General features: G+C 62.8%; 48 protein-coding genes (2 of these 48 cut by a window edge). 18 read left to right on the forward strand and 30 right to left on the reverse strand.

Annotated features, from left to right (window positions below; genetic code table 11):
* A protein-coding gene (locus FV139_RS15185; protein WP_148069308.1) for a cation:dicarboxylate symporter family transporter crosses the window boundary here: on the forward strand, positions 1–2,071 show its 3' portion. Its footprint begins 110 nt before the window's first position; 2,071 of the gene's 2,181 nt are visible here — the last part of the coding sequence; the start codon falls outside the window, past its left edge; it ends in the stop codon at positions 2,069–2,071.
* A 15-nt stretch (positions 2,072–2,086) separates the two neighbouring features.
* Here the strand turns inward: FV139_RS15185 and FV139_RS15190 are convergent, their stop codons facing one another.
* Positions 2,087–3,379 carry a nucleotide sugar dehydrogenase gene (locus FV139_RS15190; protein ID WP_148069309.1) on the reverse strand — a complete coding sequence of 431 codons (1,293 nt, stop codon included), beginning with the start codon at positions 3,377–3,379 and terminating at the stop codon, positions 2,087–2,089.
* Between the two features lie 214 nt (positions 3,380–3,593).
* Between FV139_RS15190 and FV139_RS15195 the strand changes: the two genes are divergently transcribed.
* Positions 3,594–4,862, forward strand: coding sequence for an MFS transporter (locus FV139_RS15195; RefSeq protein ID WP_148069310.1), 1,269 nt, complete (start codon positions 3,594–3,596; stop codon positions 4,860–4,862).
* Here FV139_RS15195 and FV139_RS15200 read toward each other — a convergent pair.
* Positions 4,854–7,256, reverse strand: a complete 2,403-nt coding sequence (locus FV139_RS15200) for an acyl-CoA dehydrogenase (protein WP_187276573.1) — start codon at positions 7,254–7,256, stop codon at positions 4,854–4,856. The genes FV139_RS15195 and FV139_RS15200 overlap by 9 nt on opposite strands.
* A 198-nt stretch (positions 7,257–7,454) precedes the next feature.
* On the opposite strand from FV139_RS15200, the gene FV139_RS15205 reads away from it, so the two are divergent.
* From FV139_RS15205 to FV139_RS15215, 3 genes are all read left to right on the forward strand, one after another.
* Entirely contained in the window at positions 7,455–7,916 is a 462-nt protein-coding gene (locus FV139_RS15205; protein WP_148069312.1) for an Hsp20 family protein, read from the forward strand.
* Between the two features lie 271 nt (positions 7,917–8,187).
* A complete protein-coding gene (locus FV139_RS15210) occupies positions 8,188–9,363 on the forward strand; it encodes an HD-GYP domain-containing protein (RefSeq protein ID WP_148069313.1) in 1,176 nt (391 codons plus the stop codon).
* Positions 9,360–10,595 (forward strand): putative bifunctional diguanylate cyclase/phosphodiesterase, encoded by a 1,236-nt coding sequence (locus FV139_RS15215; RefSeq protein ID WP_148069314.1) that lies wholly within the window; start codon positions 9,360–9,362, stop codon positions 10,593–10,595. Before FV139_RS15210 ends, FV139_RS15215 begins: the two co-directional genes overlap by 4 nt.
* A 16-nt stretch (positions 10,596–10,611) precedes the next feature.
* On the opposite strand, the gene FV139_RS15220 is transcribed toward FV139_RS15215, so the two are convergent.
* Positions 10,612–12,318, reverse strand: coding sequence for an amidohydrolase (locus FV139_RS15220; RefSeq protein WP_235898664.1), 1,707 nt, complete (start codon positions 12,316–12,318; stop codon positions 10,612–10,614).
* A 296-nt stretch (positions 12,319–12,614) separates the two neighbouring features.
* On the opposite strand from FV139_RS15220, the gene FV139_RS15225 reads away from it, so the two are divergent.
* Together FV139_RS15225 and FV139_RS15230 are read left to right on the forward strand one after the other, a co-directional pair.
* Positions 12,615–13,796, forward strand: a complete 1,182-nt coding sequence (locus FV139_RS15225; protein WP_148069316.1) for an efflux RND transporter periplasmic adaptor subunit — start codon at positions 12,615–12,617, stop codon at positions 13,794–13,796.
* Between the two features lie 25 nt (positions 13,797–13,821).
* Positions 13,822–16,935 (forward strand): efflux RND transporter permease subunit, encoded by a 3,114-nt coding sequence (locus FV139_RS15230; RefSeq protein WP_148069317.1) that lies wholly within the window; start codon positions 13,822–13,824, stop codon positions 16,933–16,935.
* Between the two features lie 39 nt (positions 16,936–16,974).
* Here the strand turns inward: FV139_RS15230 and FV139_RS15235 are convergent, their stop codons facing one another.
* The 20 genes from FV139_RS15235 to rpsB form a co-directional block, all read right to left on the reverse strand.
* Positions 16,975–17,214: a DUF1244 domain-containing protein gene (locus tag FV139_RS15235; protein WP_148069318.1), complete on the reverse strand. Its 240-nt coding sequence runs from the start codon at positions 17,212–17,214 to the stop codon at positions 16,975–16,977.
* A 23-nt stretch (positions 17,215–17,237) separates the two neighbouring features.
* Positions 17,238–18,398 carry a helix-turn-helix transcriptional regulator gene (locus FV139_RS15240; RefSeq protein ID WP_148069319.1) on the reverse strand — a complete coding sequence of 387 codons (1,161 nt, stop codon included), beginning with the start codon at positions 18,396–18,398 and terminating at the stop codon, positions 17,238–17,240.
* A 44-nt stretch (positions 18,399–18,442) separates the two neighbouring features.
* A complete protein-coding gene (locus FV139_RS15245; RefSeq protein WP_148069320.1) occupies positions 18,443–19,234 on the reverse strand; it encodes an SDR family oxidoreductase in 792 nt (263 codons plus the stop codon).
* An 88-nt stretch (positions 19,235–19,322) separates the two neighbouring features.
* On the reverse strand, positions 19,323–19,814 hold the full coding sequence (locus FV139_RS15250) for an NUDIX hydrolase (protein ID WP_148069321.1): 492 nt from the start codon (positions 19,812–19,814) through the stop codon (positions 19,323–19,325).
* Between the two features lie 18 nt (positions 19,815–19,832).
* Positions 19,833–23,321: a DNA polymerase III subunit alpha gene (gene dnaE / locus FV139_RS15255; protein WP_148069322.1), complete on the reverse strand. Its 3,489-nt coding sequence runs from the start codon at positions 23,319–23,321 to the stop codon at positions 19,833–19,835.
* A gap of 491 nt (positions 23,322–23,812) precedes the next feature.
* Positions 23,813–24,403 carry a ribonuclease HII gene (rnhB, locus tag FV139_RS15260; protein ID WP_148069323.1) on the reverse strand — a complete coding sequence of 197 codons (591 nt, stop codon included), beginning with the start codon at positions 24,401–24,403 and terminating at the stop codon, positions 23,813–23,815.
* Between the two features lie 5 nt (positions 24,404–24,408).
* Positions 24,409–25,545, reverse strand: a complete 1,137-nt coding sequence (lpxB, locus tag FV139_RS15265; RefSeq protein WP_148069324.1) for a lipid-A-disaccharide synthase — start codon at positions 25,543–25,545, stop codon at positions 24,409–24,411.
* Positions 25,546–26,316 carry an acyl-ACP--UDP-N-acetylglucosamine O-acyltransferase gene (lpxA, locus tag FV139_RS15270; protein ID WP_148069325.1) on the reverse strand — a complete coding sequence of 257 codons (771 nt, stop codon included), beginning with the start codon at positions 26,314–26,316 and terminating at the stop codon, positions 25,546–25,548. It lies immediately after the preceding gene.
* 8 nt (positions 26,317–26,324) lie between these two features.
* Positions 26,325–26,762, reverse strand: a complete 438-nt coding sequence (fabZ, locus tag FV139_RS15275) for a 3-hydroxyacyl-ACP dehydratase FabZ (RefSeq protein ID WP_148069326.1) — start codon at positions 26,760–26,762, stop codon at positions 26,325–26,327.
* A 19-nt stretch (positions 26,763–26,781) separates the two neighbouring features.
* The gene (lpxD, locus tag FV139_RS15280) at positions 26,782–27,819 is read right to left on the reverse strand and encodes a UDP-3-O-(3-hydroxymyristoyl)glucosamine N-acyltransferase (RefSeq protein WP_235898665.1); all 1,038 of its coding nucleotides are present in this window, start codon (positions 27,817–27,819) and stop codon (positions 26,782–26,784) included.
* A gap of 14 nt (positions 27,820–27,833) precedes the next feature.
* Entirely contained in the window at positions 27,834–28,352 is a 519-nt protein-coding gene (locus FV139_RS15285) for an OmpH family outer membrane protein (protein ID WP_235898666.1), read from the reverse strand.
* A 29-nt stretch (positions 28,353–28,381) separates the two neighbouring features.
* On the reverse strand, positions 28,382–30,961 hold the full coding sequence (gene bamA, locus FV139_RS15290) for an outer membrane protein assembly factor BamA (RefSeq protein WP_407946825.1): 2,580 nt from the start codon (positions 30,959–30,961) through the stop codon (positions 28,382–28,384).
* Positions 30,962–31,076: 115 nt separating this feature from the next.
* The gene (gene rseP, locus FV139_RS15295; RefSeq protein ID WP_148069328.1) at positions 31,077–32,432 is read right to left on the reverse strand and encodes an RIP metalloprotease RseP; all 1,356 of its coding nucleotides are present in this window, start codon (positions 32,430–32,432) and stop codon (positions 31,077–31,079) included.
* Positions 32,432–33,625 (reverse strand): 1-deoxy-D-xylulose-5-phosphate reductoisomerase, encoded by a 1,194-nt coding sequence (gene ispC, locus FV139_RS15300; protein WP_148069329.1) that lies wholly within the window; start codon positions 33,623–33,625, stop codon positions 32,432–32,434. The genes rseP and ispC overlap by 1 nt, the downstream gene beginning before the upstream one ends.
* Positions 33,626–33,632: 7 nt before the next feature.
* Positions 33,633–34,469, reverse strand: coding sequence for a phosphatidate cytidylyltransferase (locus FV139_RS15305; protein ID WP_148069330.1), 837 nt, complete (start codon positions 34,467–34,469; stop codon positions 33,633–33,635).
* Positions 34,462–35,241 (reverse strand): polyprenyl diphosphate synthase, encoded by a 780-nt coding sequence (gene uppS, locus FV139_RS15310; RefSeq protein ID WP_148069331.1) that lies wholly within the window; start codon positions 35,239–35,241, stop codon positions 34,462–34,464. The genes FV139_RS15305 and uppS overlap by 8 nt, the downstream gene beginning before the upstream one ends.
* Positions 35,242–35,253: 12 nt before the next feature.
* The gene (gene frr / locus FV139_RS15315) at positions 35,254–35,811 is read right to left on the reverse strand and encodes a ribosome recycling factor (RefSeq protein ID WP_148069332.1); all 558 of its coding nucleotides are present in this window, start codon (positions 35,809–35,811) and stop codon (positions 35,254–35,256) included.
* A 21-nt stretch (positions 35,812–35,832) separates the two neighbouring features.
* Positions 35,833–36,558: a UMP kinase gene (gene pyrH / locus FV139_RS15320; protein ID WP_148069333.1), complete on the reverse strand. Its 726-nt coding sequence runs from the start codon at positions 36,556–36,558 to the stop codon at positions 35,833–35,835.
* 582 nt (positions 36,559–37,140) lie between these two features.
* Positions 37,141–37,998 (reverse strand): translation elongation factor Ts, encoded by an 858-nt coding sequence (gene tsf / locus FV139_RS15325; RefSeq protein ID WP_148069334.1) that lies wholly within the window; start codon positions 37,996–37,998, stop codon positions 37,141–37,143.
* A gap of 120 nt (positions 37,999–38,118) precedes the next feature.
* A complete protein-coding gene (gene rpsB / locus FV139_RS15330) occupies positions 38,119–38,865 on the reverse strand; it encodes a 30S ribosomal protein S2 (RefSeq protein ID WP_148069335.1) in 747 nt (248 codons plus the stop codon).
* Between the two features lie 334 nt (positions 38,866–39,199).
* Here rpsB and map point away from each other — a divergent pair, with 334 nt between their 5' ends.
* From map to FV139_RS15365, 7 genes are all read left to right on the forward strand, one after another.
* Positions 39,200–39,973, forward strand: coding sequence for a type I methionyl aminopeptidase (map, locus tag FV139_RS15335; RefSeq protein WP_148069336.1), 774 nt, complete (start codon positions 39,200–39,202; stop codon positions 39,971–39,973).
* 7 nt (positions 39,974–39,980) lie between these two features.
* Positions 39,981–42,647: a [protein-PII] uridylyltransferase gene (gene glnD / locus FV139_RS15340; protein ID WP_235898667.1), complete on the forward strand. Its 2,667-nt coding sequence runs from the start codon at positions 39,981–39,983 to the stop codon at positions 42,645–42,647.
* Between the two features lie 18 nt (positions 42,648–42,665).
* Positions 42,666–43,856, forward strand: coding sequence for a succinyldiaminopimelate transaminase (dapC, locus tag FV139_RS15345; RefSeq protein ID WP_148069337.1), 1,191 nt, complete (start codon positions 42,666–42,668; stop codon positions 43,854–43,856).
* Positions 43,857–43,864: 8 nt separating this feature from the next.
* Complete coding sequence (nth, locus tag FV139_RS15350; protein WP_148069338.1) at positions 43,865–44,521, forward strand: endonuclease III; 657 nt, start codon at positions 43,865–43,867, stop codon at positions 44,519–44,521.
* Between the two features lie 75 nt (positions 44,522–44,596).
* The gene (locus tag FV139_RS15355; RefSeq protein ID WP_148069339.1) at positions 44,597–46,585 is read left to right on the forward strand and encodes a sodium-translocating pyrophosphatase; all 1,989 of its coding nucleotides are present in this window, start codon (positions 44,597–44,599) and stop codon (positions 46,583–46,585) included.
* Between the two features lie 124 nt (positions 46,586–46,709).
* Complete coding sequence (locus FV139_RS15360) at positions 46,710–47,360, forward strand: adenylate/guanylate cyclase domain-containing protein (RefSeq protein WP_148069340.1); 651 nt, start codon at positions 46,710–46,712, stop codon at positions 47,358–47,360.
* Positions 47,361–47,470: 110 nt separating this feature from the next.
* Positions 47,471–48,226 carry an esterase/lipase family protein gene (locus FV139_RS15365; protein WP_148069341.1) on the forward strand — a complete coding sequence of 252 codons (756 nt, stop codon included), beginning with the start codon at positions 47,471–47,473 and terminating at the stop codon, positions 48,224–48,226.
* A gap of 363 nt (positions 48,227–48,589) precedes the next feature.
* On the opposite strand, the gene FV139_RS15370 is transcribed toward FV139_RS15365, so the two are convergent.
* The 3 genes from FV139_RS15370 to FV139_RS15380 form a co-directional block, all read right to left on the reverse strand.
* Entirely contained in the window at positions 48,590–49,084 is a 495-nt protein-coding gene (locus FV139_RS15370) for a hypothetical protein (RefSeq protein WP_148069342.1), read from the reverse strand.
* 171 nt (positions 49,085–49,255) lie between these two features.
* Positions 49,256–50,026 carry a CPBP family intramembrane glutamic endopeptidase gene (locus tag FV139_RS15375; protein WP_148069343.1) on the reverse strand — a complete coding sequence of 257 codons (771 nt, stop codon included), beginning with the start codon at positions 50,024–50,026 and terminating at the stop codon, positions 49,256–49,258.
* Between the two features lie 56 nt (positions 50,027–50,082).
* Positions 50,083–50,514, reverse strand: a complete 432-nt coding sequence (locus tag FV139_RS15380; protein ID WP_148069344.1) for an MAPEG family protein — start codon at positions 50,512–50,514, stop codon at positions 50,083–50,085.
* A gap of 155 nt (positions 50,515–50,669) precedes the next feature.
* On the opposite strand from FV139_RS15380, the gene FV139_RS15385 reads away from it, so the two are divergent.
* From FV139_RS15385 to dapE, 3 genes are read left to right on the forward strand one after another with little or no spacing between them, the layout of a single operon-like run.
* On the forward strand, positions 50,670–51,026 hold the full coding sequence (locus FV139_RS15385) for an ArsC family reductase (protein WP_148069345.1): 357 nt from the start codon (positions 50,670–50,672) through the stop codon (positions 51,024–51,026).
* Between the two features lie 22 nt (positions 51,027–51,048).
* Entirely contained in the window at positions 51,049–52,068 is a 1,020-nt protein-coding gene (gene dapD / locus FV139_RS15390; protein WP_148069346.1) for a 2,3,4,5-tetrahydropyridine-2,6-dicarboxylate N-succinyltransferase, read from the forward strand.
* Between the two features lie 10 nt (positions 52,069–52,078).
* Positions 52,079–53,251 (forward strand): succinyl-diaminopimelate desuccinylase, encoded by a 1,173-nt coding sequence (dapE, locus tag FV139_RS15395; protein WP_148069347.1) that lies wholly within the window; start codon positions 52,079–52,081, stop codon positions 53,249–53,251.
* On the opposite strand, the gene FV139_RS15400 is transcribed toward dapE, so the two are convergent.
* From FV139_RS15400 to FV139_RS15415, 4 genes are read right to left on the reverse strand one after another with little or no spacing between them, the layout of a single operon-like run.
* Positions 53,240–54,007 carry an SDR family NAD(P)-dependent oxidoreductase gene (locus FV139_RS15400; protein ID WP_148069348.1) on the reverse strand — a complete coding sequence of 256 codons (768 nt, stop codon included), beginning with the start codon at positions 54,005–54,007 and terminating at the stop codon, positions 53,240–53,242. The genes dapE and FV139_RS15400 overlap by 12 nt on opposite strands.
* A gap of 36 nt (positions 54,008–54,043) precedes the next feature.
* The gene (locus FV139_RS15405; protein ID WP_148069349.1) at positions 54,044–54,880 is read right to left on the reverse strand and encodes a class I SAM-dependent methyltransferase; all 837 of its coding nucleotides are present in this window, start codon (positions 54,878–54,880) and stop codon (positions 54,044–54,046) included.
* Between the two features lie 3 nt (positions 54,881–54,883).
* Entirely contained in the window at positions 54,884–55,780 is an 897-nt protein-coding gene (locus FV139_RS15410; protein WP_148069350.1) for a hypothetical protein, read from the reverse strand.
* 3 nt (positions 55,781–55,783) lie between these two features.
* Positions 55,784–57,130, reverse strand: a complete 1,347-nt coding sequence (locus FV139_RS15415) for a hypothetical protein (protein WP_187276574.1) — start codon at positions 57,128–57,130, stop codon at positions 55,784–55,786.
* Positions 57,131–57,255: 125 nt separating this feature from the next.
* Between FV139_RS15415 and FV139_RS15420 the strand changes: the two genes are divergently transcribed.
* Positions 57,256–57,671 carry the 5' portion of a leucine-rich repeat domain-containing protein gene (locus FV139_RS15420; protein ID WP_148069351.1) on the forward strand. Its footprint extends 88 nt past the window's final position, so 416 of the gene's 504 nt are visible here — the first part of the coding sequence; the start codon lies at positions 57,256–57,258; the stop codon falls past the right edge of the window.

Below are 57,671 nucleotides of genomic sequence, written 5' to 3' on the forward strand. Positions count from 1 at the left end.
CCTGCAGCCCGTGGGGGATATCTACATCCGCCTGATGCAGATGACGGTGCTCCCCTACCTGATCACCTCGCTGGTGATCGCCTTTGGCCAGCTGGAGGTGTCCCAGGCTCGCCGGCTGGCCCTGCGCGGCGGCGGCATCCTGCTGGTGATCTGGCTGCTCACGGCAGTGGTGCTGATGCTGTTTCCCCTGGCCTTCCCCGAGTTCACCACTGCGTCTTTCTACAGCGAGGCGCTGGTCGAACAGCGGGAGCCCTTCTCCTTCACCGATATCTATTTCACCAACAACCCCTTCGCCTCCCTGTCGGGCAATGTGGTGCCGGCGATCGTGCTGTTCAGCTGCCTGATCGGCATCGGCCTGATGACCCTGCCGGACAAGGAGAAGCTGCTGGACCCGATGCGGATCTGGAATGCCGCCATCGTTCGGGTCACCCATTTCGTTATCGACCTCACCCCCGTCGGTGTCATGGCACTCGCGGCGGTCCTTGCCGGCACCATCACCATGGAGGCCTGGCTGCGGCTGGAAGTGTATTTCGTGGTGTTCGGCGTCGCCGCCCTGGTACTGGCCTTCCTGATCCTGCCGCTGCTGGTCACTGCGGTAACCCCCTTCAGCTACCGGGAGGTGGTCGGCGTGGCCAAGGAAGCCCTGCTGACGGCCTTTATCGCCAACAGCGCCTTTATCGTGCTGCCGATTCTTATCGACCGCTGCAAGCACCTGCTGGAGCGCCACGGCCTGCTGGATGAGACCTCCGATTCGGCGGCGGAAGTGATGATTCCGGTCATGTTCAACTTTCCCAACGCGGGCAAGCTGCTCACCCTGCTGTTCATTCCCTTCGCCGCCTGGCTCAGCGGCGCACCGCTGCCCTTCAGCGATTACCCGACCCTGCTGGCCGCGGGCATTCCCAGTTATTTTGCCAAGGCCCAGATGGCCCTGCCCTTCCTGATCGACCTGTTCGGCCTGCCCCAGGACCTGTTCCAGCTCTACATCCCCACCACCATCCTCACCGGCAAATTCGATTCGCTGGTCACCGCCGTCAACCTGATCGTCTTCGCCCTGCTCGCCGCCGCGGGGATGAGCGGATTCCTGGTGTTCGAAACCGGGCGCATACTGCGCGCCGGTCTCGCCATGCTCGCCGGCCTGTTTGTCGCGGTCATCGGCACCGGGCTATTGCTGGGGGCGGTAGTGGATACCAGCTACAACATGGACAAGGTGCTGACGTCCATGCACAAGTCCACCCTGCACGCCGACACCATCGTCCATACCGGGCTGCCGGAGGCCGACCCGCCGCCACCGGACACCTCCCGTTTGGCCTGGATGCAGGAACGCGGGTCCCTGCGTATTGGCTTTGCCCCCGACAACCTGCCCATGAGCTTCTTCAACCGCCACGGTGAACTGGTGGGCTTCGATATTGAGTTAAGCGAGGACTTTGCCGAATCCCTGGGGCTGCGCGCGGAATTCGTCCCGGTGGAATGGCCGGCCATTCCCGAGCTGCTGAAATCCGGCGTCATCGATATCATGCCGGGTATCTGGTACCGGCCCTTCTGGTTCAGCAAGCTACAACTCAGCGACCCCTATTTTACCGGCACCGTCGGCCTGGCCACCCTGGACCACCGCCGCCACGACTTCCGCAACGTCGCGTCCCTGCGCCAGAGCCGCGGTCTCGTCATCGGGGTGCCGCTGGACTCCACCCAGATCCGCAGCAGCATGGAGTATTATTTCGACGGCGCCGACGTGGAATTCAGGGTCATGGAATTCTGGGGGGCATTTTTTGAAGGCGCGGATCCGGAAATCGACGCCTTCCTGATGCCGGTGGAAAACGCTTCGGCCTGGAGCCTGCTCTACCCGGATTACACGGTGATCGCCCCCCAGCCCAACCCGGTGCGTCTGCCTTCTGCCTTCGGCCTGGCCATTGGCGATGCCGCCCTGCGCCACGTCATCAATGAGTGGATCATCTTCGCCGACAATTCCGGCCTGGTGCAACGCCACTACGATTACTGGATTCTGGGGGAAGGCGCGGAAGACAAACCTCCGCGCTGGTCGATCATGGAGAACTGGCTGGGCTGGCGACCCTAGGAGCCTGTCGGACTCCTAAAGCCGCCAGATCCGCAACCCGGCGGCGTCCTCTCGCGGCAACACCGACTTCACGTCCACCACCAGGCCGTCGCCAACCAGCAGGCTGCGCACGCCCTCGAGCCCGCGGGCCATGATCTCGCGGTGGGGCACGGCGAGAATGACCGCGCTGGACTCACCCAGTTCTTCCCAACTCGACAGTGTCAGGCCGTATTCGCGCCGGGCCTCCTCCGGGCTGACCAGCGGATCGTGCACCCGCACCTCACAGCCAAATTCCTGTAACTCGCCGACAATATCCGCCACCCGGGTATTGCGCAGGTCGGAGCAGTTCTCCTTGAACGCCAGTCCGAGGATATCCACTCGCGCACCGCTGACCGGGTGGCCGGCGCGAGCCAGTTGTTTCACGGTCTGCTGGGCGATGTAGCGGCCCATGCCGTCGTTTGTGCGCCGCCCGCCAAGCACCACCTGGGGATGGAATCCCGCGGCCTGGGCCTTGTAGGTCAGGTAATAGGGGTCTACCCCGATACAGTGTCCCCCTACCAGGCCTGGGCGGAACGGCAGGAAGTTCCACTTGGTGCCCGCCGCCTCCAGTACTTCGAGAGTGTCGATATCGAGCCGGTGGAAGATCATCGCCAGTTCATTCATGAGGGCAATGTTGAGGTCCCGCTGGGTGTTTTCGATCACCTTCGCCGCCTCGGCCACCTTGATGCTGCTGGCCCGGTGCAAACCGGCCTCGACCACAGCGCCGTAGAGAGACTCCATCCGCCCCAGTGTGTCAGGACAGTCCCCCGCCACCACCTTGATCACATTGTGCAGGCTGTGCTCGCCATCACCGGGATTGATGCGCTCAGGAGAGTAACCCACGTGGAAGCCGCCGGGCTCGTTCCAGGACAAGCCGGAGAGTGCTGCCAGCAGGGGCACACACACCTCCTCCGTACACCCCGGGTACACCGTCGACTCGAAGATAACCAGGTCCCCCGCAGCCAGCCCGGGACCCACCGCCTCGCAGGCGGCGCGCAGGGCGGACAGGTCGGGCTGGTGGGCGTCGTCGATCGGGGTGGGCACGGCAACGATATAGACACTGGCTGGGGCGAGGTCCTCTGCCCGGTCGCTGAAAGAGAGTTGGCCGGCCGCGGCCAGGGAGTCGGCGGCGACTTCACCACTGGGGTCGCGCCCCGCCTGCAGGCTGGCCACCCGGCCGGGTCCGGTGTCATAGCCGATGGTGGGCCCCATTCGCCCCAGTGCGACCGCCAGTGGCAGCCCGACATAGCCCAGGCCGATCACGGCCACGGTTCCCCTGTTTACTGACATTGCGTGGTTCCTGTCCCCGATTGCTGGCGCGAAGTGAGAGGCGCCTTTTTGCTGGGCAGTATAGGGCGATGGGTAGGGCAGACTCCACTTTCAACCGGGATTTCCACACAATTTGAATTTCTGAACCACGGTTAATTTTCAGCCAGCACTGTACCGGTGTCACCGCGCCCCTGGGCTATAGTGCGCCCTCACACAAGAATAATTGGAGTTACCCATGTTCTACGGCTGGCGCATTGTCGGCGGCGTATTTCTCGCCCAGTTGTTTGTCACCGGGTTTATGACCTACTCCTTCGGCTCCTTCATGGTGCCCCTGCAGGAGACCTTCGGCGCCACCCGGGCCCAGGTCAACCTGGCGATGACCGTCACCACCCTGGCCGGGCTGGTCATTTCACCCATCCTGGGCGCCATGGCTGACCGTTTTTCCGTGCGGGCGCTGATGACAGCAGGCACACTGATTTTTACCGGCGGACTCTACGGGATGTCACTCAGCCAAAGTATCTGGCAGTTCGTCATCCTGTTCGGGGTATCCATCAGCTTCTCCAGCCTGCTGCTGGGCCCGTTGGTGGGCTCGACAACCATCTCGCGCTGGTTCACTCGTGCCCGGGGCAAAGCGCTGGGGATCGCCGCTGTAGGCACCTCCGTGGGCGGCGTGGTGCTGCCGGTGGTGCTGGGCAACTGGATTGCGGATTACGGTTGGCGAGCGGCGCTGGAAAACCTCGCCCTGGTCGCCCTGGTCATGTTGCTGCCAGTCATGCTGCTGGTCATGCGCAGCTATCCCGGCGACCTGGGCCTGCACCCGGACGGCACCGAACAGGACCTCGCGGCAGGCAGCGCGCCCCCGGCCATCGGCCTCAAGGACATCATCCGCCACCCGGCCTACTGGAGTATCGGCCTGGCCGTAGGGCTGATGTTTAGCGTGTATTCCGCCCTGATGGCCAACCTGGTGCCCTACGCACAGGGTACCGGCATCAGCCTGGATGCGGCGGGGGCCCTGATGACGGTCACTGCCGGATCGGGGCTGGTGGGTAAAATCCTGTTCGGAATGGCGGCAGATCGCATCAGCCTGCGGCTGGGCCTGTGGCTTGCCATCGGCCTGGTACTGGCGGGCCTGCTGCTACTGCAGACCGAACCGAACTACCCACTCTCGGTGCTGGCCTGTATCAGTATCGGCCTCGCCGCCGGCGGCATGCTGCCGGTCTGGGGTGCCCTGCTGGCAGTGATATTCGGGGTTGCCAGCTACGGCCGGGTAATGGGCCTGATGAACCCATTGATCACCCTGCTGGTCATGCCGGGATTTGTGGTCACCGGCTGGCTGTTTGACCGGGCGGGCCACTACCACGGCGCGTTCTGGCTTTACTGCGGCGTGCTGGTGGTGGCCGCGCTGATCCTGACACGGCTGAAGATGCACCCGCAGCCTCCTGCTGGTAGTGCTAATAGTGCTGAAGGCATCTCGCCTGCCGGGGGAGTCGCCGCCTCAGAGTGAATCGAAATCATCCGTGAGCAGGCAATCGAAGCGCATGGCATCGTACTGCCGGATACCCGCCGCTGCCTCCTCACTGATAACTTCCCGGGAGACGGCATCTGCCAGCGCGGAGTCCATGTCTTCCCCGTTGACTTCCCCCCTGCCCCAGGCCTTGAGAAAACGCTGCCAGGTGTCGTCCACCTGGAGCAAGGTCTGGTAGGTTCGCTCCACCCGCCCGACCGCGTCTTCGGCATCCTGAGGCAGGTAGATCCGGCTCGCCAGCAGCTCACGCACCGGGTTGGGTTCCATGATCAGGTTGCCGAGACGCCGCAATTGCTCGTCACTGGGCCCCTTGTGAATCCGCCCCAGCGGGAAACAGGCCAGGCGGAACGTAGCGCCCAGGAAGCGCACAGGGAAATTCTCCAGATAGGCGAGCAGGGCCGTCTGTGCCCGGAACAGCGCGAGTGCCATGGCGACGTCGATATGCAAGTCCAGCGCTTCGCTGCGTTTCTCGTGCTCACGGAACTTGAGGAGGCTGCAGGCGATGAACAGCTGGCTGTGGACGTCGCCGAGGCGGGCCGAGAGCATCTCGCGACGCTTAAGCTCGCCACCCAGTACCCCCAGGGCAATGTCCGCGCATACCGCCAGGGCGGCACTCATGTGATTCAGGTGTTGGTACCAGCGGCGGCTGAAATCGTCTGCTGACGCCGGCACCGGGCTGAAGCGGGAGGCGGTGAAGCCGAACAGCTTGAGCCGGGTGATATTACTGAAGATATGCCCGAGGTGGCGCAGCAGCAACCCGTCAAAGGCTCTCAGGCCCGCCTCGCTGCCGGCCTCCTGCAGGGTCTGCATCTCATCGAACAGATAGGGGTGACAGCGCATCGCGCCCTGGCCAAAAATCATCAGCGAGCGGGTCAGGATATTGGCTCCCTCGACGGTAATGGCCACTGGAACCCCTCGATAGGCGAAGGCCATGAAATTGCGCGGCCCCATCTGGATCGCCCGCCCGGATACCACGTCCATGCCGTGGTTGACGCTGGTCCGCATCAGCTCTGTTGCATGGTACTTGGCCATGGCCGTAACCACCGAAGGTGCGCCATCCTGGAGGCCGCGGGTGACCAGCTCGCGCATCGCCTCGAGCGTCACCGCGGAAGCGGCGATGTCGGCGGTTGCCTCCTGTACCCCTTCGAACTTGCCGACCTCCATGTTGAACTGGCGCCGAATACGGGAATAGGCGCCCACCATCAGGTAGTTCATCTCGCCACTCGCGGTGGCCAGGGACGGCAGGGAAATACCGCGCCCCACCCCCAGGCACTCGATCAACATGCGCCAGCCGCGGCCCGCCATCTCCGGGCCGCCAATGATCCAGTCCAGGGGGATAAAGACATCGCGACCGATAATCGGCCCGTTCATGAACGGTGTGCCCGGATTGTGCCGGGTGCCGATCTGCACGCCATCGGTATCCGCCGGCAGCAGGGCACAGGTGATGCCGTAGTCGGTTTTGTCCGGGTCGCCCAACAGGCCGTCGGGGTCGCGCAGCTTGAAGGCGAGACCGACCACGGTGGCAATGGGTGCCAGGGTAATCCAGCGCTTGCGGAAGTTGAGCCGCAGCCCGACCACCTCCTCGCCCTCGAACTGCCCCCTGCACACCACACCGGTATCGGGAATCGCGCCGGCGTCGGAGCCCACTTCGGGTCCGGTCAGGCCGAAGCAGGGAATTTCCTCGCCCTTTGCCAGGCCCGGCAGCCAGCGCTGCTTCTGCTCCTCGGTGCCGTACTTCATCAGCAGTTCACCGGGCCCGAGGGAATTGGGCACCATGGCGGTGACCGCACCGGTGATCGAGCGGCTGGCAATCTTGCTCATGATCCGGCTCTGGGCGTAAGGGCTGAAATCGCGCCCACCGAATTCCTCCGGGATAATGAGTCCAAAAAAGCCCTGCTCTTTCAGGTAGGCCCAGGTGGCTTCGTTGAGATCGTGCTGCTGGTACACCTCCCATTCGTCGATCATTGCACAGAGGGTTTCCACCTCGTTATCGAGGAAGGACTGCTCGGCTTCGCTGAGAGTGGGCGGTTGAATCGCCTGGAATCTTGCCCAGTCCGGATGGCCTGAGAACAGATCCTTCTCCCACCAGGTCGTGCCAGCCTCGAGCGCCTCGCGTTCGGTATCGCTCATGGGCGGCATGGCCTTTTGCAACATGCCGTAGACGGGCCGTGTCAACAACGTTAACCGCAGGGGCCCGTAATTGAGTACCGCCACCCCAGCGAGCACCAGCCAGAACAGCCACCACATGCTCCCGGCAAACAGGCTGAGCACAAACGTGGCGGCCAGCAGCGCCACCGAACCCGCAAACAGGGACACGCGGTAGTACAGCAGTGCCGTCACCACGGCAATGAACAGGATCAGGGCCACAAACATCAAAACCTCCAGTACAGCTTCCGGGTCAGCACGTTAACTGTCACTTTGGCACATTTTTTCCGCCTTTGCCGAGATTCACCTGGCCCCCTTGAAAACAACGGCGCAAGCCCCAGATCTGGTAGTGCACCGGGCGTGTCTTACACAGAGCGCCATAGGGCAAACATCAACGAACGTGTTGCTTCTTCAGGAGAATATGTGATGAACACTATCGACTTTACCCCCCTGTACCGTAATAGCGTGGGCTTCGACCGTATGGCCAACCTGCTGGACGCCGCATTCCGCAGCGATGCCGCAGGCAGCGGTTACCCTCCTTACAACATCGAGTCACTGGATGACGCGCGCTACGCCATTACCCTGGCCGTGGCCGGCTTCAGCGAAGGTGACCTGGATATCCACGTCGAAGGCGGTGTACTCACCGTGAGCGGCCGCAAGCAGGACGAAGGCGAGCGCCGCTACCTGCACCGCGGTATTGCCAACCGCGCCTTCGAACGCAAGTTCAACCTGGCGGAGCACGTCGAGGTCACTGGCGCGAAGCTGGAGAACGGACTGCTGACGATTGCCCTGGTGAAGGAAATCCCCGAGGCCATGAAGCCCCGCAAGATCAGCATCGGCAACGGTGCGCTGGAACACGACGCGGGCAGCGCCGACCAGGCTGCCTGAGCAGCCACTTCATCCAAGGTCCGCTCATGAGCGGACCGCATCAGGAAGGGTCCGGGACATTGCCGGGCCCTTCTTCTCTATGACCTGCGGTTAGGGCCGCCGCGGCAGCCTGAAACAGATATGCACCTCGACGCCCTGACCGGGTAGGCGCTCGTCGTTTATTCTGCCCCCCAGAAACGGAACCTTGTCACAGTTCCGACACATTTCCATCGACCTTGCCCGGCGTTTCTGGGTAGCGTGCTATAAGTTGCGCCATTTTTCGGAGTTCGGGATGCGCCTGGTAAAGCTTCCCGCCATGAATCTGCAACCGGGGATGTTTATTGCGGAGCTCGACCGCCCCTGGCTGGACACCCCTTTCGCGTTACAGGGATTCGTGGTGAGGGATAATGAAGAAATCCTCTACGTATCTCAATACGTGGAGCACGTCTACGTGGACGCTGAGCACAAAGGCGCCCGGGAATTCCTCTCCCTGAAACTCGAACCTACCCACCAGCCTGCGCGTGAACGCCTGGAACTCAAGGCCGATATGCAGGCAGCGAGAGCCTGCTTCGACAACGCAGCCACCACCCTCGACAGCGTGTTCGACTCCCTGCGAGCCGGCCGGGAATCCGATATTCAGTCGGTGCAGGACTCCATCAATCCCCTGATCGAAACCCTCTTCCGCAACCAGGAGGCAACCGCCGCCCTGCTCCGCCTGAAAGCCAGCGGCGACTATCGCTTTGAACACGGTGTGTCGATGGCAGTCTGGGCGGCAATCCTCGGTCGCCAGATCGGCCTGCTGAGGGACGACCTGGAGACCCTCGCCCTCGGCTGTGCCCTGTGCGATGTCGGCATGACCCAGCTACCCTCCAATTTGCTGCAACAGCAGACACCCCTGGACGAATCCCAGCGCCGCATTGTTCGCGCCCACCCTGCGATGGGCAGTGACCTGTTGTCGGAAACCAAAAAGATCGGCTTTGAAGCGCTGGCCATCGTGGAAAACCACCACGAACGCATGGACGGCTCGGGTTATCCGCGGGGTGTCGACGGAGCGGCCATTCCCCTGCTGGCCCGGATTGCCGGGTTGGTGGACACCTATGACGCCATGATCAAGCCCCGCCCCTGGGCGCCCGCTCGCACTTCCCATGCCGCGGTACAGGAACTGATCGAGGCCAAGGGGGTAACGTTCCAGGAAGCCCTGGTCGAGCAGTTTATCCAGGCCATCGGCCTGTTTCCCACTGGCACGCTGGTGGAATTGAGCAGCGGTGAAGTGGGCATCGTCACCCGGCAGAACGAATCCCGCCGGCTCAAACCGGAAGTAGTGGCGGTACTGGACACCAACCACCAGCGCCTCGACAGAATAGAGATCATCGACCTCGCGGATCAGCCTCGCGACACCGAGCGCTGGATTGTTCGCGAACTGCCGCCCGGCAGCTACGGCGTGGACAGCGAGGAGTACTTCATATGATTTCCGCAGATCACTCCATGGTGGGTGTGATCGAACTGGCCGACGGTGACATGCTCCTCGACCGCCACGGCCGCCTGGCCCGGGAAGACTTCCAGCGCATTTTCTGCCAGCGCCTGCAACAGTGGTTGCGGTCCCGTGACGAGTCCCGTGAACTGGGTGATAACCGGGTCATGGTGGTGCTGCACGGCATCCGCTCCAGAGGTGAGCTGGACCTGGCCACCATCAAACTTGAGCGCCTGTTCAAGGAGCCCTACGTGCATTTCGGCCGGCCGATACAACTGGGGTTTCGCGCCGGTTTCACCAGCACCGAAGATTCCCGCAGCGAATCCGAGGAAGCCCTGCGCCAGGCCAACCTCGCATTGCGCGAGGCTCGCGCCAACAGCACGAACGTCCGCCTGTATACGCCGGTGGCCGAGAGCCTAGCCGACAATCAACGCACCCTGCTGGAAACCCTGGAGATTGCGCTGCAACGCGGTGAGTTACAGCTTTTCTACCAACCAAAACTGAACACCGTCTACCGCTCCCTGGCGGGCGCCGAGGCCTTGATGCGCTGGCAGACGGCTGATGGCGCCTTCATTTCACCGGCTGAATTCATACCCGTCGCAGAGGCAAACGAGATTATTCGTCCGCTGACCTGGTGGGCCATCAAGTCGGCGATCGCCCGCCTGGCTCGCTGGCCGGAAGATCTCAGTATCGCGGTCAATATTGCCCCCACACTGCTGCTGGATGACCAGATTGTCGCCGTGGTGGGCGATGCGCTCGATATTTACGGGGTGACGCCGAAGCGCCTCATGCTGGAGGTCACCGAGCGCATCATGGTGGGGGACACGGAGACCATGCTGGGGCAATTGGGACGCCTGCGGCTGATTGGCGTTCAGGTTTCGCTGGATGACTTTGGCACCGGCTATTCATCCCTGTCGTACTTTCGCGACCTGCCCGTGGATGAAATCAAGATCGACGGCAGCTTTGTCCACAACATGCTCGAGTGCGGCAAGGACCACGCCATCGTCAAGGCCATCATCGATCTCGCCCACAACTTCTCCCTCAAAGTGGTCGCCGAAGGTGTGGAAACCGAGCCCGTGTTCGAGCGCCTCAAGGAACTGGGGTGCGATGTGGTCCAGGGCTACTTTCTCGACCGGCCGCTGAGCGCAAAAGATTTCGAAGCCAGCTACGGCATTCATCGCGCAGGCGTCGGTGAAAAGCAACCGCTAAAGGACCACCCCCTGATGTAATCAAGACGGTGCTACATCAGTCCACCGCAGCTCCCACCTGCAGCTGTCCCTGCGAGGCATAGACCACTCTTCCATCCACCACCGTCATCACCACCTTCGCATCGTGGATGGCGTAGGTGTCTATCTCGAACAGGTTGTCGCTCAGTACCACCAGGTCCGCCTGTTTGCCCACCTCCAGTGAACCCACCTGGTCTTCCAGTCGCAACTGATAGGCGGCGTCCAGCGTATAGCCGCGTATGGCCTGCTCCAGGCTGATGCGCTCCGCCAGCGGCGGCTGCACCTTGAAGTCGGGATCACCCGCCGGCTGTCGCGTCATCGCCATTTCGATATTGAACAGGGGGTTGAGTCCATCGAGGCCGATCCAGCTCGCCGGATAATCAGTGCCCAGGGTAATCCGGGCGCCTGCGGCAGCCATCGAATTCAGCGGATAGAATTCTTCCAGCCGTTTCGCCCCCAGAAACTCCTCGGCCACATCGTCGTACACATACCAGCTGGGCGTGGACTGGGCAATAACGTCCAGCTCACCGAAGCGGGGCACATCGGCGGGATCGACAATCTGCAGGTGACACAGGGTAATGCGAACGCCGGAGTCGGGCAGCTCGGTGCGCACCTGTTCGGCGATATCCAGCCCCATACGCACCGCGGCATCGCCCAGCGTATGCAGGTGCAGGTCGATACCCTTGCGCGCCGCGGCCAGGATGACCGATTCGGCCTTGTCCAGCGATACCAGCGAATCACCGCGGTGGCCGGCCGGCTCGAGGTAAGGCTCCAGCAGGTAGGCCGTCTTCGCCTCCACCGTGCCATCCAGGGAGACTTTCAGCATGCGCAGGTCAAAAAATTCCGAGTGAAAACGCTCGTTGAGCTCCGTCAGTGTGGGCAGGGCGCTGTCGAGCTTGGCATCGGTGTTGGTATACAGCGAACCCACCACCCGCACCGGCAGCCGGTCTTCTTCCACCAGGCTCTCCATCAGGGCAAAGGTGGCTTCGCCTCCATCCACCATACCGGCATCAAACGCGGCAGTAATCCCCATGGAAGACATGGTCTTGAGGAAGGCATCGGCTCCCCTGGCAAGACTGGCGGCATTCACCACCCCGAGCTTTTCGCTGATCCAGTTGAAGCTGCCGCCTTCGATCAGCCAGCCGGTGGGGCTGCCATCCGGGTAGCGCTTGTAGTAGTGCCGTCCGGGGACCGGGTCGGGAGTGTCTGCGTCCAGCCCCACTGCCCTCATGGCCGCGCTGTTGATCCAGGCAGTGTGAAAGCCCTCGTCGAACAGCATCACCGGCCGATCCGGCACCACCTCATCCAACATGGCCGCGGTGGGCCCCTGGTCGCCAAAGGCAGCGCCGAGGAAACCATAGCCGATCAGCGGATTCTGGTCGGGGTGCTCGCGGGCGTAATCTGCCACCGCCGCCAGCACTTCGTCCGGCGCCATTTCCGGCCCCAGTGAGACGGAGAACACCCAGGGGAAGGTATCGCCCACGTGAATATGGGTGTCGATAAAGCCCGGCAGCACCAGCTTGCCCTGCAGGTCCACGCGCTCGGTCCCGGCATCCACCAGCGCCAGGGCGCCCTCGGTGTCCCCCACATAGCTCAGGGTGTCGCCGTCTATCACCAGCGCTTGGGCCCAGGGCTGGTCGGCATCCTGGGTATAGATGCGGCCGTTGTAGAGCAGTTGGTCGGCTGACTGTGCCCCCAGCGGCAGCGCCAGGGCGAAACCCGCCACGAGCGTGGGCCAGGATACGGTTTTTCGGAATTTTGCTGTGAACTGCCTGCAATGCGCCATAGTTCCCCCTGATCTGGCGTGAAGTAAATGTTTCCGCTTTCCCGACTATTGCCAATGGATCCAGGTTCGGCAATACCCCGTAAGAGTAGCTTTGGGGGCGAGGCAAACCGGTTACAGCCAGGCTGAGGGAAAACTGGCACAATTCGTCTCATACAGAGAATAAACAGGCATCACGCCAGGGCCGGGAATATCCCGTGCAGTTCACCAGGGCGTGAAGCCAGCAAACGGAACAGGTGATGGCAAAAAAACTCGTGCGCTTCTTTGCACCGCTGCTGGTCGTCGGTGGTGGTATCGGAATTTTCATGGTGCTCCACGCCACCAAACCGGAACCGGAAAAGTCCTCGGAAAAGGCGCGCCCCGTGAGCGTGTACACCGCCACCGCGGAGCGGCGACCGCTGACCCTGGAGGTCAGCACCCAGGGCGAAGTGCGTCCACGCACCGAGCTGGACATCGTCAGCCAGGTCAGTGGCCGCATCATCGAGGTCTCTCCCGAGTTCACCGAGGGCGGGCTTATCTCCGCCGGTGAGACCCTTCTGCGCATCGAGGACGTCGACTACCGCCTGGCCACACATGAGGCGGAGGCCGGCGTCGCCGAAGCCCAGGTAGGCCTGGAACAGGCCCTGGCCGACGCCGACGTGGCGCGCAAGCAGTTGCGCAATGAACCCGATGCTTCGGCCCTGGCCCTGAAAAAGCCCCAGGTGGCCCAGGCCCGGGCGCGCCTCGCGGCGGCCGAGGCCAGCCTCGAGCAGGCCCGGCTCAACCTGGAGCGGACCCGCATCAGCCTCCCCTTCAACGGTCGTTTCACCAGCACCCGGGCGGACCGGGGGCAATTCGTGAGCGCTGGCACCGTCATCGGCCACGCCTTTGCCACCGATGTGGTTGAAATACGCCTACCCCTGGCAGACGCCCAACTGGCATCCCTCGACCTGCCGATCGGCTACTCCGCGCCGGCGGGCTCTGGCCTGCCGGTCACCTTCAGCGCCCGGGTAGCCGGTGAGCCACAGCAGTGGCGGGGCCGGCTCACCCGACTCGATGCCGCCATCGATCCGGGCAGCCGGACCCTGTACGGTCTCGCAGAGGTTCACTCCCCCTACGACGAAAATGTGTCCGACAAGGGCATGCCGTTGGCAGTGGGCCTGTTCGTCGAGGCGACCATCACCGGCCGCCGGCTCAGCGACGCCACCGTCATTCCCGCCGCCGGCCTGCGGGCCGGCGATACGGTCTACCTGATCGCCAGCGACGGCACCCTGGATATCCGCCAGGTCAATGTACTGCAGCGCAATGCCGAACAGGCAGTGATTCGCGAAGGCCTGGAGGGTGGCGAGAAGATCGTGATCTCTGCCATTCGCAATCCGATCCAGGGCATGGCGATCGTCGGCATCGACGACGACGCAACCGCACTCGCAACCAACCACTGAGCGCTCGGGATCGCTGGGGGTAACCATGGAACGCCTTATTCGTTGGTGGATCTACAATCCGGTGGCGGCCAACCTGCTGATGGTGGGCATCCTGCTGTCGGGCTATCTGGGATTCCTGGCCATGGAGCGGGAAGCCTTTCCCCAGTTCGTGATCAACCAGGTACAGGTGGAAGTGACCTGGCCCGGCGCGGCGCCCCAGGAAGTGGAAGAGCAGGTCATCCAGCGAATAGAGGAGTCGCTCAAGGACCTCGATAACGTCAAGCGGGTCAATGCCACTGCGACCGAGGGCTACGGCCGGCTCGACGTTGCCACCTACACCTATGTCGACATCAACGATTTTCTCAATGACGTGAAGAACCGGGTGGACGCCGTGATCGGCCTGCCCCGGGACATCGAACCGCCGAGGATCAAGCGCACTGAGATGCGCCAGGAGATGATCCGGGTCGCAGTACACGGGGATGTGGGCGAACGCCAGCTCACCCGCCTCGCTGAGGACCTGCGCGACGAAATGGCCCAGTTGCCCTACGTGTCACTGGTGGAGCTGTTTGGCGCGCGTCAGGAAGAAGTGACGGTAGAGCTTTCGGAAAGCTCCATGCGGCGTTACGGACTCAGCTTCGACGAGGTAGCAAACGCTATCCGCGGCAGCTCGGTCAACCTGTCTTCCGGCCAGGTGCGCACCGCCACCGGGGACATCCGTTTAAGGGCCCGTAACCTGGCGGACAACCAGGAAGATTTCGAACGGATCGTGATCCGCCAGACGGAAGCCGGGGCAACCGTGACCCTGGGTGATGTCGCCCGGGTCATCGATGGCTTCGAGGAAAACGAGATACTGGCCACCATGGACGGCGAGCCTGCGATTCTTCTGCAGGCCATGTCGACCGACAACATGCAGATCGTCAAGGCTTCGGAAGCCGTCAGGGGCTGGATGGAATCGGTCCGCCCAAGCCTGCCGAGGGGGGTTCAACTGTCTCTGTGGTTTGATTCCGCGGATATCTACAATAGCCGCATGGGCACCATCGGTAAGTCGGCCTACATGGGGTTGGCACTGGTATTCGCTGTACTCATCCTGTCGCTGCGCCCGAAAGTTGCTCTGTGGGTCACGGTAGGCATCGCCATCGCCTTCCTGGGCACCTTCGCCCTGCTGCCCGGCAACGATGTATCGCTCAACGTTATGTCCACCTTTGCCTTCCTGCTGGTACTGGGCATTGTGGTGGATGACGCGATCGTGGTTGGCGAGAGTATCCACCAGCAGGCCCACCTCAGTGGGGGCGGACCGGAGTCCGCGGTGGCCGGCGCCAGTGCGGTCTCCAAGCCAGTCATTTTCGCAGTGCTGACCACCATGATTGCCTTCGCCCCCTGGTTCTTCCTGGATGTCGAAGGCGGTCATATGACCAAGCAGTTTTCCATCGTGATTACTGCCGCCCTTTCCATCTCCCTGATCGAAGCCTTCCTGATTCTCCCCGCCCACCTGCGGCACCTGGAACACCGCGAGCACCTCACCGGCTGGCGCGCGCGCCAGAAAGCACTGGAAGAAGGTATCGTGCGGTTTGCCGATACCCGCTACCGGGCCCTGGTGGGCTGGGCCACCCGGCGACGCTACCTGACCACTGCCGGCTTTATCGCCCTGTTCACTATCAGCATGGGGCTGTTTACTGCCGGATGGGTGAAATTCACCTTTTTCCCGGAAGTTGAGGGTGACCAGATCTACATCAACGTCGAGATGCCCTCCGGCTCGCCCTTTTCCCGCTCGCTGGAAGTGCTGCGGCACTTGCAGAATGCAGAGCGCAAGCTGGTCGAGGAAGTTGATGCCGGCGCCACTGGCGGTGACTCAGTGGTGCGGGGCTGGTACACGCGTTCCCGCCGCGACAGTGTCATTGCGCTGGTCCGGCTGGCGCCACCGACCGAGCGCGACCAGTCCGCCAGAGAAATAGCCGAGCGCCTGCAAGAACTGGTGGGCGATGTCGCCGATGCCGATGCCATCTCCGTCAGCTATACCCTGAACGACCAGGGGCCTGCGCTAACCTACCTGCTGCAACACCGCGATATGGCAATCCTGCGTGCGGCCAGCAGCGAACTGCAGGCCCAGTTGCACAGTTACGATGGCGCCTACTACATTCGCGACAGCCTGCGGGGTGAGTCGGACGAACTGCACCTGCAACTGCGCCCAGGGGCGGAGAAACTCGGGATCAACCTGGCCCAGGTGTCGCAACAGGTTCGCCAGGCCTACTACGGTGAAGAGGTCCAGCGCCTGCCCCGGGAGAATGGCGATGTTCGCGTCATGCTGAAGTATCCCCGGGCCTTGCGCGACAGCCTTGCCTCGCTGGACCACTTTCGCGTACGCACCGGAGACGGACGCGAGCTGCCGCTGTTGTCAGTCGTCGATGTGGAAATTGCCAGTGGCGTCCAGCGCATCGAGCGACGCGACGGCAAGCGCACCCTGCAGGTATCCGCTGATGCGGTGCCAGAACTGGTCAGCGATATTAACAGCGATGTACAGGACAGCTTCCTGCCCGACCTGCAGGAACGCTATCCCGGCCTGACCATTCTCAAGGGTGGCCAGCAGGAAACCGAGCAGGATTTCTTCAATCAGATTGTCGCTCTCTACCTGGTGGCCGCCTTCGCCATGTACACCCTGATTGCCGTGGCGTTCCGCTCCTATGCCCTGCCGCTACTGATCATGACCGCCATTCCCTTTGGCTTTATGGGCGCCATTTTCGGCCACCTGCTGTTCAACATGCCGCTGGCACTTTTTTCCTACTTTGGCATCGGCGCTGCGGCGGGCGTGGTGGTCAACGACAACCTGGTGCTGGTGGACTACATCGGCTGCCTGCGCAAACAGGGCCGGGATGCCGTGACAGCCGTGATCGAGGCGGGCGTGCAACGCTTCCGCCCCATTCTGCTCACCACCCTGACCACCTTTATCGGCCTGATCCCGATCATGGCGGAGCGCTCGACCGACGCCCAGTTTCTCAAGCCGGCCGTACTGTCACTGGCCTTTGGCGTGTTATTCGCGCTGTTTGTTACCCTGATGATGGTGCCGGCCCTCTACCTGATCGGCGAGGACTGCTCGCACGCGTTTGCCCGCCTGCGGGCACGCTGGTCCGGCAAGGGCAGCAAAGCAGCCAGGGGCGTTCAGTAAAGGGATTTTACGGGGCCACCGGGGCCCCGTAGCAGGCGATTACTTCTGGTACTTCGCCTTCCACTCCTCATAGGGCATACCGTAGACCCGTTCGCGTGCGGCGTCGTAGTCCACTTCCATGCCTTCGTCCTCTGCCGCGGCCATATACCACTTGGCCAGGCAATTGCGGCAGAAGCCTGCGAGTTCCATCAGGTCGATATTCTGGACATCCTTGCGGCTGTCGAGATGTTCCAGCAAACGGCGAAAAACGGCTGCCTCGATATTATTGATATTAGACACGGCATTGCTCCTTGTGGGTCCTGCTATTCGCCCATGTGGGCGACACTTCGCAGGATCAACTGTACCAGACGGGTCTGCCGTGTCACCCCGGTTTTCGAGAATACCGCGCTGAGGTGTGACTTGCCGGTATTGCGGGATATGCCCAACTGCTCGCAGGCCTCGTCCAGGGTTGCCCCGTTGGCCAGTAACAGGGCGAGGTTGGCCTCGGCGCGGGTGAAACCGAACAGGGTCATGAGCACCTCGTGGGGCGCCTCACGGGGCTGGGAGGGATCGGAGATGAACAGCGCCACCGAGGGATTGCGACTGCCATCCGGTGCCGCCACCAGTGGCAGCGGGCGCATCAGCACTCCGGCCCCAGGCGACTCTGGACCCGACAGGCGCAGGGCGCGGATAAACGCGGGTTCACCGCGCAGGTGTGCTTCCATCACCTCCTCCAGACAGGTGCGAAAAGCCTGGTTGTCGGCACGGTTGGCCAGGCGCAGCTTGCCCTGTTCGGATTGCATCCAGTGCCCCTCTCCCAGCAGGCGCTCGGCGGCCCGGTTGCTGTGGCGAATACGGGCGCTCTGGTCGAGGATGATCGCCGCCACCGCCATCCGGTCCACCGCGTTGGCAAACAGGGAGCGCTCGCTCTCCACCCTGGCGATACGGGCCTGCAGGCGGATGGTCTGCTGGATGTGGGGCAACAGGCAGCGACACAGGCTGCGCTCCCCGGCGCCAAAGTTGGGCTTGCCCTCGACCCGGGCAAAGCGCAGGCGCGCACTGTTGCCCAAATCGTCACCGAGATCAGCCCCCATCAGGTGGCGCACCCCGGTGCCCTTGACGTACTGCCGGTAGTACTCGGAGGCGTAATACTCCTGGGGCGCCATGAACTCGTCGATGGTGTACACCTCCCCCGCGGGCAGGTTAACGAAGGGATCGATGGCGAAATAACTCTCGTTGTAGGACTCGAAAACTTCCGAAGACAGGACCACCGAGTTGATCACCACGCCGGCGTCCCCCTCCCGCGGCGCACGCAGGATCAGGGTGACAAAATCTGCCCCCAGGGCCCGGCCCAGCAGACGCAGGAATTCCTCCCACGGCGGGTCAGCCACCGGCCCCCGGGAGAGGGCCAGCAGCAGTTCGTTCATGGCATCGGATATCTGGTAGTCGGAGGCCACCGGCACTGCTCGCGCAAATAGGCCCATTGTCCGGTGCCCCGGTTACAGGGTCAACGCAACCGGTCGCTGATTCAGACCGGCATGTACTCGCCGCCGTTCACGTCCAGGGCGGCGCCTGTCACCGCGGCGGCGTAGTCCGAAGCGAGGAAAATCGCAGCCTTGGCGCAGTCGGCATCATCCGGAATACTGCCGAGGGGGATGTTGCGACACACCTCGGCGATCATCTCGTCGCGATCGCGCCCGGTCTCGGCTACCTGCCAGTCAAAATACCCTTCCACCGACGGCCCCCACATCCAGCCCATGTGGGCGCTGTTGACGCGAATATTGTCTTTGCCCAGTTCCAGCGCAAGGTGCTTGGTGGCGCTGCGCAGGGCGGACTTGGTGCTGCCGTAGCCACCCTGGGTGGCCAGCGGTTTATGCTCCACCATGGTGGCGATCATGACGACGCTGCCGCCACCGGCCTTGCGCATGGCGGGTATGCAGGCCTGGGTGAGTTGCATGGTACCGAAGAAATTCACCTCCATGCTGCGGCGCCAGCCGTCGAGATCAGCCTCGGCAATCGGCTCAAAACTGCCGGGGTCGTAGGCGCTGTTGAACAGTACATCGATGCGACCGAAGGCCTCCTCCGTCTGCGCTGCCAGGTGGCGGCACTGCTCGGGGTCGGCGATGTCCGTCGGCACTTTCAGGACTTTGGTGTCGAGGCCCAGGTCCCGGATTTCCTGCTCGGCCACATTGAGCTTGGCTTCAGTACGCGCTGCCAGCACCACTGCGGCAGCTCCCTCCTTCGCCGCAAGCGTAGAGAGTTCCTGACCCAGCCCCGGACCAATTCCCGAAACGATAACGACCTTGTCTTGCAACAGCATTGGCGTGCTCCTTGTCTCTTATGTTGTTGATACCGACACAGAGACTGCCAGCGCCGGTGCCGGACGACACCACCCAAAGGGGGGAGAGTCAGCGAGAAACCTGCGCTGGTTCAGAGGATTGAATCAGCGCCTGTAATTGCTCACCCTGGCCCTCGTAGCGCCAGCGTGCCGCGCCAAAGTCCGACAGTGGCAGCCAGTAGGCGCGCCGCACTTCGGTCATGGCGTGGGGCGCCAGTTCTCCGGCGCCGGGCGCCATGGCGCAGCGGTAGAGATTGAAGCCGGTGTCGAAGGTCGCGAGCAGTTCTCCCGGGATAACATCGAGCCCGCTCTCCTCCCAGGTTTCCCGGTGGGCGGCACACTGGGCTGACTCGCCCTGGTTGGTCAGCCCACCGGGCGGACTCAGCTTGCCCTTCCAGTTTTCGACCACCAGCATGCCGTCTGCCGACAGCAGCAGGCAGCCTGCACTGGGCGCGAGATCGCCCGGACCGGGCACGGGACAGGGAGGCGGTCGACCGTACTGACAGGAGGCGAGCAGGCTGCAACACAGGGCCGCGGCCAACGGCCGCAACCATTGGCTCATCCGCCAACTCGGAGGCGATCAGGCATATTCCAGCGCCACCTTCTCGTTACCCACACGTTCGCGCAGGGTTTGTAACAGGTCATCCGAGGGCACCACCTGCCAGCGCTCTCCAAAGCGTACCCGGGCGCGATTGCGCGGTTGGCAGTACAGCAGGGAAACCGGACAACTGCCACCACCGGCCTGGCTCAGGGTGCGCTCCAGCCACTCGGTGAGGCCCTCGTCGACCATCTCCTGGCTGAGCTCGATGGTGAGCGAAGACGCGTAGTTCTCGCGGGCCTGCTCGAGGCTGCGGACCGCCTTGGCGCGCATGGCCAGGCCACCGGAATAATCGTCGTGGGCCACACTGCCCTCGGCAATCACGATATTGTCTTTCACCAGCAGGTCGCGGTACTCGTTATAGGTGTCGGCGTACACCGTCACCTCGATCCGCGCAGAGCGATCGTCCAGTTGCAACACCGCCATGGTGTCGCCGCGCCGGGTCTTCATGGTGCGGATAGCGACGATCAGGCCCGCCAGTACCTGGCTGCCCTGCTTGTCGCCGCGGACATCGGCAATCCGGGTCGGGGCAAATTTGCGCACCTCGGATTCGTAGTCGTCGATCGGGTGGCCACTGAAGAACAGGCCGAGGGCTTCCTTCTCGCGTCCCAGCCGCTCCTTGCCGGACCAGGGCCGTGCTGCGCGGAACTTGGCGTAGACGTCTTCCCCCGCCTCACCCGGCGCCGGCACGACCTCGCCAAACAGGTCGGTCATGCCGCTGTCGCGGTTGCTGGCGCTCTGTTCCGCCGCTTTCAGGGCGTCGTCCACGCTGTCGATCAGTACCCAGCGCTCCACGCCGAGGGAGTCGAAGGCGCCGGCATTGATCAGCGCCTCGATTGCCTTGCGGTTGGCCTTGCGAGGGTCGGTACGGGCGCAGAAATCGAACAGGTCGACAAAGGGACCACCCTCTTCCCGGGCCGCCAGAATATTGCGGATGGGGCCCTCGCCCAGGCCCTTGATGGCACCGAGCCCGTAAATCACTTCCTGTTCCGGGTTCACGGTGAACATGTACTGGCCGACGTTGACGTCGGGCAGCTTCACCGTGAGGCCCATGCGGTTGCACTCTTCGTAGAACAGGACGATTTTGTCAGTGTTATCCAGTTCCGAGCTCATCACCGCGGCCATGAAGGGAGCCGGATAGTGGGCCTTGAGCCAGGCCGTCTGGTAGGACACCAGCGCATAGGCCGCCGAGTGCGACTTGTTGAAACCGTAACCGGCGAACTTCTCCACCAGGTCGAAGATCTTCATCGCCAGCTCGCCATCGACGCCCTTGGACTTGGCGCCGTCCTCGAAGATGCTGCGCTGCTTGGCCATCTCCTCGGGCTTCTTCTTGCCCATGGCCCGGCGCAGCATGTCGGCGCCGCCGAGGGTGTAGCCGGCCAGCTCCTGGGCAATCTGCATCACCTGTTCCTGGTACAGGATGATGCCGTAGGTGGGCTGCAGTATGGGCTGCAGCCACTCGTGCTGGTACTGGGAATCCGGGTAGGAAATGGCCTCGCGGCCATGCTTGCGGTTGATGAAGTTGTCCACCATGCCCGACTGCAGAGGGCCAGGGCGGAACAGGGCCACCAGGGCCACGATGTCCTCGAAGCAGTCCGGCTGCAGGCGCTTGATCAGGTCCTTCATACCGCGGGATTCGAGCTGGAACACCGCGGTGGTCTCGGCGGACTGCAGCAGGTCGAAACTGGGCTTGTCGTCCAGCGGGATCTGCATGATGTCCAGCGGGTCCTCACCGGCGGTAGCGCGCACCTCGTCGATCATCATCACTGCCCAGTGAATGATGGTCAGGGTGCGCAGGCCGAGGAAGTCGAACTTCACCAGGCCGGCGTCTTCCACGTCGCCCTTGTCGTACTGGGTCACCAGGCCGGAGCCGGTCTCGTCACAGTACAGGGGCGAAAAGTCCGTCAGCCTGGAGGGGGCAATCACCACGCCCCCGGCGTGCTTGCCGACGTTACGGGTTATACCTTCCAGCTGGACTGCCATATCCCAGATTTCCTGGGCCTGGGTATCCTCCTGCAGGAAGTCCCGCAGCACCTCCTCCTGCTCGATTGCCTTGGACAGGGTCATCCCCACTTCGAAGGGGATCATCTTCGACAGCTTGTCACCCAGCCCGTAGGACTTGCCCTGGGCACGGGCTACGTCCCGCACTACCGCCTTGGCGGCCATGGTGCCGAAGGTGATGATCTGGGATACCGCATCGCGACCGTAGGTATCGGCCACGTACTCGATCACCTTGTCGCGCTTCTCCATGCAGAAATCGACGTCGAAGTCCGGCATCGACACCCGCTCGGGGTTGAGGAAGCGCTCGAACAGCAGGTCGTATTCCAGCGGGTCGAGGTCGGTAATTTCCAGCGCGTAGGCTACCAGCGAGCCGGCACCGGAGCCCCGCCCCGGCCCCACCGGGATATCGTGCTGCTTGGCCCAGCGGATAAAGTCCATCACGATCAGGAAGTAGCCGGGGAAGCCCATCTGGATGATGGTCTCGAGCTCGAAGTCCAGCCGCTCGCGGTAGGCCTTCTGCTTCTCCGGGAAATCGGCCGCAGCGCTATCGAACAGCACGGCCAACCGCGCATCCAGGCCCTCGTGGGAGAGCTGGCGGAAGAACTCGTCCATGGTCAGGCCTTCCGGCACCGGGTAATCCGGCAGGTAGGGCTTGCCCAGTTCCAGGGTGACACTGCAGCGCCGGGCGATGGCGACGCTATTGGCCAGGGCCTCGGGAATGTCGGCGAACAGCTCCGCCATTTCCTCCGGCGAGCGCAGGTACTGCTGCTCGGTGTAGTTGCGCGGCCGGCGGGGGTCGTCGAGGGGGCGGCCCTCGCCGATACAGACCCGCGCCTCGTGGGCCTCGAATTCGTCAGCCGCGATGAAGCGCACGTCGTTGGTGGCCACCACCGGGCACTGGAACGTCTCTGACAGCGCTACCGCGCCGTGCAGCGCGGTCTCATCGCCCTCCCGGCCGGTACGGTGCAGTTCCAGGTAGAAGCGCCCCGGATAGGTCTCCATCCAGAATTTGAGGCGCGATTCCGCCAGTTCCGGCTTGCCACCCAGGATCGCCTGCCCGACATCACCCGCGGCACCACAGGACAGGGCCAGTACGCCCTCGGCCTTCGCCGTCAGCCACTCCCGGGTGACGTAAGGCCGCCCCAGGTACTGCCCCTCGAGGTAGGCCTGGGAGATAAGCTCCGTCAGGTTGCGGTAACCCGTGTCGTTCATGGCGAACAGGCAGACGGTGGATTTGCGCTCGCCGTCCTCGTCCTCGAGGAGGTTCAGGTCGACCCCGAATACGGGCTTGATCCCGGCCCCGAAGGCGGCCTTGTGGATTTTGACCAGCGCGTAAAAATTCGCCACATCAGTCACGCCCACGGCGGGCATGCCGAGTTCGGCGGTGCGGTTGATCAGGGACTTGACGCGGACGATGCCGTCGACGAGGGAGTATTCGGTGTGGACGCGGAGGTGTACGAATTCGGTCATGGGGGGAGTTTAACGCTGTGCTGATTTTCAGACTAGCGACGGTGTTCAAATTTGTTCTGATCCTTCGGTTGGCACCGTCGGCGAAGCGGGGGTTAGTACAACAGGCACCGCATCCGCCGTCGGGGTGGCCCCTCCGGGACACGCTGCAAGTACATCCATGTACGCTCCTAATCGGCGTCCTGCCTCATAGAGTCCCTACGGGGCCACCCCGACGGCGAACGCTCATCACTCTGCCCCTGCGGGCAGCAGATTCTACGGCTGCAATTCTCGTGCGGCCCTCGATCTCTTTGACATGCAGTTCAGCCAAGGTAGCGGGGGTAGGCCCCGGAGGGACTCTCTGAGACATGGATGTCGAAGAGAAGCGTACATGGACGTATTCACAGCGTGTCCCGGAGGGGCCTACCGCCGCTTCCTTGGCGGTGCCGAACCGAGGCACCGAAGCTCGCCGGGAACAGTGAGCAATAATGGGCCAATCAGAGTTACAAGAGCCCCTACAACAAATCCCGCACCGGCCCAAAGCTCCGCCGATGCACCGGCGTCACCCCCAGTTCACGCAGGGCCTTCAAGTGGGCCGCCGTGGGGTAGCCCTTGTGCGCGGCGAAGCCGTAGCCCGGGTATTCCCGTTCCAGCGCCACCAACTCACCGTCGCGCTGCACCTTGGCCAGGATCGAGGCCGCAGCGATGGCTGGCACCCGGTCGTCCCCCTTTACCACCGGCTCCGAAGGATAATCCCAGCGCGGCAGACGGTTACCGTCCACCAGCACATAACCCGGCTGCACAGACAGCCCTTCCACCGCCCGCTTCATCGCCAGCATCGAGGCGTGAAGAATATTCAGCTCGTCGATCTCCGCCACCGACGCTCGCGCCACACACCAGGCCAGGGCCCTCTCGCGGATCAGCACGGCCAGTGTTTCCCGCCTGGCCTCAGTGAGCTTCTTCGAATCCCTCAGCCCCTCGATAGGACGTTCCGGGTCGAGGATAACCGCGGCGGCAACCACGTCGCCGGCGAGCGGGCCGCGGCCCACTTCGTCGACACCCGCCAGTCCCGGTCCCTCGTAATCGATGGCAAACAGATCATCCATGGATTTCAGGCCCGCCCCTCGATCGTGGCTATCAGGGCATCGGCAGCGTGGACGGCAAAGCCGAGGGCAAGGTCAGTGTGGATAGCAGAAAAGGCATCGCGCTGGGCCTCTGCGGCGCCCTGCCCCAGCAGCAGGGGTTCCAGTTCGGCCACCACATTGTCGACGGTTGCGGCGTCCTGAATGAGTTCGGGCACCAGGGCTCGCCCCGCGAGAATGTTGGGCAGGGCGGCAAAGGGGGTTTTCACCAGACGCGATACCAGGGCCCAGGACAGGGGCGCCATACGGTAGGCGACCACCATGGGCCGATTGAGCAGGGTTGCCTCGAGGGTGGCGGTACCGGAGGCCAGCAGGACGGCGTCCGCAGCCGCCATGACCTCACGGGACTGGCCGCTGACAAGGGTCAACGGCAGGCCGGGAAAGGTGCCGAGAATGTGCTGCAACTGGGCTTCCCGTTCCTCGTTGGCGGCGGGCAGCACAAAGTGCAGGTCCGGGTGTCGCTTGGCCAGTTCGGCCGCCGCCTGCAGAAACAGGGGCGCCAGCAAGCCCACCTCTCCACCACGCGAACCCGGCAGCAGGGCAAGCAATCGCCCCTCCCCGCGCAGGCCAAGCTCAGCGCGCGCGGCCGCCGCATCGACCTCGGGCGGGATCTCATCCGCCAGCGGGTGGCCGACAAAACTGGCGGCGACACCGTGTTCCGCGTAAATCGGTAATTCGAAGGGAAACAGGCACAGCATGCGATCCACCGCCCGGCTGATCCCTTTCATGCGCCCGGCCCGCCAGGCCCAGACTGTGGGGCTCACCAGGTGGGCGGTTCGCACACCGGCCTTGCGCAGTTTACGTTCCAGCCGCAGGTTGAAGTCCGGCGAATCGATTCCGAGGAAGAGGTCCGGCGGGTTGTCGCGAAAGTGACGGTAAACGGCGCCACGGATACGCAGCAATTCAGGCAGGCGCTTGAGGGGTTCGACGAAACCCATGACCGACAGGCGTTCCATCGGGAACATGGAGTCCAGACCCTGGGCCGCCATCAGCGGGCCGCCTATGCCCTCCACCACGAGGTCCGGATAGCGACTGCGCAGGCCAGCCAGTACACGGGAGCCGAGGATATCTCCGGATGCTTCACCGGCGAGGATGCCGATACGCATCTAGCGAACGATACCGCGCTCCGATGCGCGCACCGAGTCGATCAGCATCTGCACTTCCGGCGTATCCCGCAGCATGGTTTCCAGGCGCTGCAGGGCCAGTTCGAGGGTCAGGCCCTGGCGGTAGAGAATCTTGAAAGCCCGGCGCAGCTGGCTGAGAGTGTCGTTGGAGAAGCCCCGGCGTCGCAGGCCTTCGACATTGATCGTCTTGGCTTCGGCAGGTTGGCCGCTCACCGTCACGAAGGCGGGTACGTCCTTGCCGATACCGGTCGCCATGCCGCTGAAGCTGTGAGCACCGATCTTGCAGAACTGGTGCACCAGGGTATAGCCACTGAGGATGGCCCAGTCGCCCACATGCACGTGGCCGGCCAGGGCGGCGTTGTTGACCAGGATGATGTGGTCACCCAGCACACAGTCGTGGCCGATGTGCACATAGGCCATGATCAGGTTGTGATTGCCGATGGTGGTTTCGGAGCGGTCCTGCACCGTACCCCGGTGAATCGTCACATTCTCGCGGATGACGTTGTTGTCGCCGATCACCAGGCGAGTAGGCTCGTCGTGGTACTTGAGGTCAGGGGTCGCCTCACCCACGGTAGAAAACTGGTAAATGTGGTTGTTGGCACCAATGATCGTCGGGCCCTTGATCACCACATGGGATTCGACAATCGAGCCGGGGCCGATTTCGACATCGGGGCCAATGTAGGTCCACGGGCCGACACGGACATCATCCGCCAGCTTCGCGGCGGGATCGACAATCGCCTGCTCGTGGATCATGGGTCAGCTCAGGCCTTGCGGTCCGCGCAGAGAATCGTGGCTGAAGCGGCCAGTTCCCCATCGACGTCGGAGCTCACCTCGAACTTCCAGATACCGCGGCGGTCGCCGAGAATCTTCGCCCGCAGCATCACCCGGTCTCCCGGTACACAGGGGCGCTTGAAACGCAGGTTGTCGGCGCCGACGAAATAGTAGATCGAACCGTCCGCCGGCGTCTTGTCCTGGGACTTGAATCCGAGCACGCCCGCAGCCTGGGCCATGGCTTCTACCAGCAAAACACCGGGAAACACTGGCAAATCGGGGAAGTGGCCGTCGAAGAAAGGTTCGTTGATACTGAGGTTCTTGTAGGCGACGATGGACTCGCCCAGGTTCAGCTCCACCACCCGGTCAACCAGCAGGAAGGGGTAGCGGTGGGGAAGGTATTTGCGAATTTCAGCGATGTCCATCATGGGACCGGATGTCCTCCTGTTAACTTTCTTGTGACCCGTCTTGTGGCTTCTCCAGCCTGGCTTCAACAGCCACCAGGCGCCGCTGGATAGCATCCAGTTGGGCAAAGCGGACCGCACTACGCTTCCAGTCCCGGGTCGTGGACATCGGGGTGCCTGAAGAATACGAACCGGGCTCGGTGATGGACTTGGTGACCATGGTCATGCCCGTCACGTGCACGTTGTCGCAAATCTCCACATGCCCCACTACACCGACGCCACCGGCGAGGGTGCAGTTCGACCCTATAATCGTGCTTCCGGCGAGACCGGTGCAACCGGCTATCGCGGTATTTTTTCCGATGCGACAGTTGTGGGCTATCTGTACGAGGTTGTCGATGATGGCGCCGTCTTCCACCACCGTATCTTCGATCGCACCGCGATCAATCGTGGTGCAGGCGCCTACTTCCACCCGATCACCTAGCGTCACACCGCCGAGTTGGTGAATTTTTTCCCAGCCGCCTGGACCGGGGGCAAAGCCGAAACCATCGCCACCCAACACCGCCTGGGAGTGGATGGTGCATTGCTCCCCTACCCGCACATCGTGATAGAGCACCGCGTTGGGATGCACCCGGGTTCCCGCTCCCACCCGACTGTTCTGGCCGATGTACACGTTGGCGCCGATAATCGCGCCGGGGCCGATCACGGCGCCCGACTCTATCACCGCATTGGGACCTATGGCAGCCTCAGGGTCGACCTGGGCATCGGCGGCTACCGTAGCCGCGGGGTGTATCCCGGCAGCCGGTACCGGCGCGCGATCGAACAAGCCGCTTACCCGGGCAAAGCACAGGTAGGGGTCATCGGCGACCAGATAGTCCACCGGGCACTGGTCAGCGAGATCAGGCGGCACGATCACCGCGCCTGCGCGCGTCGCGGCCAGTTGCCCCAGGTACTTGCGTTGGGCCAGGAAGGCCAGTTGATCGGGCCCGGCGGCAGACAACGTCGCCAGGCCATTGATACGGCGCTGCGCATCACCCGAGTAAGCCAGACCCAGCTTTTCTGAGAGCTCCCCGAGTGTGATCACGTGGTCAGGCCCCGTTATTCTGCGGGAAGCTGATTCAGCTTGTCGGTGACCTTGGCGGTGATGCTGTAGCCGGCGTCGGCGTGAATCACGGACTGGCGCTGCAGCAGCAGGCCGATGCCTTCGGTGGCGATCAGCTCACGCAGGACTTCCTGCACTTTCGGGGACATTTCCTGCAGCAGTACCTGGCCGGCGGCCTGCTCGGCTTTCTGCAGTTTGCCGGTCACGTGCTCCAGGTCGGACTGCTTGCTGGCCAGCTTCTGGCGCGCAGCCACCTGCTGCTCGGGGCTCATGACGGCAGCGTCTTTCTGGAAGTCCTTGACGAGTTTATCGAACTCATCCTTGAGCTTGTCGTACTCGGCCTTGTCGGCCTTGTAGTCGTCGCCATTGCGCACCGCGGCCAGTTGTTTCTGGGCATAGTCGGTTTGCAAAATGGCCTGCTCGAGGTTGACCACCGCGATCTTGCCCTGGGCCCAGCCCAGTGCGGGCAGGCTCAGGGCCAGGGTAGCGAGTGCAATTTTCAACAGTCTGGACACAATTAACTCCATTTCAGGTTAGCAAAAAATCAGAAACCACGACCGAGGGTGAACTGGAACACCTCTTCGTCGTCGTCGGGGCCCGCGTTCAGCGGCTTCGCCAGGCTGAAGGTCATCGGGCCGAAACCAGTGATCCAACTCACGCCCACGCCCACCGAGTAGCGGAATTCGTCGGCATCCACATCAAAGCAGTTGAGCTGGTTCGATGAACACTGGGTGTTGAACACGTTACCGGCGTCCACGAAAAACGCGGAACGCAGCTTGCTGCGGTCCTTGATGAAGGGCAGCGGGAACAGCAGTTCGGCGCTGCCTTCGATCAGCACGTTGCCGCCGAAGGGATCGGGATCGTCACGCACGGTGGTGAACAGCAGCTTGCCGGTTGCCGGATCGCGCACATAGCCGAACTGGGAACCGTTGGGGCCGCCGATCTCGATGGCATTGCCGTCTTCGTCGACGCCGGTCACCGGCTGGTCTACGTCGTAAAGCTCGGCGGGCGTACTGCGCGGGCCGAGGGTATTGCTCTCGAAGCCGCGGACGGAGCCGAACCCACCGGCGAAGAAGTGCTCGTAGAAAGGCAGGCTCTGGGTATCGCCGTAGCCGTCACCGTAGCCGAGTTCGGTGCGGAAGCGCAGCGTCCACTCGTTGACGATGGGGAAGAAGATCTCGCCACGGTAGGTGAGCTTGTAGAACTCGAGATCGGAGCCCGGCACAGCCACTTCCAGGGCCACGGACTGGGAGGCGCCGCGAGTCGCCAGGCGACCGCGGTTCAGCGTGGACTGGGTCCAGCTACCGGTGATCGTCCAGTTCAGGTACTCGTTCCCATGCAGGTCGAGGAAGCCCGGATCGGAAGGAATCGTCAGGGAGCCATCCGGCAGGGCGTCGACCGGCATCAGTTCTTCCACGCCGGTGAAGATGTCGTTGATCGGGTCGTAGGTGCTGTCGTAGTAGAAGTCCACACCTTCCTGCAAGCGCGGGCTGGCCTTGATTTCCTGCACTGCGAAGCGGCCGGCGGTAATTTCCGTGTTGGACACACCGAAGCTGAAGCCCAGGCGCTGGGTCTCGCCAATCGGGTAGCCGAAGTTCAGCGCCGCACCGAGGGTATCGGTGGTGTAGCTGGCCACGTTCACTTCCGACAGGTCGGTGGAGCGGTAGAACACGTTAAAGCCCCGACTCACGCCGTCTTCGGTGTAGTAGGGGTTGGTGTAGCTGAAATTGTACAGGTCCTGGTAGCGGGAGCTGTTGAGGGCAATGCCCACCCGGCGACCGGTACCGAGGAAGTTGTCCTGCTGCAGGTTCAGGCCGAGGATCAGGCCCGCGTCCTGGGCGTAACCAAAGCTGGCGCCAATGCTGCCGGAGGACTGTTCCTCCACGGTGAAGTCGACGTCGATCAGGTCGTCGTGGCCGGGCACTTCCGGGGTCTCGACGGTCGCCTTGCTGAAGTAGCCCAGCCGCTCCAGGCGCACCCTGGACTGCTCGATCGCAGCCGCCGAGGCGGGCGCGCCTTCCATCTGGCGCATCTCGCGGCGCAGCACGTCGTCGGCGGTTTTCATGTTGCCGGCGAAGCCCACACGGCGCACATAGGTGCGCTTGCCCGGGTCGATGAAAAACTTCATCGCCACGGTATTGTCGTCCTCGTTCACCTCGGGAATGCCAGTGACCTTGGCGAAGTTGTAGCCCTCGTTACCCAGGCGGCGGGTGAGGTACTCCTCGGTGGACGTCACCAGCTGCTGGGAGAAGGTCTGCCCTTCACTCACCAGCACGAAGCGGCGCAGGTCCGATTCCGGCAGCACCAGGTCGCCCGACAGGTCCACCTGGCCTACGGTGAACTTTTCGCCCTCGGTGACGTTGGCGGTGATGTATACCTCTTCCTTGTTGGGTGACACCGAAACCTGGGTGGAATCGATGCTGAACTGCAGGTAGCCCCGGTCCATGTAGTAGGACGTCAGGGTTTCCAGGTCACCGGTGAGCTTTTCCCGTGAGTACTTGTCGTCGTTGGTGAAGAACGACAGCCAGCCGGTGGTTTTCAGTTCGAACAGGTCGGTGAGTTCCTCGTCGTCGAAGACCTCGTTACCCACCACGTTGATATGCTTGATCGCCGCAACCGTACCTTCGTCTACATCGATATTGATGGACACCCGGTTGCGCGGCTCCGGCAGCACCTCGGTTTCGATGTTGGCGTCGTAACGGCCCTGCTGCACGTACTGGCGTTGCAGCTCGAGTTGCATGCCCTCCAGGGTCGAACGCTGGAACACCTGGCCCACGGCCAGGCCGGCGCTCTTCAGGCCGTCCATCAGCGCTTCGGTCTCGATGGCCTTGTTGCCCTCGATATTGATCTCACTGATGCTGGGGCGCTCCGCCACCATGATCACCAGCACGTTGCCGTCCCGGCCGATGCGGATATCGTCGAAGTTGCCGGTGGCAAACAGGCTGCGGGCCGCGGCTCGCAGGGCGTCTTCGTTGACCAGGTCGCCCACCGCCAGCGGCATGGCGGCAAACACGCTGCCCGCCGAGATCCGCTGCAGGCCTTCCACGCGGATATCACTGACGATAAATGAAGAGGAGGTCTGGGCGGCGGCCAGAGGTGAGACTGTCGCCAGTGGCGCAGCCAATGCCGCGTTCAGCGCCAGCCAGAGGGGGAGTCGCTTACTCAAAGTCTTGTCAAACACCGGTTAGGGCCTGCCCGAAGTCAAATTGGTTGTTTTTTAAGCTTCCCGAAACGCTCGGTCACAGGCGTGCAAAATCGTTATACAGGGCCAGCGCCATGATCGACAGGACCACGAACAGACCCAACTGGTACCCGAAAGCTTGTATTTTCTCTGGTACAGGGCGCCCGGCCAGCAGCTCCAGCGTGTAGTACAGGAGATGCCCGCCATCCAGCACTGGAATGGGCAGCAGGTTGAGAACACCCAGGCTGACACTGAGCAGGGCCAGGAAGCTGATATAGGATTCCAGCCCCGACTTGGCGGACGCGGTGGCCACTTTAGCAATGGTGATGGGGCCACTCAAGTTTTTTGGTGAGATCAGCCCCTGCAGCATTTTCTTGATGGAATTCAGGGTAAACACGGTCAGGTCGGCGGTGCGCTGGGCGCCCGCCACAAGCGACTCCAGGGGGCCCCGGGAGAAACTGCGCACCAGCTCAGGCGGCATTTCCGGCACCACTACCGCCACGCCGACACGGCCGAAGGCCTCGCCCTCGTCATCGACGATGCGTTCAGGAGTAATGCGGGTATCGATCACCTCGTCCCCGCGCTGGACTTTAAGGGCGATGGACTGCTCGGGCCGGGCCCGCACGTAGGCCACCCAGTCCTGCCACAGCGCCATGGTGACGCCGTCGGCGCTGAGCACCCTGTCACCGGTTTGCAGGCCGGCCCGCTCGGCCGGGCTGCCGGGGGTCACCTCGCCCACCTCGGGCAGAATATCCGGGGTGTACATGGTCAGGCCGAGCCCGCCGAACAGATCGGGTTGTTCCTGCTCCGACAGCCATTCGTGGACGATGGCCTCGGATTCGTAAATCACGTCGGAATCGGGGTATTTGACGGCAAAGGCGATGGCTCCGCTGTCGCCGATGCGGTCCAGCAACTGGAAGTTGAGCGCCTGCCAGGTGGGGGTTTCCCGGCCATCTACGGCCACGATTTCCTGCCCGGCCTCCAGGCCGGCCACATCCGCCACGGAACCCGGCTTGACCTCGCCGATCACCGGGGCGAATCCGCTCTCCCCCGCCATAAACAGCGCCCAGTAGGCCACCAGCGCCAAGGCAAAGTTGGCCAGGGGACCGGCCGCCACCACGGCGATCCGCTGCAGCACGGGCTTGCGGTTGAAGGCCCGATCCACCTCGGCAAGGTCGACCTCGCCCTCCCGCTCGTCGAGCATCTTCACGTACCCGCCCAGTGGAATAGCCGCCACGCTGTACTCCGTGCCCTCGTTATCGCGCCAGGTCCACAGGGATTTGCCGAAGCCAATGGAGAAACGCAGCACCTTGACGCCGCAGCGGCGCGCCACCCAGAAGTGGCCGTATTCGTGCACCGCCACCAGCACGGCGAGGGTGGCGAGAGTAATCGCAATTGTGTACAGCAGTTCCATCAGCTATTCCGGTTTTCCACGAGCAACGCCGCACAGGCGCGCGCCTGGGCATCAGCAGATTCGACCACAGCCAGCGAGTCCGGTTCAACTACCGGCGTATCCGCCAAAGTGCGCTCGATGATGGCAGGTATGTCGCCAAACCCGACATGCCCATCGAGAAAAGCCGCTACCGCCACTTCATTGGCCGCGTTACAGATGGCCGCCGCGGTGCCACCGGCCATCACCGATTCCCGGGCGAGACGCAGACAGGGGAAGCGGCCTTCATCCGGCGCCTCGAAATCCAGCCGGCCCTGGCTGATCAGGTCCAGCGGCGCCACACCGGCGTCGATTCGCTGGGGCCAGGCCAGCCCGTAGGCAATCGGGGTGCGCATGTCGGGATTACCCAGCTGCGCCAGCACCGAGCCATCGTCGTACTGCACCATGGAGTGAACGATACTCTGGGGGTGTACCACTACCTCTACCTGTGGCGCCGGCAGGTCGAACAGCCAGCAGGCCTCGATCAGCTCCAGCCCCTTGTTCATCAGGGTGGCAGAATCCACCGAAATCTTGCGGCCCATGTCCCAGTTGGGGTGGGCACAGGCCTGTTCCGGCGTGGCCGCGGCCATTTGCGCGGGCGTCCAGGTGCGGAAAGGGCCTCCGGAGGCCGTCAGCAACACCTTGCTGACCCCGGCGCGACCGGGCCGGCCCGCACGGTCTACCGGCAGGCACTGGAAAATGGCGTTGTGCTCGCTGTCGATGGGCAACAGCAGAGCGCCGGAGTCGCGCACCGCCTCCATCAGCAAGTGCCCTGCCATGACCAGCGATTCTTTATTGGCCAGCAATACCCGCTTGCCGGCGCGGGCCGCCGCCAGGGTCGAGGGCAGGCCAGCGGCGCCGACCACGGCCGCCATCACCGCATCCACGGCCGGGTCGGTGGCAATCTTGTGCAGCCCCTCTTCACCCTGCAGAACCGTGGTACCCAATTCCGCCGGCAGTACAGCGCGCAGTTGCTCGGCGGCATCGGGACACATCATCACGGCGTATTCGGGCTGGTGGGTCAGGCACTGGTCCCGCATGGCCTCCACCGAGGTGTTGGCCGCCAGGGCCCAGGCGCGGTAGCTGTCGGGGTGGCGAGCGATGACATCCAGGGTACTGACGCCGATGGAGCCGGTGGAGCCGAGTACGGCAACGGCCTGCTGAGTGGTACTGTTCATCACGACACTACCAGCCAGCCAGCAGCAGGCCCAGCGCAAACACCGGCGCTGCGCCACAGATGCTGTCCAGCCTGTCCAGCACACCGCCGTGGCCCGGCAACAGGGAGCCGCTGTCCTTCACGCCGCTCTCGCGCTTGACCATGCTGACGGTGAGATCACCCACCACGGAAGCCAGTGCCGTCGCTACCGTCACAGCGATCACAGCAGTGAGACTGATGTGGGCCATCGCCGGCGGTAACAGGTACCAGAACAGCAGGGCCAGGAGGACCACCGACGCCATCCCGCCCCAGAATCCCTCCCAGGTCTTGGCCGGACTGACGGCCGCTGCCAGCTTGTGTTTGCCGAAGCGCTTGCCCGCAAAGTAGGCGCCGATATCGGCCGCGGCGACAATCAGCACCATGCACACCATCAGAATACCGCCCCGGGGGAAACTGAGCAGATAGACCGCCGCCACCCAGGCAAAGCCCATCACCAGCATGCCCATGACGGTGCGAGCCGCAAAACTGCGCCAGAGAAGGGCGCTGGACGGATAGCCCTTTACCCAGAGCATCAGGAATGACCACCACAGGCAGGCGAGGCCGAGCACCGGTTGCACCTGGGCTCGCTGCGGGCGGGCGCCGAGATCGCAATAGACATACAAACCCGCTAACAGTCCGAGATTGAGCAACACGAACAGCACCCGGCCAACGGGCGAGCGCCAATCGGCCAGTGGTGCCCACTCCCAGGCACCCAGCGCGACTGCGGCAGCAAAGAACAGGGCGAGCCCCGGCAGCGGCAACAACGCCATCGCCGAGAGAAACAGTGCCGCCATGACCAACGCGGTTAGTACCCGCTGTTTAAGCATCCCCTCCTCCGGCTACCAGGTCGTCCGGGGCACGCAGGCCGAAGCGGCGCTCCCGGCGGCTGTAATCGGCCAGTGCCCGGGCAAACTCCAGCTCGCCAAAATCCGGCCACAGGGTATTGGTGAAATACAGCTCACTATAGGCGAATTGCCAGAGCATGAAATTGCTGATCCTGGCGTCACCCCCGGTGCGAATGCACAGGTCAGGCGCTGGCAAATCGGCGATGGACATGTGGGAACCGAGGCTCTCCGCGGAAATCGCGTCCAGCGCCAGCGTGCCCTGCTGGACCGATTCCGCCAGTTTGCGGGCCGCCTGGGCAATATCCCACTGGCCGCCGTAGTCGACGGCGATCACCATGGTGGCCGCCGTATTGTCACGGGTGAGATGTTCCGACTGGCGCATCAGGCGCTGCAGCCGCTCGCTGAAGCGGTCGCGCCGGCCGATAAAACGCAGGCACACGTTATCCTTGTGCAGCTCGCGCACCTCATTGCGCAGATAGCGTGACAGCAGCGCCAGCAAGGCGCGCACCTCGGGCTGCGGGCGCCCCCAGTTCTCACTGGAGAAGGCAAACAGGGTGAGCACCTGTACGCCGTTGTCGCGACAGGCCCGCAATACCCCGCGAACCGCTTCCACCCCGGCCCGGTGGCCGGCCGGACCCGGTACGCCGTTGCGCCGGGCCCAGCGGTTGTTGCCATCCATGATGATGGCAACATGGCGGGGTATGACCCGGTCTGAACTGGACTCTGCCTTGTCAGACCCTTCAGATATGGACATGGACGCGATGGCTTAAATTTCCATCAGGTCTGCTTCTTTGGTGGAGAGCATTTCCTCCACCTTGGCGACGTACTGGTCGGTCAGCTTCTGGACCGCATCCTGGCCACGGCGCTCGTCGTCTTCACTGATTTCCTTTTCCTTGACCATTTCCTTGAGCATGCCCATGGCGTCGCGCCGGGCGTTACGCACGGAGACCCGCGCCGCTTCCGCCTCGGCCCGGGCCTGGCGGATATAACCCTTGCGGGTCTCTTCGGTAAGCATCGGCATCGGGATGCGGATGACCTCGCCAGCGGTCGTGGGGTTGAGCCCGAGATCCGACTTCATGATCGCCTTCTCGATCTCCGGAATGGTGCTCCGGTCGTAAGCCGTCAGGGCCAGGGTACGGGCGTCTTCCACGTTGATGTTGGCCATCTGGTTCAGCGGCGTATCGGCACCGTAATAGTTCACCTTCAGGCCGTCCAGCAGGCTGGGGTGAGCCCGGCCGGTACGAATCTTGTTGAAATTGTGCGTCAGCGCTTCGAGGCTCTTGTCCATGCGCTCGGACGCTTCGGCTTTGATGTCTTCAATCACGTTTCTCTCCTTGTCCGGGGCTTATTCGATCAGGGTTCCATCCTGGCCACCGCGAACAATGTTCAGCAGCGCGCCGGGCTTTTCCATCTCGAATACCCGCACCGGCATATTGTGGTCCCGACACAGGCAGATTGCGGTCAGGTCCATCACTTCCAGTTTTTTGTCCAATACTTCGTCGTAGCTCAGCCGCTCGTATTTGACGGCGTCCGGGTCCTTGAAGGGGTCGGCGGAGTACACGCCATCCACTTTGGTGGCCTTGAGCACCAGGTCTGCCTCCACTTCGATACCCCGCAGGCAGGCGGATGAGTCGGTGGTGAAGAACGGGTTACCGGTTCCGGCACTGAAGATGACGACGTCGCCGTTGCCGAGGGCGCGAATGGCTTTGCGGCGATCGTAGTGATCGACCACGCCACTCATGGGAATGGACGACATGACCTGGGTGGCGATATTGGAGCGCTCGAGCGCATCGCGCAGCGCCAGGGCGTTCATGACGGTGGCCAGCATCCCCATGTGGTCGCCGGTGACCCGGTCGAGCCCGGCCGCCTGCAGGGCCGCCCCGCGGAACAGGTTGCCGCCCCCAACCACCAGCCCGACCTGCACTCCGATACCGACGAGCTGGCCGATTTCCAGGGCCATGCGATCGAGTACTTTGGGGTCTATGCCGAATTTTTCGGCCCCGGTGAGGGCCTCACCGCTGAGTTTCAGCAGGATACGCTTGTACTTTTTTTCGGCTGTACCTGTTGCCATAAATCTGCCTCCTGAGCTGGGGCCGTATATTACAGGACATTAGTGTTACACCCCAGTGGTAATTGGGGATTAGGCGGAGCGGGCCAGGTGAGCATCCGGTGCAGTGTCCAGCAAACTCAAGAGCCCAGGGAAGCACTCCCGAGCGGCACGCAGCGACGGAGACCTTTGGCGGACACGCTGTGAATACGTCCATGTACGCTTCTATTCGGCATCCATGCCTCATAGAGTCCGCCAAAGGCCTCCGCCGCCACGCACCTTAGCTTCGGCCAAGGCACGCCCACTGCCCGCCCGACCCTGATCGCATCCAGCCTGAACCTAACCAAACATCGTTCGGTACATGCTCCGCTGTGGAAGCGAAGCAGCGTCGTCCCGGGAGAGCCCTGTAGCGACCGTCAACGGCCAGGGACGGCCGTTGCCGAGCGCGCCATGGATGGCATGCTTCTAGCGTGTCGCGGAAGGGCTCTGCCGGGACGGCGATGCGCCACCCCAGCCAGCTACCGGCGGCGCCCGCGTAACAAGAAAATCTGGAGATAAAACGAAAAACGGGGCCAAAAGGCCCCGTTTTCGAAGGTTGCGTGGCGATCAGCCCTTCAGCTGGGCCGCTACCTCGTCGGCGAAGTCGATTTTCTCGACCTCAATACCTTCACCTACCTCGAAGCGCGCGAAAGACACAACCTCGGCGCCGGCATTGGCGACCAGCTTGCCAACGGTTACGTCGGGGTCCTTAACGAAAGCCTGCTCGACCAGCGAGTTTTCCGCCAGGAACTTCTTCACACGGCCGCCGATCATCTTCTCGATGATTTCAGCCGGCTTGCCGGACTCGGCCGCCTGGGCAGTGTAGATTTCTTTTTCCTTGGCGATGGTTTCTTCCGGCATATCGGCGGGAGAAACGACACGCGGGTTCACAGCGGCAACGTGCATGGCAACGTCTTTCGCCAGGTCCTGGTCGCCGCCTTTCAGCTCAACCAGTACCGCGATGCGGTTGTTGCCGTGAACGTACTGACCTACTACACCAGCGTCGGCAGTGACCAGCTCGACACGACGAACACCGATGTTCTCGCCGATTTTCTGCACCAGGCCTTCGCGGTCGGATTCCAGCTCACCTTCCATCAGGGCGGCCACGTCGGTTTGCTTGTTGGTGAAGGCGGCTTCAACCACCTTGCCAACGAACGCCAGGAAGCCGGCGTCGCGGGCGACAAAGTCGGTCTCGCTGTTGACTTCAACAACCACACCGTAGGAGCCGTCTTCGGCTACGCGGGTGGCAACCACACCATCAGCGGCGGTACGACCGGCTTTTTTGGCGGCCTTCATGCCGCTGGACTTGCGCAGTTCCTCGATGGCTTTTTCAACGTCGCCACCGGCTTCGGCCAGGGCTTTTTTGCATTCCAGCAAGCCCAGTCCGGTGCGCTCGCGGAGTTCTTTGACCAGTGCTGCAGACATACTGTCCTCCTGCTTGTCCCTCAAGGGGAATGTCTTGAAAACGAAAATCCCCGGTTCGCATGTTGCCACCGGGGATTATGGCGGGCCCCGGTGACCGCAATGTGACCGGGGCGAGTGTGCTTACTCGGCGGCGGCTTCGGCGGTTTCTTCGACGAACTCGTCCTTGGCCACAACGGCTTCACCGGCTTCGGATTTACCGGCCAGGCAGGCGTCGGCAACTGCGGTGACGTACAGCTTGATGGCGCGGATGGCGTCATCGTTGCCGGGGATCACGTAGTCCACACCGTCGGGGTTGGAGTTGGTGTCCACAATGCCGATCACGGGGATGCCCAGCTTGTTGGCTTCGGTGATGGCGATGCGCTCGTGGTCAACGTCTACCACGAAGATCGCGTCAGGCAGGCCGCCCATGTCCTTGATACCACCGATGGAGCGCTCGAGCTTCTCCATGTCACGGGTACGCATCAGGGCTTCTTTCTTGGTCAGCTTGGCGAAGGTGCCGTCGCTCTGCTGGGCTTCCAGCTCGCGCAGACGCTTGATGGAGGCGCGGATGGTCTTGTAGTTGGTCAGCATGCCGCCGAGCCAGCGATGGCTCACGTAGGGCATACCGGCGCGTTCCGCCTGCTCCTTGACGATCTTGCCGGCAGCACGCTTGGTGCCAACGAACAGGATCTTGTTCTTGTTACCCGCCATCTGCTTCACCAGGGTCAGCGCTTCGTTGAAGGCTGGCACGGTGTGCTCGAGGTTGATGATGTGGATCTTGTTACGGGCACCAAAGATGAACTTGCCCATCTTGGGGTTCCAGTAACGGGTCTGGTGACCAAAGTGTGCGCCCGCCTGCAGCAGGTCGCGCATGCTTACTTGCGACATAATAAATACCTTGTATTTGGGTTAGTCCTCCACATATCCCCCACCCAAACCGGTTTTACCGGCACCCTGGGAGAGGTTGCGATATGTGTGCGGCGTTGTTTCCCGCCCGTGTCGGCGACCTCCAGTTGAGAGGACACCCCCGTAGCGAGGCGCGCTTTATACCACAAGTACCCCTGCGAGAAAAGGCGGAAATCGGTCCTCTTTCGGCCTGTTCCACCGGTGGCGTACGCTTTTGCACTCTGCTTGCGGTAGAATAGCTCCTTTCCAGCGCCGCGAAGACTTCCCCGACAGGACATGTCGTGGCGTAAAATTGTGTGATTTCAATAGGTTATAAATGGCAGTATCCATCAAGACAGCGCAGGACATCGAACACATGCGGGTTGCCGGGCGGCTGGCGGCCGAAGTGCTCGAGATGATCGAACCCAAAGTGGAACCCGGTATCACCACCGGCGAGCTCGACGCCATCTGCCACAAGTACATCACCGAGGTGCAGGGCGCCATTCCCGCCCCCCTCAACTACAACGGGTTTCCCAAATCGATCTGCACCTCGATCAACGAGGTGGTCTGCCACGGCATTCCCTCGGACACCAAGAAACTGAAAAGCGGCGATATCGTCAACATCGACGTGACCGTAATCAAGGACGGCTTCCACGGCGACACCAGCATCATGGTGCTGGTAGGCGATGTACCTGAACACGCCCAGCGCCTGGTGCGGGTGACCCAGGAGTGCCTGTACAAGGCCCTGGACATCGTGCGCCCGGGCACCACCCTGGGAGATATCGGCCACGTGATCCAGCAACATGCGGAGAAGAACTACTACTCGGTGGTGCGCGAATACTGCGGCCACGGCATCGGCGAGGTGTTCCACGAGGACCCACAAGTACTGCACTATGGCAAGAAGGGCTCCGGGCTGGTGCTGGAGCCTGGCATGACCTTTACCATCGAGCCCATGATCAATGCCGGCCGCCGTCACACCAAACTCAACCAGAAAGACGGCTGGACGGTGACCACCCGGGACGGACGACTCTCCGCCCAGTGGGAACACACTATCGGGGTGACCGCAGACGGCTGCGAAATCTTTACCCGCCGCAGCAACGAGAGCTTCTGATCCAGCGATGACGGCCGCCCCCCCTTCACTGCCCCAGGCAATGTTCGACGTAGCGGCCTTCAACGCCGACCTCGACAGTGCGAGCCCGATCCCGCGCTGCAAGGCGGCGCTGAAAGCGGCCGACGCCTACCTCGACAAACAATTTCACGCCGGCGCGGAAGCCCGTGACCTGATCCGCCTGCGCGCCCGCTTCATGGACTCGCTACTGGGCGCCCTGTATGAGCGACAGCCCTGGCCCGAGGCCTTCGCGCTGGTGGCTGTGGGTGGTTACGGCCGCGGCGAGTTGCACCCGCACTCGGACGTGGACATCCTGCTGCTGACCGGCGAGGACTGCGAGGCCTGCCGCGAGCCGATCGAAGCCTTTCTCACCCTGTTGTGGGATATCGGGCTGGACGTGGGCCACAGTGTGCGCACCGTGGCCGAGTGCCGCGACAAGGCCGCCGGGGATATCACCATCCTCACCAACCTGATGGAGGCCAGGGTCATTCGTGGCAGCGAGGCGCTCATGGCGGAAGTCAGTGAGGCCATTTCGCCCGACCACATGTGGCCGATTGGCGAGTTCTTCCGCGCCAAGATGGAAGAACAGGAAACCCGCCACAACAAGTACGCCGACACCGAGTACAACCTGGAGCCCAACGTCAAGGGCTCCCCTGGCGGCCTGCGCGACCTGCAGGTGATTGGCTGGATTGCCGAGCGCTACTTCGGCGTCGCCAGCCTCGATGACATTCCCAGCGGGGACTTTCTCACGCCCGACGAGCGCCGCATTTTGCACCGGGGCCGCGAATTCATGTCCCGCGTTCGCTACGCCCTGCACATGGTGACCGGCCGCGAGGAGGATCGCCTGCTGTTCGACCACCAGCGCGCGCTGGCGGACCTGTGGGGTTTCGAAGACGGCGACAAGCTGGCGGTGGAGCAGTTCATGCAGCTCTATTATCGCTGGGCCCTCGCCCTGGGGCAGTTGAACGAGGTCCTGATCCAGAATTTCGACCAGGCCATCCTGGCGGCCAGCGGCGACGACGAACTGCGCGAGATCAACGAGCGCTTCCGCACCCGCAACGGCTACCTCGAGGCCCTCGACCCCAAGTTATTCCAGCTGTACCCGCCGGCCCTGCTGGAGGTGTTCTTGCTTGGGGCCCAGGACCAGGACATTCTCGGTATCGGCGCCCCCACCATTCGCCTGATTCGCGACAACCGTCACCTGATCGATGACGCCTTCCGCTCCGACCCACGCAACCACAAGCTGTTCCTGGACATTTTACGGGCCCCCTTCCGGGTCACGCGACAGCTGCGACGGATGACCCGCTACGGTATTCTCGGCAACTACCTGCCAGAGTTCGGCCGCATTGTCGGCCAGATGCAGCACGACCTGTTCCACGCCTACACAGTGGATGCCCATACCCTGGAAGTCATCCAGAACATGCGCCACTTCCACAAGCCCGAATTCGAGGAGCGCTTCCCCGTCTCCAGCCGGGTGGCTCGCCGCCTGCCCAAAATCGAACTGCTGTACATTGCCGGCCTGTACCACGATATCGGCAAGGGGCGCGGCGGGGACCATTCGGAACTGGGAGCGGTCGACGCGGAGCGGTTCTGCCAGCTGCATGGCCTGCTGCAGCGCGACACCAACCTGGTGGTGTGGCTGGTGAAGAATCACCTGCTCATGTCCGCTGTATCCCAGCGCAAGGACATCTCCGACCCGGAGGTTATCCAGCAGTTCGCCGAACACGTGGGCGACCAGAACCGCCTGGATTACCTGCTGGCCCTGACCGTGGCGGATATCAACGGCACCAACCCCAACCTGTGGAACGCCTGGCGCGGCAGCCTGCTACGCCAGCTGTACACGGAAACCAAGCGCGCCCTGCGCCGCGGCCTGGAAAACCCGGTAGACAAGCAGGTGTGGGTCAAGGAGACCCGCGACGCCGCGATGGATATCCTCGAGTACCGGGGCTTCACCGTCGAGGAACTGGAAGACCTGTGGCAGGAGCGGGGCGAGGATTACTTCCTGCGGGAGCGCGCGGAAGATATCGCCTGGCACACTGAAGCCATCGCTGGCCACCATCAGAAAGACCAGCCACTGGTGCTCATCCGCAGTTCCAACGACTCCAGTGTCGCCAATGCCACCCAGATATTTATCCATGCCATCAACACGGCCCAGTTGTTCTCCCGGGTATGTGCGGAGCTGGAGCAACTGGACCTGTCGATTCACGATGCGCGGATTTACAGTGCCAATGACAACATGACCCTGGACACCTTCTTCGTCCTGGATTCTGACGGCAGTTCCATTGCCGAAGACGGCGCCCGGCTCCGCTATATTCGCGAGCACCTGGCTCGCAGCCTGATGCAGGACAGCGGCAAACCCGCCGTGGTGCAGCGCCTCACCCCGCGGCAGATGAAGTCGTTCACCATTCCCACCGAGACCCGAATGTCCATCGACGGGATCAAGAACCAGAGTGTGCTGGAAGTGGCGTCACCTGACCGGCCGGGGCTGCTGGCGCGGATCGGGCAGGTATTCGTCGAGCACGATGTGCTGCTGCAGGCCGCCAAGATCCAGACCCTCGGCGAGCGGGTGGAAGACGTGTTCTTCATCACCGAGGAAGACGACAGCCCGATCACCGATCCGGCACGCTGCGAGGCCATCCAGCAGGCCATTCGCGATCGCCTCGATAAACAGCTTTAGTAAAGAGTTACCACCGCAATGAACCCACAGCTCGAGCTGCTGCACCCCTATCCCTTTGAAAAACTCCGCGAGCTGTTCGCGGATATCGAGCCCAGCAAGGCCCATGAGCCCATCGCGCTGTCGATCGGCGAGCCGCGACACCGCTCCCCGGCCTTTGTGCTGAAGACCCTCGCCGACCAGTTGGACAAGCTCGCCAACTACCCCGCCACCGCCGGCATTCCGGCGCTGCGGGAAGCGATTGCCGGCTGGCTCGGCAGACGCTTCAAGCTGAAGGAACTCGACCCGGCCCGCCACGTACTGCCGGTGAACGGCACCCGCGAAGCCCTGTTTGCCATCGCCCAGGCCGTCATTGCGCCAGGGGCAGGCGCCAGCGTGCTGTGCCCGAACCCCTTCTACCAGATCTACGAGGGAGCGGCCCTGCTGGCAGGTGCCGAACCAGTGTTCATCGATTGCCGGCCAGAGCAGGACTTCGCCCCCGACTTCGACAGCATCAGCGACGACCAGTGGCAGCGCTGCCAGTTGCTGTACATCTGCACCCCGGGCAACCCGAGCGGAGCCGTGCTGCCCATGGACACCCTGCAGCGACTCATCCGGCTGGCCCGCGAGTACGACTTCGTGATCGCCAGCGACGAGTGCTACTCCGAGATCTACCCCGACGAGAACAACCCGCCCCCCGGCCTGCTGCAGGCCTGCGCGGAACTCGGCGACGACAGCTACCACAACTGCCTGGTCTTCCACAGCCTGTCCAAACGCTCCAACCTGCCGGGGCTGCGCTCGGGATTCGTGGCGGGCGATGCCAGGCTGATCGAGCAGTTCCTGCGCTACCGGACCTACCACGGCTGCGCCATGCCCCTGCACCACCAGTACGCCAGCATCGCCGCCTGGGATGACGAGACCCACGTGGTGGAGAACCGCAACCTGTACCGGCAGAAGTTCGACGCCGTGCTCGAGATTCTCGAGCCGCACCTGGATGTCAGCCGCCCCGACGCCGGCTTCTACCTGTGGCCCGCCACTCCGATACCGGACACCGACTTCGCCCGCGCCCTGCTGCGTGACACCAACGTCACCGTGCTCCCCGGCCGCTACCTGGCCAGGGACGCCGGCAACGGCAACCCGGGCGAGGGCCGGGTGCGAATGGCCCTGGTGGCAGAGCCCGAGGCCTGTATCGAGGCAGCCCACCGGATCGTCCACGTCATCAACTCGCTGTAGGACGCCCCATGCTGAAAAAAGCCGAACGGGTGGCCTACATTCTCGAGCGCCTGCAGGAACTCTACCCGGAAACCCCGGTGCCGCTGGACCACACCGACCCCTTCACCCTGCTGGTGGCGGTACTGCTCAGCGCCCAGTGCACCGACGAGCGGGTCAACCAGGTCACCCCTGCCCTCTTCGCGCTCGCCGACAATCCCGCCGATATGGCGGCGCTGGATGTGGAACAGATTCGCGAGGTCATTCGCCCCTGCGGCCTGTCGCCGCAGAAGTCCAAGGCCATCAAGCGGCTGAGTGAAATGCTGCTGGAGGACCATGACGGCGAGGTCCCCGAGGACATGGAGGCCCTGGAACGCCTGCCTGGCGTGGGGCACAAGACGGCCAGTGTGGTGATGTCCCAGGCCTTCGGTGTTCCCGCTTTTCCGGTGGACACCCACATCCACCGCCTGGCCCAGCGCTGGGGCCTGACCAGCGGCAAGAATGTGACCCAGACGGAACGGGACCTGAAGCGGCTGTTCCCCGAGGAGTTCTGGAACCGGCTGCACCTGCAGATCATCTTCTACGGCCGGGAGTTCTGTACGGCGCGGGGCTGCGACGGCCGGGTCTGCGAGATCTGCCGCACCTGTTATCCAGAGCGGAAACATCCGAAGAAGACGTTAAAGGCCTGACACCCTACTTGTATCCCCCCAACCATGCCGGTTAGCATGTAAAGACCCCCTAACCAATAATAATGGGTGTCAGTTATGACGGAGTATCTTGCAATACCCGTGGTACTGGGCGTCGTGGGTTTGATCGTCGCATTCGTGATCTATCACGTCATGTCGCGACACAATCACGGCGATGGGCAAGTCAAGAAGATCGGCGACCAGATTCACCTTGGCGCCATGGTCTTCATGCGGCGCGAGTACACCATGCTCGGCCTGTTTGCCCTCGTTTTACTCATCGGTCTGTTTGTTTCCCCCCTCGGCGTCGACACCGCCATCGCCTTCCTGATTGGCGCGCTCTCCTCCGCCAGCGCCGGCTACCTCGGCATGTTCGCAGCCACCAAGGCCAACGTTCGCACTGCGGTAGCGGCCCACACTCACGGCGCTCCCCTGGCCCTGGCCATCAGTTTCTATGGCGGCTCGGTCATGGGACTGTGCGTGGCGTCGCTCGGGCTGATCGGGCTCGGCGGCCTGTACTGGTATTTCGGCGGTGACCCCGGCACCGCCCACGCCATCCACGGCTTTGGCATGGGCGCGTCCACCGTGGCCCTGTTCTCCCGGGTGGGCGGCGGCATCTACACCAAGAGCGCTGACGTCGGCGCCGACCTGGTGGGCAAGGTGGAGGCCGGTATTCCCGAGGACGATCCACGCAACCCCGGGGTGATTGCCGACAACGTGGGCGACAACGTGGGCGACATCGCGGGTATGGGCTCGGACATCTTCGAATCCTACTGCGGTTCCATGATCGCCTGCATCGCGATCGCCTCGACCCTGCAGATCATGCACCGCAGTGAACTCATGTTCCTGCCACTGGCGCTGGCGTCCATCGGCCTGGTGTCCTCCCTGGTGGGGATCGCACTGGTGCGCCTGCGCAGCAAGGCGGCCCCGGAGTCGGCCCTGCGCACGGGCACCATCCTCGCCCCGGTCATTTTTATCGGCCTGGCCCTGCTGGTCATCCAGGGCATGGGGCTCGAGGGCAATATCTGGTGGTCGGTGGTGTGTGGCGCCGTCGGTGGCGTGCTGATCGGCCTGATCACCGAGTATTACACCGGTGGCGGACCGGTTCGCAAAATCGCTCGCGCCGGGGAAACCGGGCCAGCCACGGTCATGATCACCGGGCTGGCGGTAGGCATGCAGTCCGTGGTGCTGCCCATCCTGTTCCTGGCGGCGATCATCTTCATCTCTACCCATCTTTCCGGCCTCTACGGTGTGGGGATAGCCGCGGTGGGCATGCTGTCCACGGTGGGCATTACCATGGCCATCGACGCCTACGGACCGGTGGCGGACAACGCCGGCGGCATCGCGGAAATGGCGGGCATGGGGGAAGAGACCCGCAAGATCACCGACGGCCTGGACGAGGTGGGCAACACCACCGCGGCCATCGGCAAGGGCTTCGCCATCGGTGCCGCGGCCCTCGCCGCACTGGCGATCATCGCCGCCTTCGTCGAGACCATCCAGCTCCACCAGCCCGACTTCACCCTGGAGCTGTCGAACCCGACGGTGCTGGTCGGTATGTTTATCGGTGGCACCATCCCCTTTCTGATCGCCTCCATTACCATGACTGCGGTGGGCGACGCAGCCTTCGACATGATCAACGAAATCCGTCGCCAGTTCCGCGAGATTCCCGGCCTGCTGGAAGGCACCGCGGAGCCGGACACCGCCCGCTGCGTGGACATTGCCACCACCGCCGCCCTGCGCCGGATGGTGCTGCCCGGAACCATCGCCGTGGGCGCGCCCATCCTGGTCGGCTTTGGCCTGGGTGCAGCGTCCCTCGGCGGCATGCTCGGCGGTGCCCTGCTGGGCTGTGTGCTCATGGCGCTGATGATGGCCAACGCCGGCGGCGCCTGGGATAACGCCAAGAAGTACATCGAGAAGGGCAACCTGGGTGGCAAGGGTTCCGACACGCACTCTGCCGCCGTGGTAGGCGACACGGTGGGCGACCCCTTCAAGGACACCTCCGGCCCGTCGATGAACATCCTGATCAATGTTATGGCCATCGTGAGCCTGGTGATCGCCCCCCTGCTGTGAACCAGTTCACACTCTGAAACCAGAAACCGGCCCGGGAAGCACCTTTCCCGGGCAAAGCCCCCCGCGCTGTCTAGAATGGCAAGTTTGGACTAGCCTGTAACAATAAACAGGCAGTGGGGGCACCATGATCGTAGACGGGGACAACCTGTTTCAGTGTATGTCACGGATGATCGCAGAGGGCGGCGATCCCTGTGAGAACGAACAGCAAATCTGGGATCGCTATGGCGAGACCGTCGCCATTTTGATCATCGATTCCTCCGGGTTTTCCCGCACCTCCCAGAGCCACGGTATTCTCCATTTCCTGTCGCGCCTCATGCAACTGCGGCAGATTTGCGAATCAGTCCTGCAGAACCACCGCTGCAAACGCCTGCATTTCGAGGCTGACAATGCCACGGCTGCCTTCAATGACCCCAGTGATGCCGTACGCGCCGCACTGGCCCTGCAGCAGGCGGTGTACCAGTCCGGGCTGATGCTCAACGAGCGGGAACGCTTCCGGATCAGTGCCGGCATCGGCTACGGCCGCCTGCTCTATTCCGAGACGCTCGAAGGCTACTTCGGCGACCAGATGAACATCGCTTCCAAGCTGGGGGAAGACATCGCCTGTGGCGACGAAATACTGCTGTCCGAGGCTGTCTACAAAGCAGCGCAAAAGGTGATGCCAACGGATATCCAGACCTGCGACATCGAGGTCTCCGGCATCCAGTTACGCTATTACCGGCACCGCTTCCAGCCCGGACTGTCTTCGGTAACACCGATCAGGGCGGGCCGCACCTGACACACACTGTTTCTCCTGCTGATCCAAGGAGCTGTAAACCTGCGTATACCGCTCGTGATTCCAATGTCCGCCTGTTTGTATTCGTGAATTTGGGTTGCGAGAAAGAAACCATGAACTTACTGCCGTCTCCACCCCCTCTGGGTCTGACGCTGTCCGAACTCCCGCGGGCAACCTTGGAGAGCCTTCGTCTCGTATCCAGCCTGGCCCGCTTGATCCGTGATCACAGCGGTGGCGACGGGCACCCGGTACTGGTGCTGCCCGGCTACGGAGCGGCCGACGGTTCGACCGCTTCCCTTCGTTATTTCCTGAAACGAATAGGGTATCGGCCCTTCGCCCTGGCAGCGGGTCGAAATGTCGAGAGCGTGGAGGACCAGATCAAAAGCGTCGATGATGCATCGCGCTTTCGCGAACGGCTGGTCGAACTCACCGTCGAACGAATTCGCGAGATTCATGCCACAACGGGTGAATCGGTCAGCCTTCTAGGGTGGAGTATGGGAGGACTGTATGCCCTCGATGCGTCTCGACAACTACCCCACATAACACGTCGCGTTATCACCCTGGGTTCCCCTTTTGGAGACCCGCGCGGGACCAGCCTGTTCAAGCTGATGCGCCGTCTTAGCGGCAGCACAGTCCCAATTGAAACGCAGGATTTTGACAGTTGGCTGGCAAAAGCGGCTGCGCCCGTGGTCCCCACATGCGTGATCTACAGCGATCGCGACGGCATCGTCGGCACGGACATCGCCAGGCTACCAGAGTCACCACTGGCGCAGCACGTGCAAGTCGACTCAAGCCACCTGGCGTTTGCATTGAATGCCAGGGCGCTGGAGGCAGTCGCAGTAGCGCTCAGGACCGGCCATACCCACTAGCGGCCCTCGCTTACAAATGTGACGCCAGCCGGCGCGATCATCCAGACCAGCGTCTTCCCGCAATCTCCGGACGTCTCCGCGGAGACGTCAGCTCAGGTACTGCGAAGACTGGCTCCCAATGTAGACGCCTCATCGACCCGCACATACTGGACCGGCGAGATCATGGATTACGAAATGGCAGTAGACGGGTTACTGAGGAGAGGGGGAAATACGGCATCCGGCGGGGAACGATCAAGCAGGAACCAGCTACCTGGCTAACTGTCTTCGCCACGACTGTACTGCGCAAATGGGGCAAGAGATCTCAACAGCACCTATTGCTTCCCAGTTCATGAAGTCATCTCCATCCCCTGCCTAGGCTACTGTTCAGAGCTGCATACTTGGTGATCTTGTGGACACCTGACCACCGGCAATCTGTTCCTCGATGTAACGGACGTATGGAGCGTAGAAGGACTTCTTTGCCTCTCCCCACCACTTTTCTGCGTAAGGCCCGTGCAGTAAAGGAATTATGGATTCCTCAAAACCGAGTTTGTTTTCCAGCTCCATGGTTCCAAGCGTATATTGCACGTACACCGATTCGAGCCGTCTGAAGGTAGCCAGATACAAAGCGTTGACCCGAACTCTCTCCGCAGCGGTCAGGATCTCGGGGCTGGAATTACACTTGATGAAGAGTTCTACAAGATCTGCATTGTTCAAAAGTGGTTCCACGTTCTTTCCCATCTCGGAGACTACGCTCTGGAAAGCAGTCGCTCTCAATGCTCGCGTGTTTTGCCTGAGCTGAAAGGCGAGATAGATAAGCGTGATCAATGTTGCTATTGCAGCAACAAACTCTCCGATGCTTCCCAAGTGATCCAGTGTCATCTGCCAGCCCTCCGGCTCCGTAAGCATGAGTGAGGGAACGCTATCCAATATCAGCCGATACCTGCCGTTTCATGGAGTCTAGTCCAGATGCTCCTGGGAGAAAGGCGACTTACGGTTCGGTGACACAGGATCGCCACAATGACACCGGCCAGAACGAGTGATTGAACCTGGTCATCTGCCAAAGCCCGGATGCCTGTGGATATTGCGAAGGAGAATCAGCGCGAAGATAAAGTTGGGGAGATTCAGGAGCATCGGGGCGTAGGCAGCGAAAGCCGGCGGGCTCGCGTCCCCGGCACCTCCTCCATTCGCGGTGCTGGCCAGGCCGACCACGAAGAGCAGGAAGTCCCACAGGCCGTGATAGATGATCGCGGGCCAGATCGACCCCGTACGCAGCAGTATCGCCATGAAGACCAGGCCACTCATGGCGGCAGCGGCCGACTGTGCGAACGCCGCGCTGAAGTCGCCCGTGATAAAGCCGTTGAAGGCGTGCACCCCACCAAACAACACCATGTTCAGCAGAATGGCGGGCCAGACCGGCATCCGCTCGATCGACGCACGAAACAGTACGCCGCGGAACATGACCTCCTCGGAGAAGCCGACCATCATCGTGTTCACGAACACCAACAGGACCGCGCCCAGAGGTGGTACGCCGAGATAGAGGATGCCGGCTACCATGAGCAGCAGGTAAATACTCGGGAACCACAGCACGCGAAGGATAGAATGGGGCTTGCCGAACCCGATGTCCTTCCACTTGAAGGCAACGATCGCGACGAGCAGGATGAGAATGGCAGTCACGAATTGCCAGCCAACGCCCCGCTGGACCAGTTCATCGAGGGCGACTTCCTCGCCGCCACCGAGCCACTGGGCACCGAACATCGTGGCGGCGCCCCACAGGACCAGAACAACAAGACTGATCCAGATTCTCGATGACGTACCCGGCATGCTGCTCTCCCCCTACGGAAGTTTCACGACGGCGCCCAAGGTCAGCTCAACAAAGCTCAGCTCAACAATCCCAGGGTAGCTCGAATGACCATGACCCACAGTGCCACTGAAGAGACAAGATAGACCAGGAAGCGGTGCATCACCTTGTTGTAGCTGCAATGCACGGCGGAATGCAGGTAGCGAAAGATTACGAAGACCCAGGCACAGGCAACATAGAACCCGTCCACCTGGGTATAAACCGTCAGGTAGAGGCAGAGCGCATAGAAAACCACGGGCAGTTCGACCAGGTTGCGCAGGTTGTTGGCGGGCGACTGTACCTGGGGCGGCAGCAGGGCTTCCACTTCCGCCGGCGCCCGAAGCTCCTCGGCGTCGATCTTGTTGGCCCCCAGGTAGGACATACGGCGGGCAAACATCACCACCCATACCAGCAGGGTCAAAATAAACATTGCCAACATCGGGCCGGCCAGGCCCTGCAGAGTCGGTGTCATGGACTGCTTCCTCATTGTCGTTATTTTCTCCAGGTTCCGCCCAGAAGTGGCACCCCCGGGCGGCGTTGTAGTTGCCATTGTAACCACAGAGCCTCGCTACAACTAAGTGCCCTGTTTTGCTATGCTACGCGCCGATTTTTGGGAGGTGATATCAGGTGATTACGCTCTACGGCATCAAGAATTGCGACACCGTGAAAAAGGCCCGACGCTGGCTGGACGACCACGGCATCGACTACCAGTTCCACGATTTTCGCGAGGACGGCCTGGAAGCCGACCAGGTCAAAACCTGGCTCGACGAACTCGGCTGGGAAACCCTGGTCAACAAACGCAGCACCACCTGGAAGGCACTGGAACCTGCCCAGCGCGAGGCCATGGACGACAGTACCGCCCTCAGCGCCATCCTTGAACAACCGACGCTGATCAAGCGCCCCCTGCTCGACACCGGGCACGAGCGGCGAACCGGTTTCAAGGACAGCGACTACCAGCAGCTTTTCAATCGCCACACTCTCTAGAACACACAGGATTCGCAGCACCATGACAGACACAGCATTCGCATACGGCCTCGGCATCGGCACTCACAACCAGCAGGGGGAGTGGCTGGAGGTCTACTTTCCGCACCCCGCCCTCGCGCCCTCCGCGGCCCTGACAGCGGCCCTGGCTGGCTGCGACAACAACACCGCCCTGGACCGTGCTGCACTGCAGGGGCTCTCTGAAAAACTGGCCGCCGCCGGTGAAACCACCGCAGCCGAACTGGCTACCAGCCTGCTGGAGAGCAGTGCCCCGGTGGTTGCGGTGCTGCTGGCTGAGGATGCCGCTCCCACCACGGTGCCCGAAGCCTACCTGAAGCTGCACCTGCTGTCCCACCGCCTGGTCAAACCCCACGGTACGGTGCTGGATGGCATGTTCGGTGTGCTGCCCAACGTCGCCTGGACCAGTGAGGGCGCGGTGGCCCTGGACGAACTCCCGGCCCGGCAACTGGCCGCCCGCCTGCGCGGTGAAACCCTGGAAGTAAGCTGTGTAGACAAGTTCCCGAAAATGACCAACTACGTGGTCCCCACCGGCGTGCGCATTGCCCACACCGCGCGGGTGCGCCTGGGCGCCTACCTCGGCGAAGGCACCACCATCATGCACGAGGGCTTCGTCAACTTTAACGCCGGCACCGACGGCCCCGGCATGATCGAAGGTCGGATCTCCGCCGGGGTCACGGTAGGCGCCGGCTCTGACCTGGGCGGCGGCTGTTCCACCATGGGCACCCTGTCCGGCGGCGGCAACGTTATCATCTCCGTGGGCAAGGAATGCCTGCTGGGAGCGAATGCCGGCATTGGCATTCCCCTTGGAGACCGCTGCACCGTGGAATCGGGCCTGTACGTGACTGCAGGCACCAAGGTGCTGATGCTGGATGCGGACGGCAATGGCGTAGAGACCGTGAAAGCCAGGGACCTGGCTGGAAAATCAGACCTGCTGTTCCGCCGCAACTCGGCCAACGGCGCGGTGGAGTGCCTGACCAACCGCAGCGCCATCGAGCTCAATCACGAACTGCACGCGCACAACTGAGTACTGAACCGTGGAAAAAACCCTGGCCCTGGCCTGCGAACTGATCCGACGCCCCTCGGTAACTCCCGAGGACGCCGACTGCCAGGCCCTGATGGCGGAGCACCTTGAGGCCATCGGCTTCCAGTGCACGGATATGCCCTTTGGCGAGGTGAAGAACCTGTGGGCCGAGCGCAGCGGAAAAGGAGCCGAGCGCAGCGGGAAAGGAGCGGAACGCGGCAGCGAGGGCCCCATTGTCGTATTCGCCGGACACACCGATGTGGTGCCCACCGGCCCGGAATCCCAGTGGCAGTCCCCGCCCTTCGAACCCACCCTGCGCGACGGCCTCCTGTACGGCCGCGGCGCCGCCGACATGAAAGGCAGCCTGGCCGCGATGATTGTCGCCTGCGAGGAGTTTGTCGCCAGCCACCCGGAGCACCGGGGGCGCATCGGCTTTCTCATCACCTCCGACGAAGAGGGGCCGGCGGTCAACGGCACGGTCAAGGTAGTGGAGGCGCTGGTTGATGCGGGCAAGGCCATCGACTGGTGCATCGTCGGTGAACCCTCCAGTACCAGCAGCCTGGGCGATGTGGTGAAGAACGGTCGGCGGGGGTCCCTTGGCGCTGTGCTTACGGTTCGCGGTATCCAGGGTCACATTGCCTACCCCCACCTGGCCGACAACCCCATCCACCGCGCCCTGCCAGCGCTGGACGCGCTGACCAGGGAAGTCTGGGATGAAGGCAACGACTTCTTCCCCGCTACCAGTTTCCAGATTTCCAATATCAACGGCGGCACCGGCGCCACCAATGTCATCCCCGGTGAAGTGGAGGTGGTGTTCAACTTCCGCTTCTCCACCGAGGTGACCGATACTGAACTGCGCCAGCGCACCGAGACCATCCTCGACGCCCACGGCCTTGACTACAGTATCGACTGGAACCTCAGCGGACAGGCCTTCCTCACCCCCAGCGGCGCGCTGGTCGAGGCCGCTGTCGAGAGTATCCGGGAAGTGGCCGGCATAGAGACTGAGCTGTCCACTGCGGGCGGCACGTCAGACGGCCGCTTTATCGCGCCCACCGGCACCCAGGTGCTGGAACTGGGCCCGGTCAATGCCACCATTCACAAGATTGACGAGTGTGTGCGCGCAGATGACCTGCCCCGGCTGGCGGCCATGTACCGGGGCATTCTGGAAAAGTTGCTACTGGATTGAGCGGATTGAGTCCACCTGCTGCTGGAGGGCGTTGCGTACCACACCCACATTCATTTCCCCCGGCACCAGCGGCACCTGGGGCAAGTCGGGCGTGTCCAGCGCCTGCAGGCTGATAGCGACAACCTCCTCCACCGTCATCCACATCTCCTCGGGAAAACGCGTCTTGTCGAATCCGGCAAAGTGCTCGGTGTGGTGAATTTCAGTGTGGGTGAAGCCCGGGCACAGGCACTGGACAAGTATGCCCTTCCCCGCCACTTCTTCCTGTAGCGATGCCGAAAAGCTGTTGAGGAAGGCCTTGCAGGCGCCATAGACCGCCGTGTTGCGCATTGGCAGCAGACCGCCGATGGAGGCCACATTGATCACGAAGCCCTGGCCGGCTTCCAGCATGAACGGCAGGGCAGCACGGCACAGCTGGACGCTGGCGTCCACGTGCACCCGGATCATCGCCAGTTCGTCTTCGATATCAGACCGGGCAAAGGGCCCAAGGGTGCTGAAGCCGGCGTTGTTGACCAGGTAGCTCACGGGCCCCTGCTGGCGCAGGGCCTCGATGGTGCGGGCGACCCCCTCCACCGTCCCGAGGTCAGCCACCACCGGCACTACCTCACACTGGCCTTGCAGCGCCTGGGCCAGCTGTTCCAGGCGGTCGCCGCGCCGGGCCACGGCAATAATACGGTCACAGCGCGATGCCAGTTCCCGGCAGTACTCTTCACCAATCCCGGAAGAGGCTCCGGTCACCAGTGCACAGGTGCGTTCCACGTTATTTGCTCCTTGTTATGCGTTTGCGAAAAGGGGCTAGCTTACACCAGCCGCACCAGAGCCGCCGTGTAGAACGTCGCTGTCGAGCCCCGCGAGAACATGCACATCAAAGCGCACCGCCTTGCCGCGGATGGCATGGGAGGGATTGAGCCCTCCCAGGGGGGCCGCCTTCAATGGGCGCTTGACCACCACCCGGGCAACAGGCTGCGCCAGTGCCCAATGCAATAGTGCCTCGCTATCGCTCTCGTCCTCCGGCACACCCAACAACTGCTGGAAAACCGCCATTTCCTTTTTGACGGCAGCACTTTTACCGCGGTGGGGGAACATCGGGTCGAGGTAGATCACCTGTATGCCGGAAAGGCGGGCGGCCGCCAGTGTGCGGGCATCCGCCGCCTCCAGGCTCATGCGCGCGGCGGTTGCCGCCAGCCAGGTATCCTCACTGACCGACGCTTGCCGTATTCCGGAGTCGAGCAGGGCCGCCACTACCGGGTGACGTTCGCACAACAGTACCTTGCAACCCAGGTCGGCCAGCACATAGCTGTCGCGGCCCAGGCCGGCAGTGGCGTCGAGCACCCCCAGTTGCTCCCGCCGGCCTACCCCCACTGCCCGGCCCAGCAGTTCGTTCTGCCCGCCGCGCCGGCGCTGGCGCATGCGTCCACCACCAAAGTCCACCAGTACAGGCCCCGGCGCCTTCGGGCCGGCCTGCAGCAGGGCCAGGTGCCCGCCCTCGAGGCACAGCAGGAAATCGAGCTCCTCCCGCTGCGCAACCTCACCGGCAGTCAGTAACGGTAGCTGCAGGCGCAGGGCCAGCTCTTCGAGATACGGGATGTGATCCGCATCAGTGCGGACAACGGCAAGTTGCGGTGAGGGCATGGATCAGGCGCTGGCGCTGTGACTGAGGCTCGCCTCCAGCCTCGCGTAATTGTCGGCGATAGCCTCCATATAGGGGTTGGCACCCCCGAACTGCGGCTCCACATAGTGGTAGGCACCGTGGAACCCTTCCTCCAGACGCTCGCGAATCGCCCAGCGGATAAACGCCGGGGTGGATTTCAGCAGATCATTGGCCGTGCGATAGGTGGAGCCGAGGTAGCCCTCGGCGCGACTGCCCGCGATACCGCCTTCGACAAACTCGTCGAACAGGTAGTCGCGGCATTTCTGCACGTAACAGACATCGGCCAACTGAGCCATCAGGTCGGCGGTACCGAGCAACTCCCCCAGCAGCCGCTCGGCAGGGGTGCGTGTAGGGACCGTTGCGGGGTCTCGCGAGCAATTGGTGAACATCACGATCCGTGAGGCGGGCCCGGCCAGCCGGCCGAGGCCAATGCCTGGCAGGTACTCCCGCAGCCAGCGGGCACTGCGATTGACGTGAATACGCGTATAGGCCGCGCCGTTGCCATGGCGGGTGTCGTGGGTGCGACGGATATAACCGGCATCGTGGAACAGGGCCGCGCAGATTCCGGTCAGGGCCTGCTCAGGCCCCAGCCGCGCTGCCTCAGGTGCCGCCTGCTCGTAGCCATCCATGAGGCGGGCCATGGCCAGGGTGACATCCAGCACGTGCTGGACGTCGTGGTATTTCACGTCGCAGGCATGAAACCCCGGGTAGTCGCCGCGGTACAAGCGGGCAAAGTCGTCCACCAGGCGTTCGATAATCGCCGTGGGGTGACCCGGGTAGCGCCGGCTGAATAGTTCGCACAGGGCTTCGGCCACCGCTGCCGGGCGTGTCACGTCGACCGATTCGCTGACATCCAGGTGCGGCGCCCGGCACGTGCTCATTGGCTAGTCCTCCGACATCCGGCCGGAGGGTCGCTTGCGCAACAGGCTGGCGAGATCGTCGATCGACTCGTCCACTGACGTGGCGGGGCGAGTTGCCGCCTCTCCCCCGGCCATTTCAGCCTGTCCGCTGTCGACGCCCAGGTGTTCGCTGTCGAGCCCCAGATGGAGTTGGCCATCGGCAAACCCGATATTGATTTCGAGGTTATAGGCGTGCCGGGACAGGCCGTGCTTGTCGGTTATGCGGAACCGTCTGGCGGCGCGGCGTTCGCCCACGTCGTCCTCACCCGACAGGCTGCAGCGCATGTCGGCAATCGATTTGCCGGATAACTGGACACCTCGCACCACCTCCAGCGCACTGCTGCAGTGTTTGACGAAGGCCGGGGCCGTGAGTTTGGTATCGGTGAGTTCACCCTCCACGTTCTGCCTCACCAGGGTGGAAAAGTCGCCCACCAGTATCTGGTGCGGCTGCGCCAGGTCGACCATGCGCGCCAGGTCGATAGTGACGTCGCCGACGATGTAACTGAATACCGTGGGGTTTACGCCTTCCGCCTGGTAGAGCTCGTAGTGGCTGCCGGCGTGATAGGCACTGCGAATCACGGGCACCGTATTGCCGTGGGACGCGGCCCGGGCCACCGCGTTGTCGGCCACCACCAGCAGCAGGAAGGTGAACAGGTCCTGGTTGGCATAGGGGCCGGTGTCCCGGTTCCAGACATAGTAGCCGTCGCCGGTCGTGGTGCGGGCGAAATTGACCTCCACGCCCTTGGCCTGCAGCTTGTTGTAGGCCGAATTCATGGAGTAGGAAAGGCTGTTCAGCTGACTGGCCTGTTCGAACGGCGTAAACAGGGAGAACTGGGCGATATCGAACAGCAGCACGGCGCGGCAGTCGACGTAACTGATGCCGTAGCGCTTGATCAGTTGTTCGACGGAATCCTGTACGGCGTGCTCTTCCGACAGGCTGTGGTCCAGCTTGATGAAACTCGGGGCGATATCCAGGCGCGCGGCGATGGCAAACAGCTCGTCTCGCGATTTGCGCCGGGTGCCGGAAATCAGTTCGCGGACAAAGTGTTCGTTATCGCTACCGTCCTCCCCCGGGTGCGCACAGTAATTGCCGAGGAAGTAATGCGGCACAAGGATCACCAGCAGGCCGCGCTCATCTGCGCTCCAGCAGAGGACAATGTTCTGCCCGAGGCGCCACTGCTTGCGTAACGTGGCCTCCAGCGACTTCAGGTTGCCGCGCTGGACCAGGCTGATAACGGGAGGGCTGTCCTGACGCGGTGCGCCGCCCTCCCTCTGATTGCCGGATTGCTCATCCATGGGGTGCTCGTATTTGGCCGCCTGACACGCTAGCATTATAGGTCCCGGCCCGCTGTGACGTCACGGCGACAGCAAGCCGCCGACATCTGCCAGGCGGAATCCAACCGTTCACCACCAACCAGGCTGAAACTACGTACAACGCTGCTAATAAGAGTATCCTCATGCGACACCCCATCCTTGGCGTACTGGCACTGCTCCTGCCCTGCCTGCTCGGCGCCTGCCAGCAGTACGACATTACTGTGAACGAGCGTCGGGTCTATACCCCCTTGCCGCTGTTCACCGACTTCACCGCGGTGGATCCGGCGCTGCAAACCTGCCTCGAGAACGCCATCGATCGCGAGAAGATCTCCAGCGCCAGCCAGTTGCAGGAACTGTCCTGCCGGAATGCGGGCATCCGCGTTCTCAACGGGCTCGCCACCTTCAGTAGCCTGCGCACCCTCGACCTCGGCAACAACGAGATCGAGAACATCGACGAGCTGGCCGAGGTGATCAATCTCGAAGCGGTCTACCTGGCCAACAACCGCATTGTCGACCCGCTGCCCCTGTCAGAGCTACAGGCGCTCAACAGTGTGGACCT

Source organism: Parahaliea maris, assembly GCF_008064665.1.
GTDB lineage: Bacteria > Pseudomonadota > Gammaproteobacteria > Pseudomonadales > Halieaceae > Parahaliea > Parahaliea maris.

Excerpts from the sequence above, each read along its gene's own strand:
- lpxA (WP_148069325.1), bottom strand. The coding sequence starts at position 26,316 with ATGATCCACGAGCAGGCGATTGTCGATCCCGCCGCGAAGCTGGCGGAT.
- ispC (WP_148069329.1), bottom strand. The coding sequence starts at position 33,625 with ATGAACAGTACCACTCAGCAGGCCGTTGCCGTACTCGGCTCCACCGGC.
- dapC (WP_148069337.1), top strand. The coding sequence starts at position 42,666 with ATGAACCCACAGCTCGAGCTGCTGCACCCCTATCCCTTTGAAAAACTC.
- FV139_RS15380 (WP_148069344.1), bottom strand. The coding sequence starts at position 50,514 with ATGACACCGACTCTGCAGGGCCTGGCCGGCCCGATGTTGGCAATGTTT.
- FV139_RS15225 (WP_148069316.1), top strand. The coding sequence starts at position 12,615 with ATGGCAAAAAAACTCGTGCGCTTCTTTGCACCGCTGCTGGTCGTCGGT.
- glnD (WP_235898667.1), top strand. The coding sequence starts at position 39,981 with ATGACGGCCGCCCCCCCTTCACTGCCCCAGGCAATGTTCGACGTAGCG.
- uppS (WP_148069331.1), bottom strand. The coding sequence starts at position 35,241 with ATGTCCATATCTGAAGGGTCTGACAAGGCAGAGTCCAGTTCAGACCGG.
- FV139_RS15370 (WP_148069342.1), bottom strand. The coding sequence starts at position 49,084 with ATGACACTGGATCACTTGGGAAGCATCGGAGAGTTTGTTGCTGCAATA.
- FV139_RS15245 (WP_148069320.1), bottom strand. The coding sequence starts at position 19,234 with ATGCTGTTGCAAGACAAGGTCGTTATCGTTTCGGGAATTGGTCCGGGG.
- FV139_RS15305 (WP_148069330.1), bottom strand. The coding sequence starts at position 34,469 with ATGCTTAAACAGCGGGTACTAACCGCGTTGGTCATGGCGGCACTGTTT.
- FV139_RS15410 (WP_148069350.1), bottom strand. The coding sequence starts at position 55,780 with ATGAGCACGTGCCGGGCGCCGCACCTGGATGTCAGCGAATCGGTCGAC.
- FV139_RS15375 (WP_148069343.1), bottom strand. The coding sequence starts at position 50,026 with ATGCCGGGTACGTCATCGAGAATCTGGATCAGTCTTGTTGTTCTGGTC.
- FV139_RS15365 (WP_148069341.1), top strand. The coding sequence starts at position 47,471 with ATGAACTTACTGCCGTCTCCACCCCCTCTGGGTCTGACGCTGTCCGAA.
- FV139_RS15195 (WP_148069310.1), top strand. The coding sequence starts at position 3,594 with ATGTTCTACGGCTGGCGCATTGTCGGCGGCGTATTTCTCGCCCAGTTG.
- FV139_RS15240 (WP_148069319.1), bottom strand. The coding sequence starts at position 18,398 with ATGGGCCTATTTGCGCGAGCAGTGCCGGTGGCCTCCGACTACCAGATA.
- FV139_RS15230 (WP_148069317.1), top strand. The coding sequence starts at position 13,822 with ATGGAACGCCTTATTCGTTGGTGGATCTACAATCCGGTGGCGGCCAAC.
- nth (WP_148069338.1), top strand. The coding sequence starts at position 43,865 with ATGCTGAAAAAAGCCGAACGGGTGGCCTACATTCTCGAGCGCCTGCAG.
- tsf (WP_148069334.1), bottom strand. The coding sequence starts at position 37,998 with ATGTCTGCAGCACTGGTCAAAGAACTCCGCGAGCGCACCGGACTGGGC.
- dapD (WP_148069346.1), top strand. The coding sequence starts at position 51,049 with ATGACAGACACAGCATTCGCATACGGCCTCGGCATCGGCACTCACAAC.
- FV139_RS15200 (WP_187276573.1), bottom strand. The coding sequence starts at position 7,256 with ATGTTTGTGGCCCTGATCCTGTTCATTGCCGTGGTGACGGCACTGCTG.
- rpsB (WP_148069335.1), bottom strand. The coding sequence starts at position 38,865 with ATGTCGCAAGTAAGCATGCGCGACCTGCTGCAGGCGGGCGCACACTTT.
- FV139_RS15360 (WP_148069340.1), top strand. The coding sequence starts at position 46,710 with ATGATCGTAGACGGGGACAACCTGTTTCAGTGTATGTCACGGATGATC.
- FV139_RS15405 (WP_148069349.1), bottom strand. The coding sequence starts at position 54,880 with ATGCCCTCACCGCAACTTGCCGTTGTCCGCACTGATGCGGATCACATC.
- lpxB (WP_148069324.1), bottom strand. The coding sequence starts at position 25,545 with ATGCGTATCGGCATCCTCGCCGGTGAAGCATCCGGAGATATCCTCGGC.
- FV139_RS15210 (WP_148069313.1), top strand. The coding sequence starts at position 8,188 with ATGCGCCTGGTAAAGCTTCCCGCCATGAATCTGCAACCGGGGATGTTT.
- FV139_RS15190 (WP_148069309.1), bottom strand. The coding sequence starts at position 3,379 with ATGTCAGTAAACAGGGGAACCGTGGCCGTGATCGGCCTGGGCTATGTC.
- rseP (WP_148069328.1), bottom strand. The coding sequence starts at position 32,432 with ATGGAACTGCTGTACACAATTGCGATTACTCTCGCCACCCTCGCCGTG.
- fabZ (WP_148069326.1), bottom strand. The coding sequence starts at position 26,762 with ATGATGGACATCGCTGAAATTCGCAAATACCTTCCCCACCGCTACCCC.
- rnhB (WP_148069323.1), bottom strand. The coding sequence starts at position 24,403 with ATGGATGATCTGTTTGCCATCGATTACGAGGGACCGGGACTGGCGGGT.
- FV139_RS15215 (WP_148069314.1), top strand. The coding sequence starts at position 9,360 with ATGATTTCCGCAGATCACTCCATGGTGGGTGTGATCGAACTGGCCGAC.
- FV139_RS15250 (WP_148069321.1), bottom strand. The coding sequence starts at position 19,814 with ATGAGCCAATGGTTGCGGCCGTTGGCCGCGGCCCTGTGTTGCAGCCTG.
- FV139_RS15205 (WP_148069312.1), top strand. The coding sequence starts at position 7,455 with ATGAACACTATCGACTTTACCCCCCTGTACCGTAATAGCGTGGGCTTC.
- pyrH (WP_148069333.1), bottom strand. The coding sequence starts at position 36,558 with ATGGCAACAGGTACAGCCGAAAAAAAGTACAAGCGTATCCTGCTGAAA.
- FV139_RS15415 (WP_187276574.1), bottom strand. The coding sequence starts at position 57,130 with ATGCTAGCGTGTCAGGCGGCCAAATACGAGCACCCCATGGATGAGCAA.
- map (WP_148069336.1), top strand. The coding sequence starts at position 39,200 with ATGGCAGTATCCATCAAGACAGCGCAGGACATCGAACACATGCGGGTT.
- dnaE (WP_148069322.1), bottom strand. The coding sequence starts at position 23,321 with ATGACCGAATTCGTACACCTCCGCGTCCACACCGAATACTCCCTCGTC.
- FV139_RS15355 (WP_148069339.1), top strand. The coding sequence starts at position 44,597 with ATGACGGAGTATCTTGCAATACCCGTGGTACTGGGCGTCGTGGGTTTG.